48 protein-coding genes and 1 other annotated feature (1 of these 49 running past the window's edge) are annotated in these 57671 nt (G+C 37.4%); of the genes, 40 read left to right on the top strand and 8 right to left on the bottom strand.

The features are described 5' to 3' along the window. From secA to ACIQYS_RS05780, 14 genes are all read left to right on the top strand, one after another. Positions 1–2463, top strand: partial view of a preprotein translocase subunit SecA gene (gene secA / locus ACIQYS_RS05845; RefSeq protein ID WP_402976106.1) — the 3' portion only. Its footprint begins 45 nt before the window's first position; 2463 of the gene's 2508 nt are visible here — the last part of the coding sequence; the start codon falls outside the window, past its left edge; its stop codon occupies positions 2461–2463. Between the two features lie 380 nt (positions 2464–2843). Continuing rightward, positions 2844–3948 (top strand): peptide chain release factor 2 gene (gene prfB, locus ACIQYS_RS05840; RefSeq protein WP_402976104.1). Its coding sequence is split into 2 segments (ribosomal slippage): positions 2844–2918 and positions 2920–3948, totalling 1104 coding nucleotides; the frame shifts between segments, so codons are not numbered across the junction. 112 nt (positions 3949–4060) lie between these two features. After that, a complete protein-coding gene (locus ACIQYS_RS05835) occupies positions 4061–5848 on the top strand; it encodes a LytS/YhcK type 5TM receptor domain-containing protein (protein WP_402976387.1) in 1788 nt (595 codons plus the stop codon). Then, a complete protein-coding gene (locus ACIQYS_RS05830; protein ID WP_402976102.1) occupies positions 5820–6557 on the top strand; it encodes a LytR/AlgR family response regulator transcription factor in 738 nt (245 codons plus the stop codon). The genes ACIQYS_RS05835 and ACIQYS_RS05830 overlap by 29 nt, the downstream gene beginning before the upstream one ends. Positions 6558–6686: 129 nt before the next feature. Beyond that, the gene (locus tag ACIQYS_RS05825; RefSeq protein WP_402976100.1) at positions 6687–8492 is read left to right on the top strand and encodes a carbon starvation CstA family protein; all 1806 of its coding nucleotides are present in this window, start codon (positions 6687–6689) and stop codon (positions 8490–8492) included. Between the two features lie 210 nt (positions 8493–8702). Further along, positions 8703–9521 (top strand): YitT family protein, encoded by an 819-nt coding sequence (locus ACIQYS_RS05820; protein ID WP_402976384.1) that lies wholly within the window; start codon positions 8703–8705, stop codon positions 9519–9521. Between the two features lie 52 nt (positions 9522–9573). Beyond that, positions 9574–9909 carry a cytochrome c551 gene (gene cccB, locus ACIQYS_RS05815; protein ID WP_402976098.1) on the top strand — a complete coding sequence of 112 codons (336 nt, stop codon included), beginning with the start codon at positions 9574–9576 and terminating at the stop codon, positions 9907–9909. Positions 9910–11075: 1166 nt separating this feature from the next. Then, a complete protein-coding gene (ftsE, locus tag ACIQYS_RS05810; RefSeq protein WP_402976096.1) occupies positions 11076–11762 on the top strand; it encodes a cell division ATP-binding protein FtsE in 687 nt (228 codons plus the stop codon). Then, positions 11752–12639, top strand: a complete 888-nt coding sequence (gene ftsX, locus ACIQYS_RS05805; protein WP_402976094.1) for a permease-like cell division protein FtsX — start codon at positions 11752–11754, stop codon at positions 12637–12639. The genes ftsE and ftsX overlap by 11 nt, the downstream gene beginning before the upstream one ends. Positions 12640–12678: 39 nt before the next feature. After that, positions 12679–13986 carry a murein hydrolase activator EnvC family protein gene (locus tag ACIQYS_RS05800; RefSeq protein WP_402976092.1) on the top strand — a complete coding sequence of 436 codons (1308 nt, stop codon included), beginning with the start codon at positions 12679–12681 and terminating at the stop codon, positions 13984–13986. 138 nt (positions 13987–14124) lie between these two features. Beyond that, positions 14125–14703, top strand: a complete 579-nt coding sequence (locus tag ACIQYS_RS05795) for a redoxin domain-containing protein (RefSeq protein ID WP_402976090.1) — start codon at positions 14125–14127, stop codon at positions 14701–14703. A 71-nt stretch (positions 14704–14774) separates the two neighbouring features. Continuing rightward, positions 14775–16193 (top strand): S41 family peptidase, encoded by a 1419-nt coding sequence (locus ACIQYS_RS05790; protein ID WP_402976088.1) that lies wholly within the window; start codon positions 14775–14777, stop codon positions 16191–16193. 82 nt (positions 16194–16275) lie between these two features. Then, positions 16276–17445 (top strand): PDZ domain-containing protein, encoded by a 1170-nt coding sequence (locus ACIQYS_RS05785; RefSeq protein WP_402976086.1) that lies wholly within the window; start codon positions 16276–16278, stop codon positions 17443–17445. 8 nt (positions 17446–17453) lie between these two features. After that, positions 17454–17708, top strand: a complete 255-nt coding sequence (locus ACIQYS_RS05780) for a CsbA family protein (protein WP_402976084.1) — start codon at positions 17454–17456, stop codon at positions 17706–17708. Positions 17709–18140: 432 nt separating this feature from the next. Here the strand turns inward: ACIQYS_RS05780 and ACIQYS_RS05775 are convergent, their stop codons facing one another. Then, entirely contained in the window at positions 18141–18449 is a 309-nt protein-coding gene (locus tag ACIQYS_RS05775) for an AzlD domain-containing protein (protein WP_402976082.1), read from the bottom strand. Between the two features lie 4 nt (positions 18450–18453). Next, complete coding sequence (locus ACIQYS_RS05770) at positions 18454–19161, bottom strand: AzlC family ABC transporter permease (protein WP_402976381.1); 708 nt, start codon at positions 19159–19161, stop codon at positions 18454–18456. A 112-nt stretch (positions 19162–19273) separates the two neighbouring features. Between ACIQYS_RS05770 and ACIQYS_RS05765 the strand changes: the two genes are divergently transcribed. From ACIQYS_RS05765 to ACIQYS_RS05715, 11 genes are all read left to right on the top strand, one after another. Beyond that, a complete protein-coding gene (locus tag ACIQYS_RS05765; protein WP_402976080.1) occupies positions 19274–19918 on the top strand; it encodes a TVP38/TMEM64 family protein in 645 nt (214 codons plus the stop codon). Further along, on the top strand, positions 19911–20462 hold the full coding sequence (gene lepB / locus ACIQYS_RS05760) for a signal peptidase I (RefSeq protein ID WP_402976078.1): 552 nt from the start codon (positions 19911–19913) through the stop codon (positions 20460–20462). The genes ACIQYS_RS05765 and lepB overlap by 8 nt, the downstream gene beginning before the upstream one ends. Before the next feature lie 77 nt (positions 20463–20539). Next, positions 20540–24034 carry a helicase-exonuclease AddAB subunit AddB gene (gene addB, locus ACIQYS_RS05755; protein WP_402976076.1) on the top strand — a complete coding sequence of 1165 codons (3495 nt, stop codon included), beginning with the start codon at positions 20540–20542 and terminating at the stop codon, positions 24032–24034. Further along, positions 24021–27728 carry a helicase-exonuclease AddAB subunit AddA gene (gene addA / locus ACIQYS_RS05750; protein ID WP_402976074.1) on the top strand — a complete coding sequence of 1236 codons (3708 nt, stop codon included), beginning with the start codon at positions 24021–24023 and terminating at the stop codon, positions 27726–27728. Before addB ends, addA begins: the two co-directional genes overlap by 14 nt. Positions 27729–27739: 11 nt before the next feature. Next, positions 27740–28936: a DUF418 domain-containing protein gene (locus ACIQYS_RS05745; RefSeq protein WP_402976072.1), complete on the top strand. Its 1197-nt coding sequence runs from the start codon at positions 27740–27742 to the stop codon at positions 28934–28936. 46 nt (positions 28937–28982) lie between these two features. Next, the gene (locus ACIQYS_RS05740) at positions 28983–29879 is read left to right on the top strand and encodes a fumarylacetoacetate hydrolase family protein (RefSeq protein WP_402976070.1); all 897 of its coding nucleotides are present in this window, start codon (positions 28983–28985) and stop codon (positions 29877–29879) included. Between the two features lie 54 nt (positions 29880–29933). Next, complete coding sequence (locus tag ACIQYS_RS05735) at positions 29934–30296, top strand: YisL family protein (RefSeq protein WP_402976068.1); 363 nt, start codon at positions 29934–29936, stop codon at positions 30294–30296. Positions 30297–30300: 4 nt separating this feature from the next. Further along, positions 30301–30459, top strand: a complete 159-nt coding sequence (locus ACIQYS_RS05730) for a hypothetical protein (protein ID WP_402976066.1) — start codon at positions 30301–30303, stop codon at positions 30457–30459. Positions 30460–31336: 877 nt separating this feature from the next. After that, positions 31337–32770 carry an alpha-amylase family glycosyl hydrolase gene (locus ACIQYS_RS05725; protein WP_402976064.1) on the top strand — a complete coding sequence of 478 codons (1434 nt, stop codon included), beginning with the start codon at positions 31337–31339 and terminating at the stop codon, positions 32768–32770. Between the two features lie 125 nt (positions 32771–32895). Then, positions 32896–33387, top strand: coding sequence for an RNA polymerase sigma factor (locus tag ACIQYS_RS05720; RefSeq protein WP_402976062.1), 492 nt, complete (start codon positions 32896–32898; stop codon positions 33385–33387). Beyond that, positions 33388–34296, top strand: coding sequence for a sigma factor regulator N-terminal domain-containing protein (locus ACIQYS_RS05715; protein WP_402976060.1), 909 nt, complete (start codon positions 33388–33390; stop codon positions 34294–34296). Positions 34297–34538: 242 nt separating this feature from the next. Here ACIQYS_RS05715 and ACIQYS_RS05710 read toward each other — a convergent pair whose 3' ends face one another. Beyond that, entirely contained in the window at positions 34539–35390 is an 852-nt protein-coding gene (locus ACIQYS_RS05710; RefSeq protein WP_402976058.1) for a DegV family protein, read from the bottom strand. Between the two features lie 11 nt (positions 35391–35401). Further along, complete coding sequence (locus ACIQYS_RS05705; RefSeq protein ID WP_402976057.1) at positions 35402–36223, bottom strand: Cof-type HAD-IIB family hydrolase; 822 nt, start codon at positions 36221–36223, stop codon at positions 35402–35404. A 138-nt stretch (positions 36224–36361) separates the two neighbouring features. Here ACIQYS_RS05705 and ACIQYS_RS05700 point away from each other — a divergent pair, with 138 nt between their 5' ends. Both ACIQYS_RS05700 and ACIQYS_RS05695 read left to right on the top strand, forming a co-directional pair. Next, positions 36362–37120, top strand: coding sequence for a prolyl oligopeptidase family serine peptidase (locus ACIQYS_RS05700; RefSeq protein ID WP_402976056.1), 759 nt, complete (start codon positions 36362–36364; stop codon positions 37118–37120). Between the two features lie 48 nt (positions 37121–37168). Beyond that, entirely contained in the window at positions 37169–37477 is a 309-nt protein-coding gene (locus tag ACIQYS_RS05695) for a metal-sulfur cluster assembly factor (RefSeq protein ID WP_402976055.1), read from the top strand. A 145-nt stretch (positions 37478–37622) separates the two neighbouring features. On the opposite strand, the gene ACIQYS_RS05690 is transcribed toward ACIQYS_RS05695, so the two are convergent. Continuing rightward, positions 37623–38192 (bottom strand): Crp/Fnr family transcriptional regulator, encoded by a 570-nt coding sequence (locus ACIQYS_RS05690; protein WP_402976378.1) that lies wholly within the window; start codon positions 38190–38192, stop codon positions 37623–37625. Between the two features lie 280 nt (positions 38193–38472). On the opposite strand from ACIQYS_RS05690, the gene ACIQYS_RS05685 reads away from it, so the two are divergent. Next, the gene (locus ACIQYS_RS05685) at positions 38473–40599 is read left to right on the top strand and encodes an ATP-dependent Clp protease ATP-binding subunit (RefSeq protein ID WP_402976054.1); all 2127 of its coding nucleotides are present in this window, start codon (positions 38473–38475) and stop codon (positions 40597–40599) included. A gap of 102 nt (positions 40600–40701) precedes the next feature. On the opposite strand, the gene ACIQYS_RS05680 is transcribed toward ACIQYS_RS05685, so the two are convergent. Further along, positions 40702–40890 (bottom strand): YjzD family protein, encoded by a 189-nt coding sequence (locus ACIQYS_RS05680; RefSeq protein ID WP_402976053.1) that lies wholly within the window; start codon positions 40888–40890, stop codon positions 40702–40704. A 167-nt stretch (positions 40891–41057) separates the two neighbouring features. On the opposite strand from ACIQYS_RS05680, the gene ACIQYS_RS05675 reads away from it, so the two are divergent. From ACIQYS_RS05675 to ACIQYS_RS05645, 7 genes are all read left to right on the top strand, one after another. Further along, on the top strand, positions 41058–41993 hold the full coding sequence (locus ACIQYS_RS05675; protein ID WP_402976052.1) for a beta-ketoacyl-ACP synthase III: 936 nt from the start codon (positions 41058–41060) through the stop codon (positions 41991–41993). Positions 41994–42022: 29 nt separating this feature from the next. Beyond that, the gene (fabF, locus tag ACIQYS_RS05670) at positions 42023–43258 is read left to right on the top strand and encodes a beta-ketoacyl-ACP synthase II (protein WP_402976051.1); all 1236 of its coding nucleotides are present in this window, start codon (positions 42023–42025) and stop codon (positions 43256–43258) included. A 401-nt stretch (positions 43259–43659) separates the two neighbouring features. Further along, complete coding sequence (locus ACIQYS_RS05665; RefSeq protein ID WP_402976050.1) at positions 43660–44673, top strand: ABC transporter ATP-binding protein; 1014 nt, start codon at positions 43660–43662, stop codon at positions 44671–44673. Beyond that, a complete protein-coding gene (locus ACIQYS_RS05660; RefSeq protein ID WP_402976048.1) occupies positions 44670–45617 on the top strand; it encodes an ABC transporter ATP-binding protein in 948 nt (315 codons plus the stop codon). The genes ACIQYS_RS05665 and ACIQYS_RS05660 overlap by 4 nt, the downstream gene beginning before the upstream one ends. A 1-nt stretch (position 45618) precedes the next feature. Further along, complete coding sequence (gene opp4B / locus ACIQYS_RS05655) at positions 45619–46581, top strand: oligopeptide ABC transporter permease (protein ID WP_402976047.1); 963 nt, start codon at positions 45619–45621, stop codon at positions 46579–46581. A 32-nt stretch (positions 46582–46613) separates the two neighbouring features. Further along, a complete protein-coding gene (locus ACIQYS_RS05650) occupies positions 46614–47519 on the top strand; it encodes an ABC transporter permease (protein ID WP_402976046.1) in 906 nt (301 codons plus the stop codon). A gap of 75 nt (positions 47520–47594) precedes the next feature. Continuing rightward, entirely contained in the window at positions 47595–49448 is a 1854-nt protein-coding gene (locus tag ACIQYS_RS05645; RefSeq protein WP_402976045.1) for an oligopeptide ABC transporter substrate-binding protein, read from the top strand. Positions 49449–49692: 244 nt separating this feature from the next. Here ACIQYS_RS05645 and trpS read toward each other — a convergent pair whose 3' ends face one another. Together trpS and ACIQYS_RS05635 are read right to left on the bottom strand one after the other, a co-directional pair. Beyond that, positions 49693–50679 (bottom strand): tryptophan--tRNA ligase, encoded by a 987-nt coding sequence (gene trpS, locus ACIQYS_RS05640; protein ID WP_402976044.1) that lies wholly within the window; start codon positions 50677–50679, stop codon positions 49693–49695. A 53-nt stretch (positions 50680–50732) separates the two neighbouring features. Next, positions 50733–50949: a binding site (T-box leader), on the bottom strand. Between the two features lie 40 nt (positions 50950–50989). Beyond that, positions 50990–51334 carry a DUF3899 domain-containing protein gene (locus ACIQYS_RS05635; protein WP_402976042.1) on the bottom strand — a complete coding sequence of 115 codons (345 nt, stop codon included), beginning with the start codon at positions 51332–51334 and terminating at the stop codon, positions 50990–50992. 236 nt (positions 51335–51570) lie between these two features. Here ACIQYS_RS05635 and ACIQYS_RS05630 point away from each other — a divergent pair, with 236 nt between their 5' ends. The 5 genes from ACIQYS_RS05630 (at position 51571) to ACIQYS_RS05610 (ending at position 57449) form a co-directional block, all read left to right on the top strand. Beyond that, complete coding sequence (locus ACIQYS_RS05630; protein ID WP_402976040.1) at positions 51571–53277, top strand: peptide ABC transporter substrate-binding protein; 1707 nt, start codon at positions 51571–51573, stop codon at positions 53275–53277. Between the two features lie 199 nt (positions 53278–53476). Further along, positions 53477–54409 (top strand): oligopeptide ABC transporter permease, encoded by a 933-nt coding sequence (gene opp3b / locus ACIQYS_RS05625; protein WP_402976038.1) that lies wholly within the window; start codon positions 53477–53479, stop codon positions 54407–54409. Beyond that, positions 54409–55428 (top strand): oligopeptide ABC transporter permease, encoded by a 1020-nt coding sequence (gene opp3C / locus ACIQYS_RS05620; RefSeq protein WP_402976036.1) that lies wholly within the window; start codon positions 54409–54411, stop codon positions 55426–55428. Before opp3b ends, opp3C begins: the two co-directional genes overlap by 1 nt. 15 nt (positions 55429–55443) lie before the next feature. Continuing rightward, positions 55444–56508, top strand: coding sequence for an ABC transporter ATP-binding protein (locus tag ACIQYS_RS05615; RefSeq protein ID WP_402976034.1), 1065 nt, complete (start codon positions 55444–55446; stop codon positions 56506–56508). Continuing rightward, the gene (locus ACIQYS_RS05610; protein ID WP_402976032.1) at positions 56508–57449 is read left to right on the top strand and encodes an ABC transporter ATP-binding protein; all 942 of its coding nucleotides are present in this window, start codon (positions 56508–56510) and stop codon (positions 57447–57449) included. The genes ACIQYS_RS05615 and ACIQYS_RS05610 overlap by 1 nt, the downstream gene beginning before the upstream one ends. Positions 57450–57671: the final 222 nt, after the last annotated feature.

The following is a 57671-nucleotide window of genomic DNA, read 5'->3' as shown; positions in this document are numbered from 1 at the left end:
ATAAAACGATTAGAAAAAATTGCGGATCAAGTTGAAGCACTAGCTAGCGAAATGGACGCAAAATCAGATGAACAATTAACTGCAAAAACGGAAGAATTCCGTGCTCGTTATGCAAAAGGAGAAACATTGGACCAGTTGCTACCAGAAGCATTTGCGGTTGTACGTGAAGCGGCTAAGCGCGTACTTGGTATGTACCCTTTCCGCGTACAAATTATGGGGGCAGCAGCACTTCATGAAGGTAATATTGCAGAAATGAAAACAGGGGAAGGGAAAACCCTAACTTCAACGATGTCTGTATATTTAAATGCGATCCCAGCACTTGGAGCACATGTAGTAACGGTCAACGAATATTTATCTAGCCGTGATGCTGCAGAAATGGGACAACTATATAATTTCTTAGGTTTATCTGTCGGCCTCAATTTAAATTCATTGTCAAAAGAAGAAAAACGTGAAGCATATGCAGCGGATATTACGTATTCGACTAATAATGAGCTTGGTTTCGATTATTTGCGTGATAATATGGTGTTGTACAAAGAAGACAAAGTGCAACGTCCGCTTCATTATGCAGTAATTGATGAAGTTGACTCCATTTTAATCGATGAAGCAAGAACGCCATTAATTATTTCAGGGCAAGCAAATAAAGCAGCATTATTGTACAAACAAGCAAACGCTTTTGTTCGGACACTTAACATAGAAACAGACTATTCGTATGAAGAATCTACAAAAGGTGTTACGTTAACAGATGTTGGGGTAGAAAAAGTAGAAAAAGCTTTTAATATTGATAACTTGTTCGATTTGACACATGTTCGCTTAAATCATGCGATCAATCAATCATTGAAAGCACATGCATCGATGCATTTAGATGTGGACTATGTTGTACAAGACGGTGACGTGGTTATCGTTGACTCGTTCACTGGTCGTTTGATGAAAGGCCGTCGCTATAGTGATGGATTGCACCAAGCGATTGAGGCAAAAGAAGGATTAGAAATTCAAAATGAATCAATGACAATGGCAACGATTACGTTCCAAAACTTTTTCCGTATGTATGATAAATTATCCGGTATGACTGGTACCGCAAAAACAGAGGAGGAAGAGTTCCGTAATATTTATAATATGAATGTTATTGCGATTCCAACAAACCGTATGATTGCTAGGGATGACCGTGCAGATTTAATCTATGCTTCTATGAACGGAAAGTTTGAAGCAGTTGCGGCAGATATTGCAGAACGAAACAAAAATGGTCAGCCCGTATTAATCGGTACCGTTGCAATTGAAACGTCTGAAATTATTTCCAAATTGTTAACAAAACATGGCATTCAGCATAATGTATTAAATGCGAAAAATCATGAACACGAAGCGGAAATTATTGCGACTGCAGGACATTTAGGTTCTGTGACAATTGCGACTAACATGGCTGGTCGTGGTACTGATATTAAACTTGGTGAAGGTGTTTTAGAAGTTGGCGGTTTAGCAGTAATTGGTACAGAGCGCCATGAATCACGCCGTATTGATAATCAGCTACGTGGACGTGCTGGTCGTCAAGGAGATCCTGGGGTGACACAATTCTATCTTTCGATGGAAGATGAGTTAATGCGTCGTTTTGGTTCAGACAATATGCGTAATATGATGGCAAAACTCGGAATGGACGATTCGCAACCAATTCAATCGAAAATGGTTTCTCGTGCAGTAGAATCTGCGCAAAAACGTGTAGAGGGGAATAACTTCGACTCACGTAAACGCCTATTACAATACGATGATGTTTTACGTCAACAACGTGAAATTATTTATAAAGAACGTAATGAAGTGCTCGAAACTGAAAACATGCGTGCACTTGTAGAATCGATGATATTTGGCGCAATCGAGCGTTTCGTAGGATCTTATACTGCTTCAGACAACAAAGCGGAGTGGAGTTTAAAAGGAATTGAAGACTACGTACAAGCTAATTTATTGCCAGAAGGTATCATAACTCAGAAAGATTTGGAAAACTTATCTTCAGAAGAAATCATCGAAAAATTAAAAGAAGAAGTAATTCGCTTCTATGATGCAAAAGAGGAAGAAATGACGCCAGAACGCATGCGTGAATTTGAGAAAGTCGTGTTACTTCGTTCAATTGACTCTAAATGGATTGACCATATCGATGCAATGGATCAGCTACGTCAAGGTATTCATTTACGTGCATATGGACAAAACGACCCACTTCGTGAATATCAAAGCGAAGGATTCGCCATGTTCGAGGCGATGGTAGATGCCATCCAAGAAGATGTTGCTAAATATGCCATGAAAGCAGAAATCAGAAACAATCTAGAACGCGAAGAAGTAGCGAAAGGGCAAGCGGTAAATCCAAAAGAAGAAGGATCAGCTGTCAAGAAAAAGCCAGTCCGCAATGATGCAGTAGTAGGCCGTAATGACTTATGCCCATGTGGAAGTGGAAAGAAATTCAAAAATTGTCACGGAACAGTGTGATACCGAAAAGCGGAAGCGCCTATGACTGCCCAGACAGGCAAATGGGGATGGGGTAGGTCTGCCAAGTGCGCCACATCGTGTGGCAAGGCAGACATAACCCGCATCGTGCGAGCCAAGGAGGCAGTTCCTAAGGCCACCACAAGCGATTTTGTTTGCGACGGGCTTTGCGCAGGAGCAGCTATTCCACATTTGACCCCGAGGGGCAGCGCTCTTCTGCGACGAGCTGTGCGCAGGAGCAAGGCGCTAGAGCTAGCCATTAACTGAATAGAAAATTGATATTGTTTTATCTGGATAGAATGGTTAGCATCTGGAGTTAGACACACTTATAGAAAGTCATCTATAAGTCGATGGAATTTAAGAAAGTCGGAGGAATTAACAATATGGTAGAAATAGCAGTAGTAAGAAACGAATTGGATAGAACAGCGGGAAAATTAGAAGACTTTAGGGGGTCTCTTTGACTTAGAAAACAAAGAGGTTCGTATTCAAGAATTAGAAGAAATGATGACATTTCCAGACTTCTGGGACGATGCACAGGCTGCCCAAAAAGTAATTAACGAAATGAATGCACTGAAAGCTATTGTAGAACAATACAATGATCTAGTATCTACACAAGAAAACTTAGAGATGACACTTGAACTTCTTAAAGAAGAGCCAGATGAGGAATTACAAGAAGAACTTGGCTCAGAACTGAAAGAGTTCACAAGTGCACTCGGTGACTTCGAGTTACAGTTGCTTTTGAGTGAGGAATACGACAAGCATAACGCGATTTTGGAACTGCACCCTGGTGCGGGTGGGACCGAATCACAAGACTGGGGTTCCATTTTACTTCGTATGTATCAACGTTGGGCTGATAAGCATGGATTTAAAGTCGAAACGCTCGATTATTTACCTGGTGATGAAGCTGGGATTAAATCGGTCACATTGCTTATAAAAGGACATAATGCGTACGGTTATTTGAAAGCAGAAAAAGGTGTACACCGCCTTGTACGTATTTCTCCTTTCGATTCATCAGGTCGCCGCCATACATCTTTTGTTTCTTGTGATGTTATGCCGGAATTCAATGATGAGATTGAGATTGAAATTCGTACAGAAGACTTGAAAATTGACACATACCGTGCAACAGGTGCTGGTGGTCAGCATATTAATACGACCGATTCAGCAGTTCGTATTACACACATTCCGACGAATACGATTGTTACTTGCCAAACCGAACGTTCACAGATTAAAAACCGTGAGCATGCGATGAAATTATTGAAATCGAAATTGTACCAATTGAAAATCGAAGAACAAGAAGCGCAGCTTGCTGCAATCCGTGGTGAACAAAAAGAAATCGGATGGGGAAGCCAAATCCGATCTTATGTTTTCCACCCATATTCGATGGTAAAAGATCATCGAACAAATGAGGAGAGCGGAAATGTTCATGCAGTAGTTGATGGTGAACTAGATTCATTCATCCACGCATTCTTACGTTCACGAATAAATTAATAGATTAAAGTTACCCTAATGTTATGTTTATGTAACATTAGGGTTTTTTTATATTCTCACTTCAAGTATCATGAAGATGTGAGAATATTAGAAAATAGAGGAGATACCAATGATCTTAGTTTTAGCTACATTAATGATAGAAAAAGTAGGGATAATCGTCATTGTTGCTTTTTTACTCTCGCAACTGAAATCATTTCAGCAAATTATTCAAAATGAACATAAGAATAGCGAAAAAATAATACTTATCTTACTTTTTGGTACCCTCGGAATTATTAGTAACTATACAGGAGTCGAAATTCAGCACGGGACTATTGTTAATAGTGGATGGCTAGTAGGAATTGATCCGGATAATGCAATTGCTAATACAAGAGTAATGGGCGTCGTAATCGGTGGAATACTAGGGGGACCAGTCGTGGGTTTAGGCGCTGGTTTAATCGCTGGTATTCACCGATACTCTCTTGGAGGCTTTACAGCATTTGCTTGTTCTATGGCTGTTGTCGTAGCTGGTATTATTTCGGGATATTTTTCTCGAAGACAAATAAACTTCGGAAAGAAAATTACACCGATCAAAGCGGCTATTTTAGGAATGACATTAGAAGCTGTTCAAATGCTTATCATATTAATATTAAGTAAGCCTTTTGATGAGGCTTGGATACTTGTCCAAGTTATTGGTATTCCGATGATCTTAGTGAACGGCTTAGGAATGTTTCTTTTTATGTATATTATTCGTTCGATTATTCGTGATGAAGAACGTGCACGGGCAAACCAAACGAGCAAAGCTTTTTATATTGCCGATCAAACATTGCCTTTCTTTCGACAAGGCTTAAATACAAGTTCATGCAAAGAGATTGCAGAAATCATGTTGAGATTAACAGATGCAGATGCGGTTGCAATAACAGATGACCGACAAGTGTTAGCGCATGTTGGGGCAGCATCAGATCATCATATTCCAGGTGGACATTTTATAACTGGTTTAACGAAAAAAGTATTAAAAAACGGCGAAATTGCAGTAGCAAAATTAAAAGAAGAAATTTATTGTTCGGAGAGTAATTGCTCGTTGGAAGCAGCAATCGTTTTACCTTTAAAGATGCAAAATAAAACAGCAGGTACATTAAAAATGTACTTTATTCAACCGAGCAAACTGGATGATATTCAGCAGCAACTAGCAGAAGGACTCGCCAATCTATTTTCAACACAATTAGAGTTAGCAGAAGCCGAAAGACAAACAAAATTATTAAAAGATGCAGAAATTAAAGCACTACAATCCCAAATTCATCCGCATTTCTTATTTAATAGTCTTAACTCTATTTCTATTTTATGTCGCACTGATGCCGGGAAAGCACGGAAATTATTGTTAGAGTTAAGTGCATTTCTGCGAGGGAATATGCAAGGGGCTAGGCAGATGCTCATTCCATTAGAAAAAGAATTAGAAAATGTGAAATCCTATTTATCATTAGTGCAAACACGATTTCCGGACAAATATCAAATTGATTTTCAAATAGAACCAGGTATTGAAAAAGTATTGCTTCCTCCATTTACATTGCAACCACTCGTGGAAAATGCGATTAATTATGCTTTTACAAATTTAGAAGGAATAGGAAGGATATCGATTGAAATTTTCACAGTGAATAATAATCTGCAAATTGTTGTAGAGGATAGTGGAAAAGGAATTCCTATAAATAAATTGGCGTCATTAGGTAAACAAACGATAATTTCTAAAAAAGGAACTGGCACTGCAATTTATAATATTAGTAAACGTTTAATAGGAATTTATAATGGTCAAGCAAGTTTAGAGATTACAAGCGAAATGAATAGAGGAACGACTATTACTATCTCTATTCCGCTTGATAGTAAAGGAGTATTACATCAACATGTTGAAAGCGTTTATAGTGGAAGATGAACGATTAGCAAGGGACGAATTAAAATATTTGCTCATGGAAAGTGGACAAATTGAAATAGTTGGCGAAGCAGATAGTCTTGTATATGCTGTCAAAGATATTTCAATACTAAAACCAGACCTTGTTTTTTTAGATATCGATTTGGATGGAGATAATGGACTAGATTTAGCTAAGCAATTGCTTATGCTAAAGCCGACTCCAGCTATTGTTTTTGCAACAGCATATGATGAGTATGCCTTACAGGCTTTCGAGTTAAATGCAATCGACTATATTTTAAAGCCTTTTGACGAAGAGCGTATTCGTCAAACATTAGAGAAAATTATACAAATGGGGAAAATAGGAAGTGAAAAAATCACTTTCTCTCCTTCCATGAAAAAAGCTAGTACAGATAAAATCGCCGTCCTTGTGGATGAGCGAATTATATTACTTGAAAACGACTCTATCATTTATTTAGAATCTTTTGAAGGAAAGTGCAAGTTTAAGACAATGACGGATGAATACATTGTTAGTGATTCTCTCGTTGTCTTTGAAAAAAAACTACAGCCAACGCAATTTATGCGAGTTCATCGTAGTTTTATCGTTAATCTGGATCATATCGTTGAAATTCATCCGTGGTTCAATTCAACTTATAATTTAGTTTTGAAAGACAAATCAAAAATTCCGGTAAGCCGCACCTACTTAAAAGAATTTAAATTGCACGTTGGTTTTTAATGCAATTGTATTTCATTTCTGTATATTTGCATTTCATCTTCGAATTTATGTAATTCAACTATAAATGGAATTTATTATACTAGTATTTAGTATGATTATTATAGATTAGAAGGATGGGGGAAGAAAGAATTGAATGCGGTTACAATTGTAATAGGATCTATTTGTATACTATTAATAGCTTATCGTTTATATGGAACGTTCATGGCAGCAAAGGTTTTGAAACTAGATGATTCCAAACCTACTCCAGCACATGCATTGGAGGATGGGAAAGATTATGTACCCACGAACAAATGGGTCACGTTTGGTCATCATTTTGCGGCGATTGCTGCGGCGGGTCCGTTAGTCGGCCCAATACTTGCAGCACAATTTGGTTATTTGCCAGGGTTGCTTTGGCTCTTAATTGGGGCAGTAATTGGTGGAGCAGTTCACGATATGGTCGTACTTTTTGCTTCCATGCGGCAAGAAGGGAAATCCTTATCAGAGATTGCTAAAAAAGAGCTCGGACCCGTTGCAGGGTTTTGTGCAGGGCTTGCGATGTTATTCATCATCACTATCACGATGGCAGGTTTATCATTAGTTGTTCTAAGTGCTTTAGAGAGAAATCCATGGGGAACTTTTGCAGTAGGAATTACAATTCCGATTGCAATGGGTGTTGGATTGTATCATAAAAAAACAGGCAACTTAAAAGTTGCTACTATTGTTGGTTTTGGACTTATTATGGCGGCTATTCTTTGGGGACCAAATATTCAAGGAACAGCACTTGGTGATTTCTTAACACTAGAAAAGAGTACAATCGCTCTTGCTTTACCGATATATGCTTTTTTTGCAGCTGCATTACCAGTTTGGTTGCTGCTTGCACCGCGCGATTATTTAAGTACTTTTATGAAAATCGGCGTGTTCGCAGCATTAATCATTGGGGTATTCTATGTAAACCCTGCAGTTCAATTCCCTGCATTGACAGAATTTATTAACGGTGGCGGTCCAATTATCGCAGGTCCGGTTTGGCCATTTGTTTCGATCACTATTGCATGTGGAGCTATCTCAGGATTCCATGCATTCGTTGGTTCGGGTACAACGCCAAAAATGATTAACCGATGGAGCGATATTAAAGGTGTTGCTTTTGGAGCGATGCTTGTAGAGTGTTTAGTGGCTATTATGGCATTGATTGCAGCTGTATCATTAATGCCAGGAGATTACTTTGCAATAAACTCTACACCAGAGAAATTTGCAGCTTTAGGGATGGAAACAGTACATTTAGATAAACTAAGTGAAGAAATTGGAATGGACCTTGAAGGAAGAACTGGTGGGGCGGTTACGCTTGCTGTTGGAATGACGTATATTTTCACGGAAATTCCTATATTTGAAAAAATGGCATCGTTTTTCTATCAGTTTGTTATTTTATTCGAAGCGGTCTTTATACTGACAGCCATTGACTCGGGGACACGAGTTGCACGATATCTCATTCAAGATTTTGGCGGTACATTCTTTAAACCGCTGAAACAAACAAATTCCATATGGGCAACTATTTTTGCGAGTGCATTAGCTTGCTTTATGTGGGGATATTTACTGTATTCCGGAGATATTAGCTCTGTCTGGGCATTATTTGGAGTATCCAATCAGTTAATGGCATCTATTGGTTTAATCATCGGTGCAACTATCGTGTTGAAAATAGCTGAAAAGCGCTGGTATATGCTAACTTGTTTAATCCCACTTGCTTATTTGTATGTAACCGTGAACGTAGCCGGTTACTGGATGGTGAAAAACGTTTATTGGAATTCAGCAAGCCCTGGCTTTAACTTCTTAAATGGGACACTTTCAGTTATTATGCTAATTCTTGGTTTAATTATCCTCGTAACCTCGATTCGCAAGTGGCTAGAACTTTGGAAACTACCACAAGATGTTCTAGTGGAGCGTGCTGCAAAAGGAACGATTTAATCGTATGTTCCAAGTCTAAAACGGTATTAAGTCGTTTTAGTCTTGGAACTTTTTTATTGATAGTACTTTATCCGGTTAAAACGGTGCTTAGCTGAAGTTCACAAATGTTCTTTCTGTTGTTATACTAGTGCCATCAATGACAACGAAAGAGGATATTCAATGGAAACTAATCACAGATTACATAAGGAACTACCTCCAATTGTGGAGCATATGAAAGATTATTTGTTTGTTATTATTGGTGCCGCTATTATTGCGATTGGTTTTAATGTTTTTTTATTGCCAAATCAAATTGCTTCTGGTGGAGTAAGTGGAATCAGTACTATATTAAAGGGCGTCTTTGGATGGGAACCTGGAATCGTGCAATATGCATTTAATATACCCCTATTTATCGCAGGTTTAATCTTTTTAGGAGCAAAATTCGGCATTAAGTCATTTGTAGGAACATTAACGTTGCCAGCGGTTGTTTTAATAACTGCCAGTTGGGAGCCGTGGACAAATAATCCATTATTAGGTGCCTTATTTGGTGGAATAGCAGTTGGTCTCGGTCTAGGGATCGTATTTCGTGGCGGTGCTTCTACCGGGGGAACTGATCTAGCGGCGCAAATTATTACAAAATATACAGGTTTTTCGCTTGGGAGAAGTGTGTTATTAATCGATGGTCTAATAGTTATTAGTGCTGCATTCGTTTTTGATATTGAAAAAGCACTTTATGCATTAATTGGCTTATTTGTGACGACAAAAACGATCGATATCGTACAACTAGGTTTTAGCCAATCGAAAATGATATATATTATTACGAATAAACAAGATGAAATAAGAGATGCTATATATAAAGAGATAGATCGCGGGGTGACAAAACTTCCTGCTTTTGGCGGATATACTAATAAAGAAAGACCAATTTTAATGGTTGTGGCGTACCAGACAGAGTTCACAAAACTGAAACATATCATTAAGATGATTGATCCAACAGCTTTCGTTATTGTTTCTGATGCATACGAAGTACTTGGCGAAGGTTTTAAAAGGTATTAAATTTGGTATAATAAAGAATGTAAGTAAAATTATGTTGAGGGAGGTAATAGTAATGAACAAAAAACTATTAGCCGTAATATTTGGTGCTGCTTTAATGTTAGCTGCTTGTGGCGGTGCAAAAGAAGAAACCACCACAACAAAAACTGGCACTACTACTGAAACAGCTACAGTGAATGCAGAGAAAATCGTTAACTCGAAATGTATTAGCTGTCACGGTGGTAATTTAGAAGGACAAGGTAACTTCCCAGCCCTTAATAACGTTGGATCTCGCTTATCTGAAAACGAAATTTTAAATGTTATTGAAAATGGTAGAGGTGGAATGCCAGGTGGACTTGTAACCGGCGAAGAAGCTAAAGAAGTAGCTGCATGGTTAGCTGCTAAAAAATAATAAACAAGTAAAATCAGTTGCTCTAATCGGGCAACTGATTTTTTGTGTTTTAGGCAATTAATAATCTACAGTATGTGAATAACTTTTGCCATTAAATCGGGCGTAATATAGGTAAAATGCGCATATAAAACTCTATGAAGTGACGGTAATGATTTCCGCCGGGTGAGCGCTGAGCCATCACCGCCGCGTACGCTTACGTTGTGATGGCTCAGCTGTTTCACTCATCCGGCTGGAGTCGCCGCCTTCCGCTTCAATCAACGAAATATGCTAGCTAATTAGCTTTTAGCTAAATAAATCAATCAGAAATATTAGAACCGCTCCACGAAGGCAAAAGTTGCAGCTATCACTATATGAAAAAGAGTTCTTTGCTTATCAATCAGTGAACATGAGCTTCACTATGTTATGAATTAATAAATAATGTATATTTTCGTAATATTAATGGTCGTCTCCTATTAAGTAAACTCTTTGATATGAGAAATGATTGCTTCCATACTTAATTTGGTTGCTCTCCGAATAGAACTGATTGCTTTCTATAACTGATTGATTGCTCTTATCCATTTACTGGATACCTATACATCGAAATACTACAGCGTATTCAGTCTATTAAACTGTTTATTGGATTTCACTTTCAGGAAAATACTATATTAGATTGAAATTAGAGCAGTAAAACTGATTAGGTAGCAATTTTCGTGGATTGGAGCGAAAGGGCGGCGACTCCTACGGGATGAGTGAGTAGATGAGACATCGCAGGCGAACGCGAAGCGTCGGCGATGTCTTATCGCTCACCCCGTGGAAAGCGTCCGCCCTGTAGCGGAAATCCGAGTGGAAACTGTTAAGACGCAATATACCAATATTGCAGACTATCCATTTTTCGGATAGTTTTTTTATTTTTAGTATTATTTGTAGAAGTATCGCTATTTATAAAAATTTTTAAATAATTTAGCATGAAAAGAAGGATTATAAACGAATGATGTAGAAAAGAAAAGGGATAGGACATTTGTATGTAGGTACTTTTTCTTGTTTAGATCGAAAAATTAATCGAATCAGCGAATTTTTCCCTAAAATTACCTATGAATTGAAATGTAATTGTAACAAACAAAGAAGCGTCTAATGTTATAATAGGCATGTCGCATTTTACTAAATGAAACTAATTAGGTGGTTTATAAATGATTGAAATGAAAAATGTCTACAAAAAATATCCAAACGGAATCGTTGCCGCAAATGGAATTGATGTAGAAATTAAGCAAGGTGAATTCGTATACGTAGTCGGGCCAAGTGGTGCAGGAAAATCGACATTTATCAAAATGATGTATCGGGAAGAACGACCAACATCAGGTGATATATTCATCAATGGTACTAATTTAACTACACTAAAAAACAGTAAAGTACCTTATTTGAGAAGACAAATTGGTGTAGTCTTCCAAGACTTTAAATTACTGCCACGTCTAAATGTGTATGAAAATGTCGCATTTGCGTTAGAAGTAATTGAAGAAACACCAAAAGTGATTCGCAATAGAGTGATGGAAGTATTAGAACTGGTAGGACTAAAACATAAAGCAAGAATGTTTCCTACGGAGCTCTCAGGTGGCGAACAACAACGTGTTTCCATTGCACGGTCTATAGTCAACACACCAAAGCTCGTCATTGCAGATGAGCCGACCGGAAACCTTGATCCAGACACATCATGGGAGATTATGAATATATTCGAAGAAATTAATGCTCGAGGGACTACAATTATAATGGCAACACATAATAGAGAAATTGTAAATACCATTAAACACCGTGTTATCGCTGTTGAGGGTGGATTAATCACTCGAGACGAAGACGAAGGAGAATACGGTTATGAAAACTAGAACAGCAGGTAGACACTTCAGAGATAGCATAAAAAGTATTAGTCGAAATGGTTGGATGACATTTGCTTCGGTTAGTGCGGTAACTGTTACGCTGCTACTAGTTGGTGTATTCGTCATGATTATGATGAATTTAAACAAAGTAGCAGATGATCTTGAAAAAGATGTAGAAATTAAAGTAATTGTCGAATTGACTGCGGATGATGCCGCTATCAAAACATTACAAGAAGAAATTAAAAATACATCAGGTGTGGCAGAAGTACAGTATTCACCAAAAGAAGAAGAGCTTAATAAGTTAGTGTTGGATTTCGGGGAAGATTTGCGTTTATTTGAGCAGGAAAACCCTTTACATAATGTATTTTATGCAAAAGCAGTAAATCCGCAGGAAACAGAAAAAGTAGCGAAAAAAATCGATAGTTTAGATAACACATTCGAAGTGAAATATGGAGAAGGAAAAATTGAAAGACTATTTTCTTTCTTAAATACTAGTAGAAATGTAGGGTTAGTACTCATACTAGCGTTATTGTTCACTGCGATGTTCTTAATATCTAATACGATTCGTATTACGATTGTTGCAAGAAGAAGAGATATTGAAATTATGAAACTAGTTGGAGCGACGAATTGGTTTATACGTATTCCTTTCATATTAGAAGGAATGTGGTTAGGGCTTCTAGGAGCGATAATTCCAATCACGCTCGTAACGACACTCTACTACAATATTCATAAAGTACTAGCACCGAAACTTGCGCAAGGAAACTTATTTGAACTGCTCGATTTTTCACCATTCATCTATCAAGTGAATGCGTTGATATTATTGATGGGCGTACTGATTGGCGTCTGGGGAAGTTTCATGTCAGTAAGAAAGTTTTTACGTGTTTAAAAAAGAACTATGAAGGTAATTTGAAAGGAGCAAGAAGTTTTGAGAAAACAGTCTAAATGGGTGCTACGCGTCTTTGCGGTAGCTACTACTTGCGCACTTTTATTCACAGGACCAAGTGCCCTTGCTAATTCATTGAACGATTTAAAAACTCAACAAAAAGAACTTGAACAAAAGAAAAATTCGATAAACTCGAATATTAAAGAAACAGATGGTAAGATAAACGAAAATAAGTCTGAAATCGAACAAATCATGGCTCAAATTCAAGCTCTAGACACAGAAATTATTACGACAGAAGGTAAAATTTCGAAAGTGTTAAAAGAAATAGAGGAGACCACCACAGAAATTGAAAGTTTACATGCCTCTATTGCAGAATTAGAGCGTAAAATTGAAGAGCGGGATGAGCTTTTAAAAGAACGAATCCGAGCTGTACAAGTTAGTGGAGGATCCGTTAGTTATTTAGACGTTTTACTAGGGGCAAATAGTTTTATCGATTTTATCGATCGCTTCTCCGCAGTTAATACATTAATGGAAGCGGATCGCACGATTTTAAAGGAACAAGCGGATGATAAAAAGCAGCTAGAAGAACAAAAAGCAACTTTAGAAGAAAAATTACAGCAACAAGAAGCAAGCAAAAACGAGTTACTAACTTTAAAGGCTTCGCTAGACAAACAAAAAGCATCTAAAGGAAACTTAGTAGATCAATTAGAAGTAGAGCAAAAAAAATTACAAGCTGATAAAAAAGTAATGGAATCAGAGTACGATGAAGTATTAAATTTAAGCGAAGAAGTTACAAATAAAATTGTAGCAGAACAAAAACGCCAAGCAGAAGTTGCACGAAAACTAGCTGAAGAGAAAAAGCGTAAACAAGCGGAAGAAAGAAAACGTCAACAAGCAGCAAGTGGTTCCTCTGCAGCAATCCCAGCAGTATCTTCAGGAGATTGGACAAGACCAACTAGTGGGCAACTTACTTCAGGGTATGGTTATCGAATCCATCCTATTTATGGACAAGGGAAAATGCATTACGGAATCGACTTTGGAACTCCGACTGGAACTCCAGTAGTTTCAGCGGCAGATGGTGTAGTCTCTTATGCTTCTCCACTTAGTACATATGGAAATGTGATTATGGTGACACACTCAATCGATGGTCAAACGTTTACTTCTTTATATGCACATTTAAGTAGTATCAAAGTAAGTGTCGGACAAGCTGTTTCTAAAGGACAAACAATTGGTGCAGTTGGGACTACAGGGAATTCTACAGGACCACATTTGCATTTTGAAATTCATATCGGTACATGGAGTGGTATGGCAAATAACTCGGTAAATCCATTACGATATATTTCTTTATAATTTCATAAAAAGACGCCTTATCCAATCTTTGGACGGCGTCTTTTATTTTATTCACAATCAATACATTAGTATACAAGTGCACATTCAGTTTATAATAGTAGCGATGACGTATGGAAAATGTGTTGATGGAGGTAAGCTGTGAAGAAAAAGATAATAGGCTTATTAATTGTAGGTTGCTTAGTTGCGATTGCAACCATATCCTTTGTAAAAGATAATATAGACGAAACAGAAGCATTTGCTGGAGAACAAATGGGAACCGACATGGCAGCGAACCCAGCAAATGAAGGAATTGGTCAAGGGGATCGTGCTCCCAACTTTACACTCACAACGCTCGATGGAAAAGAAGTGGCACTTTCAGATTATCAAGGAAAAAAAGTAGTGCTAAACTTTTGGGCAACTTGGTGTCCTCCTTGTAAAGCCGAAATGCCTCATATGCAAAACTATTATGAAGATATGGCAGAACAAGAAAATGTAGAAATTTTAGCTGTTAACTTAACGAGCTCAGATGTTGGCATCGATAAAGTAGAACTCTTTAAAGAAGATTATGGACTCAGCTTTCCAATTCCTTTAGATGAAGAAGGAACGGTTGGGGATACGTATCAGGCGATAACAATTCCGACGACTTATATGATAGATACAACCGGAACGATTCAAAACAAAATAGTCGGGCCTATGGATGAACAGATGCTCACAGACTATATAAGTAAATTAAAATAATCACCGATTTTTGGGCAAGTATTAAACTTCACTTTCCACACATATATTAGTGGAAAAGTAGGAGGTTGAACTTGCGCAAAAGTCGGATTTTTTTATATGTCTTGTTATTTATTATTTTGCTAGGGATCGTGTATTTCTTGTTTGGAAAAACGACTAGCTCTGTACAAACGGATGTTAGTAACAGTCAAGTAATTGACGAAGCATTCGAATTGATTCAAAAAGAGGCGGTTTTTTCCAAAAATGAAAAGCTGCTAGTCGAAGGCGCAATACGGGGAATGACCGAAGCGCTAGAAGATCCACATAGTACGTATTTGACGAAGGAGGAAGCAGCAAACCAAGAAGCATCACTTGCAGAAGAACGTGTTGGGATTGGTGTAGAAATTATGCAATCTGCAGGGAAATTTATCGTCGTTGCACCTATTAAAGACTCGCCAGCTTATAAGGCTGGATTAAAATCACAGGATGAAATTGTCCGGGTGAACGGGGAAAGAGTAGATGGTAAATCGATGGCGGAGCTTGTTCAATTATTAAGTGGGGAAAAGGGAACAACATTGAAAATGACGATCTATCGTGCGAGCGAAAATCGCCATGTTGAGTTACATATGAAACGAGATACAATCGCAATGCACACGGTTTCCAGTGAAATATATGAAGTGGATAATCATTCCATTGGGATTGTTACTATTTCATTATTTGGGGAAAAAACCGGGGAAGAATGGGAAAAGCAAACAAAATCATTAGTGGAGCGTGGTATTGACGGACTAGTCATTGACGTGCGGGGAAATCCAGGAGGTTACTTATTTAGCGTTTCTTCTGTCATAGGTACATTAATGAAAAATGGAACGACTTTTGCGTATATGCAAAATGCAAAAGGCGTTTTAGAAAAGTTGAATACAGAAAGCAAGGAGACTCCGTATTTAAATAAAATACCTACTGTTTTATTGCAAAACGGGGGAAGTGCTTCAGCGAGTGAGGTGCTAGCTGGAGCGCTTCGAGATAATAATCGGGCGCTAATTGTAGGGGAAACTAGCTTTGGTAAAGGAACAGTCCAAGAGACCCATCCATTATCAAATGGTGGGAAACTGAAAATTTCTACACATAAATGGCTTACACCAAAACAAGAGTGGATTCATCATAAAGGGATACAAGCGGATTTAAAAGTAGAACAAGAAGAGCTTTTTGCTATGGATCAAAAATACTTGAGCGGAGAATTCCAAATTGGTGATTATGGCGATGAAATAAAATATGTCCAACAAGTGTTAGGTGCGCTCGGTTATAATATAGGTCGGGAAGATGGCTATTTTGACGAAGGCACGGGAGATGCAATCGAAAAATATCGACAAGAACGAAGCTTAGGTGAGGGAAATGAAATAAACAGTACTTTATTTCAATCTTTAACGGAAACAATCGCAACATATAAAACTAAAAAAGAAAATGATAAGCAGTTACAAATGGGTATCGGTTATTTACTCCATGATTTAAATAAATAAGATTATACGAAAATCCTATACGCAAAAGGCTCCTCGTTTGTTACAATAATAGGAAGGATATGTGCAAGCGAGGAGGATGCGTATGGTAGAGGAATTATTAATCGAATTGGTTAAAGGAGTCGGACGGTTTTTCCTTCATCCAGCAGTATATATTACGGTCCTTTTCTCCGTTTTAATCGGCTATTATCGTGTAAAGCGAGAAAGAAGACAGTTGCGAACAAGAATTTTGTGGGGATGGACAGAAGTAAAGAGGCTTTTAATCGATGGATACATGTGGGCAATCGTTTTATCAGTCATTAGTGTCGTAGTTGGACTAGTACTGCCAATTCCATGGTTATACATAATCAGTGCATGGATGATGTTGTTTGTAGTGTTCTTTATGTATCAAGTTGGATCTACAATTTATGCAATTGCTTTAGGTGTAGCTACGTTGTATATAATGAATGTTTATAATTGGTCGTTCGATATATTTCCATGGAAATTTACTGGATTTAATATAATGAATGAGGCAATTATCCCAATTGCTATTTTAGCAGGATTGTTATTAATTGCAGAAGGGGCGCTCATCCAAAAGCATGGTGCAAGTCATGCTTCTCCGCGGTTAGTAAATACCGCACGTGGGATTGAAGCGATGGAATATATATCAAAACGATTATGGTTATTGCCGATTTTACTCGTTGTTCCAGGCGATGTAATCAATTCCTATATTCCATATTGGCCACAATTTACGTTAGGAGAATCTCCGTTTTCTCTTGTGCTATTTCCTTTTGTAATAGGATTTCAGCAAAAAAGTAGACATACATTACCAGCTCAATTTTTTCCGAGGTACGGGAAAAAGGTTTGGCAGCTCGGAATTATTGTCACAATCATTGGTGCGGCAGGCTATGTAATGCCACTAATTAGTGCAATTGCAATCGCACTCGGTGTATTAGTAAGATTACTCATTACCTATATCGAATATAAAAAAGAGACGTCTGGATCGTTTGCAGTGTCTCCACAGTCAAATGGTGTCATGATAGCCGGAGTGCTTTCCAATTCCCCAGCAGAAAAAATGGGGCTTCTCATCGGAGAACGTATTGTAAAAGTGAATGGGCAAAAAGTGACGAACGAGCAAGAATTATACGAAGCCGTACAAATAAATGCTGCGCATTGTCGCTTAGAAGTATTAGATTTCAGCGGTGAGCTTCGCTTACGTCAACATATTTTGTTTAGACATGATCATTATCGATTAGGGCTGATCCTAGTAAGGTAGGAGAAATTATGGAAACATTATCTTTATCAACGCAAATAATACTAGCCATTTTTGCACCTGCATTACTCGTCATTCTTTTTACACGCATTACGTTTAACCGATACGTGGCGCTCGTATTGACGGTCGCATTATTCGCTGCTTCCGTAAGAGCGGGGTATACGCACAGATGGTGGATTTATCTATTAGATGCAGCATCACTCACTGTGGGATTCTGGTATTCTACGAAAAGAAAAAAAACAAAGAAAAAATCCGTCTCTGAATGAGGCGGATTTTTTCTGTAGAAAAGAAATGGTGCTAATCAAATCGCAAGACCCCTAATAGGAATAAAGTGTTACTGCTGGGATATAGCGTGGCCCGGTTTGTCGTGTTCAGCGGTCGGTTTGTTATTTTCAACATGGACTTTGTCGCGTTTACAGCATGTTATGTCTCATTCAACCACTTATTGGATTTTATTTTCAGGAAATACTACATAAGATTGAATCTAAAACAGTGACTCTGATTAGATAGCGATTTTTGGGGGATTCAGCGGAAGGGTGGTGACTCCAGCCGGATGAGTGAGAAAGATGAACCATCGCAAGCGAACGCGCAGCGTCGGCGATGGTTCATCGCTCACCCGGCGGAAAGCGTCCGCCCTGCAGCGGAAATCCTAGCGGTTAATTCCTTGACGCATTATTCCTAATTTATGTAATCAACAATCAAAATATCAAACTATATAATGCTAAAACAGCGATTGTCCCTAAAACAACGACCATCACATTAGAAAAAAGAATGGCTAACGTAAAGGCGACAATTGTTCCGATGAAGCCAAACAAAAGATTCCCTTCTTGGACATATAAAATAGCTGGGAATATTAATGCACCTAAAACAGCGAATGGAATATTGCGTAAAATACCAGACACAACAGGTGGCAATTCTTTGCCCTCTAAAAAAGTAAGTGGAATCGCTCTTGGAATATACGTAACAACCGCCATGCCAAGTAATGTCCACCAATACCATGCTCCCATTCCGTTAAGCCCCTTTCGGCAAATTTTTACCACGACGTACATAAATAATTTCTACAAAAATGGACGATGCTAAAGTTGCAACCAAAATAGACCATCCTGTGGATAAAGCGCCAGTCCAATAAAAAAATCCATTAATAACAGCGGCTATAAGTGCAAGCATAACAACTTTACGATTGCCACGCATGGATGGTACTAGCAGTCCCACGAACATCGCATATAAGGCAATCGACATAGCAGCTTGTAAAAACTGTGGAAGATTGGCACCGATAACATGTCCGACAGCAGTGAAAACAACCCAGCTACTATACGCAATAAAAGCAACACCAAATCCAAAGGCGGTTCTGATTTTTTCCTCTTTTCTCGTTGCAAGGACAGAAAAAGATTCATCTGTAATGCCGAAAGCATAAATTCCTTTTATCCATCTCTTTTCGCTCTGCATCTTTTCGTTTAGTGCTGCCGTCATTAAGAAATGGCGAATATTGAGGACAAATGTATTTAAAACGATTAAAATAGGGTCAACCCCTTTTGAAATAAGCGTTAAAGACATGTATTGTGATGCTCCCGCATAAACGAAAATACTCATCGCAGTAGCTTCCCAAATGGACAGTCCCGCAGTTTTGGCAAGTAAGCCAAATGTTAAAGCGACTGGGAAATATCCGATTGCAATACTCAACCCTGCTCTTAATCCAAGTACAAATGAATTATTATTCAACAATAGTCACCACCTAAAAAATCATAATAGACAAATTATACTATAACCGAATAGTTTTATGAATATGAAATATGGGAATAGTGTTAACATACATATTTTGGAGGAGAGCAACATGTTTGATTGGTTTTCAATGGATACGTTAACGAATTTAACGCAGGATTATCGTGCGTTAGGACCGATTATTGGTATCCTTTTGCCCTTTTTAGAAGCTTTTTTGCCGTTTTTACCGTTAATCGTCTTTATCGTAGCGAATGTAACTGCTTATGGGTTGCTCTTTGGATTTTTACTTTCGTGGGCAGGCTCGGTAATAGGCGCTTACACTGTCTTTTTAGTAATTCGTAAATATGGACGAGCACGTGTGCTTGGCCTTGTAACAAGACATGAAAAGATACAAAAACTAATATTATGGGTAGAGAGGAATGGATTTGGTCCGCTTTTTTTACTTATTTGTTTTCCATTTACTCCCTCCGCAATTGTCAATATTGTTGCGGGACTATCCAATATGAAAAAGAAGACGTATTTATGGACGATTCTACTAGGGAAGCTAATTATGATTTTTATCGTTAGTTTTGTCGGTTCTGATATAAAGGCATTGATCACCCAGCCAGTTCGTACAGCTATCGTTGTCATCATTATTGTGATTCTTTGGTTTGTTGGAAAAAGAGTGGAAAAGCGAATTGAAAAAAAGGTTGAGGCAGATTTACATATTATTAAGCAAGATAGAAAAATAGGGAAGAAAGGAGATAAATTTGAGTAAAACGAAAAAAGAAATAACGGAATGGCTTATATCATTAATCATTGGAGTTGTAGTCGTTTTCTTGGTCCGATCGTTTTTAGCGACAAATTATGAAGTAGTTGGAGGGTCGATGATGCCAACACTTCATGATCACGATCATGTAATTATTAGCAAAGTATCTACGATTAAACGAATGGATATTGTTATTTTTCATAGCGATGAAGAAGAGGATTATGTAAAACGGGTCATTGGGTTGCCAGGAGATACGATTACGTATGAAAATGATGAATTGTTTATTAACAATCAAAAAGTGGAAGAGTCATTTTTGAGATCTTATGAAGCCTATATTAATACCGATACAAATTTCACTGGGAATTTTGAGTTACAGGAGCTCACCGGTAGTAAGACCGTCCCACCGGGCAAGTTATTCGTTTTAGGCGATAATCGAATTTCCAGTTTAGATAGTCGTTATTTTCATTTTGTTGATAAAAAGGAAGTCATTGGTGAAGTGAAACTAATTTACTGGCCAATTTCCGATTTTACGATGAATTTTCATTCCGAATAATTTCCTTCCCTATTGGATGTTTTGTACAATAGAGAAAGGGGTTATTCGGATTTTTTTTAGAAAGGAGTTCTTTTATAGTGTCATTAAGAATTATTAGTGGACGATCGGGAACAGGGAAGACCACATTTATGCAACAAGAAATAGTATATACATTACAACAAAACCCACTTGGGGATCCGATATTTTATATTGTGCCCGACCAAATGTCATTTTCTAGCGAATACGATCTAGCTGCAGGGGCGGGTTTAAAAGGATTAATACGTGCACAAGTGACTACGTTTAAACGATTAGCTTGGCGTGTATTACAAGAAACAGGTGGAATCGCGAAAGAAGAAATTAGCGGATTCGGATACCGCATGCTCATTCGGAGTTTACTAGAAGATCACAAAGATGAATTTACATTGTTTAACAGAGCAGCAACGAAACGAGGTTTTACCGATCAAATAGAAGTACTCATGAAAGAATTCAGTCGTTACTGTTTAGATCACGCCACGATGGCAAACGCATTCAATCAATTAGAAGCAGTAGAAGCACCTAAAACATTACTCGATAAATCAGCTGATCTTATGCTAATGCTCGATTTAATGGAGCAAAAATTAGGGACAAGCTATATCGACGGAGAAGGGTTTTTAACTTTGCTTGCTTTGAAAATAAAAGACTCGCGTCTGCTTGAAAAAACGGAACTTTACATCGATGGATTTACTTCATTTACAACGAGAGAATTAGAAATTATTCAAGCATTAATGAAACAAGTGAAGCGCATTACAATCGCTCTTCCACTAGAGACACTTGCCGACGCACAAGATGAGCAGTCGTTATTTTATCAGCCTGCAAATACTTGCGGCAGATTGATAGAAATGGCACAAGCAGAACAAGTGGACATAGAAGAAATCGTACACCAAGTAGAACAAAAACGATTTGTATCGAGAGAACTTGCCCATATTGAAGTAAATTTTGACCAACTACCACCGGCAGAGATGAAAACTGAGGGTAAATTGCGAATAACTGAAGCTGCAAATAGACGGGCAGAAATTCATGCCGTAGCAAGACAAATACGGGAAATGATGCAACATAAAGAAATACGTTATAAAGAAATGGCGATATTGCATCGGGATGCGGAAAGCTATGAAGGACTAATCGAAACGATTTTCCCACAATATGATATTCCCGTGTTTATCAGTCAAAAAAAATCGATGTTGCATCATCCATTAATCGAGTTAAGTAGAACGGTTTTAGAAGTTATTCGAACTGGATGGAAGTATGAACCAATGTTCCGAGCGATTAAAACCGATTTATTTTTTCCGTTAAATGCTTCTAAAAGTAAGTGGAGAGAACGGACCGATCGTTTAGAAAATTTCGTCCTATCATTCGGCATTTACGGGGATAGATGGTTTGATGACCGGCGCTGGGTATATAAAAAATATCGTGGGCTAGAATTTTACTCGAAAGTGCAAACCGACGAGGAGTTAAGTATGCAAGCAGACTTACATGCAGCTCGTGATATAGTCGTTCAACCATTAAAATTACTTGCGGACGAGCTTGCCAAAAGTAAAACAGCAATGGATTTTGCTACTGCATTATTTACATTTATGGAATCGCTACAAGTGTACGAGAAACTTCAAGTATTGAAGCGAGTGGAAGAAGAAAGTGGTCAATTACTACTTGCTTCTGAGCATGAACAAGCTTGGAATGAGTGGGTGAATGTACTCGATCAATTCGTCTTAATGTTTGGTGAGAAAGAGATGACTGTAGAGGATGCGGCGAAAATTTTAGATGAAGGTTATGACCAACTAGCATTTTCACGCATCCCACCAACGATTGATCAAGTTACCTTTGCAAATGTGGATATTGCACGTTTGACAAATATAAAAGCCGTGTTTGTCGTTGGGGTAAACGATGGTGTATTCCCAAAACGGATGGATCATGAAGGCTTACTGTCCGATACGGAACGAGAATGGTTTACGCAAGTAGGTTTTGAGTTAGCGCCAACTTCGAAAATGCGCTTGCTCGATGAAAATTATTTAGTGTATAAAGCATTCGTCACTGCATCAGATTATTTAGCCGTTTCGTATCCTATTGCAGATAGTGAAGGAAAAGCACTGCTCCCATCGATGTATATTAAAAAAGTCCAACAAATGGTCACGGATGTCCCAGTAGAGTTCGCTGTAATGGATCCAACTGATAACGCAAATGCTGCATTCGATCTCCAATCGATTAGTCATCCAAGAACGACTTTACCATATGTGGTGATGCAAATTCGAAAAGCATTAGAGACTGGAGAATTACCTGAAGTTTGGCAATCGGTATATCAGTATTATTTGGAAGATCCATATTGGTCTACCATTTTAAAGCGTGTTGTTAAACCTTTAATAGTTGGCAATCAAACAGAAAGACTCCCGCAAGAAATAACATCTGCTTTATACGGAGAAACGATGATTTCAAGTGTTTCCCGCGTAGAACGATATTATAGTTGTCCATTTGCGCATTATGCAGCATATGGATTGAAGCTGGAAGAGAGAGCAGAATATCGTTTGGAAGCACCGGCAATAGGGGATTTATTCCATGCTGCACTCAAGTGGATTGCAGACGAAACGGCAAGACTTGGCTTAACATGGGCAGATCTTTCTAGAGAGCAATGCGCAGCGCTTGCCAAACAAGCGGTCGATATGATCGTGCCAGTATTTGTGCATCAATTGTTATTAAGTACGAATCGTTATCGATATATTCAACGTAAATTAGAGCAAATAGTGGCATCCACCCTTTTTGCACTTAGCAAACATTCTAAAGTATCGACTTTTGTGCCAATCGCAATTGAAGCGGGTTTTGGTCCAGGAGAAGATTTACCCGCATTAGAAATACCGTTAAAACGTGGTCGTAAAATGCAATTACGTGGGCGAATCGACCGAGTAGATGCGTCCAATGTAAATGGTAATCTGTTTGTTCGGATTGTGGATTATAAATCATCTCGTAAAGGGATTGATTTGAACGAAGTGTATTATGGACTATCGCTTCAAATGCTCACTTATTTAGACGTTGCGATTGAAAACGCGGATATTTGGTTGCATGAAAATGCAGAACCAGCAGGTGTATTATATGTGCATATGCATAATCCTTTTATTAAAACGCAAAAGGAAATGAATGATGCGGAATTACAAGAAGAGATTTATAAATCGTATAAGATGAACGGATTACTACTTGATGATCCAGCAGTAGTCATGGAAATGGATGAGCAAATCGAAGGATTTTCTAAAATCATTCCAGTGCGTATGAATAAAGACGGAAACTTGTCGAAATCGTCTTCAAAAGTAGTAGAGCCAGAGCAGATGAAACTCCTTCAATCGTTTGTACGTAAAAGACATGAACAAGCCGGTAATGGAATGAATGCAGGAGATACGCGTGTTTATCCGTATCGTATAAAAGATAAAATGCCTTGTACGTATTGTGCATACCAAAGTGTTTGTCAATTTGACCCACAAGACCCAAGTCAACCTGTACGAAATTTAAAAGTAGAGCAACCTGATATCGTCACTGAAAAAATTCGAAAGGAGATGAGTACAGATGAACATTCCTGAAATGCCATCAGAGTTAACATGGACACCTGCCCAGTGGAAAGCGATATGGGCAACCGATTCTGACGTCCTCGTATCCGCAGCAGCGGGTTCTGGGAAAACGGCTGTCCTCATCGACCGGCTCATCCAAAAAGTAATTGCGAAAGAAAATCCGATTAACGTGGATGAGTTATTAGTCGTAACTTTCACTAATGCTTCTGCAGCGGAAATGCGCCACCGAATGGGAGAAGCACTTGAAAAAGCAATCGCACTGGATCCAACATCTACACATTTGCGCAAGCAGTTAAGCCTTTTAAGTAAAGCGCAAATATCAACGCTACATTCTTTTTGCTTAAATATTGTTAAACAATATTCGTATATGCTAACAATCGATCCTGGATTCCGTATTGCAAATGAAGCAGAAGCAGCGCTTATCCGGGATGATATTTTAGCGGAAGTGTTAGAAGAAGCATACCAAATGGAAAATCCAGAAGCGATGTATAGACTGTCAGACAGTTTCACATCGGATAGGGACGATCAATCGATTGAGACGATGATTGAAAAACTATATACATATGCCCGTGTACATCCGGAACCAAAAAAATGGTTACTTGCGATACCTGAAGCCTATACATTACGAGAAGATATGACGATAGATGAACTTTCTTTTATCGAACCGTTGAAACTCGCTATCATTCACCATTTAGAAGAAGCAATTGCAGTAGCCGAAGAAATTCGCAGTCTAGCGAATATGCCTAATGGTCCCGCTCCACTTGCGGAAACTGCGCTAAAAGATCAAGAAGTGATTAGGGAAGCCATTCGCCTGATGAAAATGAGTACTTGGCAAGATGCATTTCATTTTTTTAGTAGCATTTCATGGGCTAAAGCAGCATCAATCAAAAAAGACTCCTGTGATGAAGCATTAAAAAAACAAGCAACAGCTAAACGAACGAAAGTGAAAAAAATAGTAAATGATTTAAAAGACAATTATTTCACTAGAACACCCGCACGTTTACTAGAAGAAATGCGACTGATGGCCCCGCAACTACAAACATTAGTTGAACTCGCCATTACGTATGGGGAACGATATACCGCTGCAAAAAATGATAAAGGGTTAGTCGATTTTTCTGATTTAGAGCATTACGCGCTCGATATATTAACGGAACATGATGAAAATGGGCAACTAGTACCGTCTGAAATCGCAAAAGAATATCAGGCACGTTTCAAAGAAGTGTTGACCGATGAGTACCAAGATGTCAATTTACTACAAGAAACGATTTTGCAATTAGTGAAAAGTGGCGACGAACGTACAGGTAATATGTTCATGGTGGGCGATGTGAAGCAATCCATTTACCGTTTCCGCTTAGCAGAGCCGATGCTTTTTTTAGGCAAGTATCTTGCTTTTAACGACATACCTAAAGATTCAGGTGTGAAAATCGATTTAAATGCAAACTTCCGAAGTCGAAAAGAAGTACTGCAAGCTACAAACTATATTTTCCAGCAAATTATGGGAGAAAAAGTAGGGGAAATAAATTATGACGAAGACGCTTCTTTAAAGCCGCAAGCCCCATACGACGAAATTGATGCACCGGTGGAGCTAGCACTTTTATATGAAGTAGAAGATGGAAGCGTAGAATCACCAGAAGAAGATGACACGGTAAATGCAGAGGAAGAGCTAAAGAAATCGCAAGCCGAGGCTCGTTATATTATTTCCAAAATAAAAGAAATGATCGAGTCAGGAGCAACTGTATATGACCCTTGGAAAAAAACAAGTCGCCCTGTCGAGTATAGCGATATCGTTATTTTAATGCGTTCGATGACGTGGTCACAAGAAGTAACGGACCAATTTAAAGAAGCGGGTATTCCGTTATATGCGGAGCTTTCGAAAGGTTATTTTGAAGCTATTGAAGTGCTTATTATGCTCCACACCCTTCGAACAATCGATAATCCGTATCAAGACATATCGCTCGCATCGGTTCTTCGTGCGCCTTTTGTCGGACTGACAGAATCCGAACTTGCTACGATTCGACTTGCCGCACCAAAAGAGCCTTTTTATGAAGCATTGAAAGTTTTTGTAGCTAGTGGGGCTGCGGGGATTTCAGCAGACACTGGTGAAAAGCTACAACGATTTTTGTTGCAATTTGAAGACTGGCGGAATATGAGTAGAAGGGGTTCTCTTGCAGATTTAATTTGGCGAATTTATTTAGATACCCATTATTACGAAATGGTTGGTTCTATGCCAAATGGAATGCAAAAGCAAGCGAATTTACGTATTTTACATGACCGTGCAGTCGAATATGAAAAAACATCTTTCCGTGGATTATTCCGATTTTTGCGCTTTATCGAACGTATGCGAAGACGGGGAGATGATTTGGGAGCCGCGCGTGCGATGAGTGAAAAAGAAAATGTCGTACGACTCATGACGATTCACGCTTCGAAAGGATTGGAATTTCCTGTTGTATTTTTAGCAGGAATGGGAAGGCCTTTTAACCAAATGGACTTTAATGAACCATACTTATTTGATCAATCATTTGGACTCGCGGTAAAAGCAATTGATCCAGAAAAGCGCATTTCGTATACCTCATTGCCGTTTTTATCAATGAAAGAGAAGAAACAAATGGAGTTAAAAGCGGAAGAAATGCGGGTATTATATGTAGCGATGACGAGAGCAAAAGAGTACTTATATCTCACTGCGTCTATTAAAGATTTGGCGAAGACGCTAGTAAATTGGAAAGATGCACAAGCTCTGTTACCGGACGAAATGCTCCCGGAATATATTCGTGCAAAAGCAAAAGGCTATTTGGACTGGATAGGACCAGCTATTGCAAGGCATACGGATTATGAGCAGCTTTCAGATGTAAGCGAAGCAAATATTGTCGAAAGCGAATCAAAATGGCGGATTGTTGCAAAATGTGTTGATGACCTAAAACTGCCGACAGAAACAGAAGCGAAAGAAAAGCGTTCAATCGACCAACTGATTGACCGAGAAAAAACGACTGTTTTGCCACAAGTGAAAGCACGGTTTGACACGGTATATCCATTTGAACTTTCTACACAGAAGCGATCGAAACAAACCGTTAGTGAAATGAAAAAAATACAACTACTTATGTCTAGAGAAGACGATGCTTATTTTGAACCAACATTGACCACTAACAGTCCATCAAAAGTGGCGAAGCGTCCATTCTTTTTACAACAAGAAGAAAAACTAACAGGAGCAGAAGTCGGAACAGCAGTCCATGCATTTATGCAAAACGTCGATTTGAAGGAAGCAAAAACAACCGAACAAGTACAGGCATTTGCAAGTGAGCTTTACGATCGTGAAATTCTAACAAAAGCAGAACAAGCAGCGATTAATCCAGAAAAAATGGTGCCATTTTTCCATTCTACTATTGCCGAAAGATTACGATCGGCAAAAGAAGTTATGCGAGAATTCCCATTTACGTATGCAATGGAAGATCAAGGTGGCGATAAACAAATTATTCAAGGGGTCGTTGATTGCTTATTTTTAGAGGAGGACGGCCGCTTTGTTTTATTAGATTATAAAACGGATCGTGTAGGGCATTTAGTAAACAATGAAACATTGTTGCAACAAGAAATGAATAATCGGTATGCTATTCAATTGTCCATTTATGCACAAGCAATTGAATCTATTATGCAAGTGGAGATAAAAGAAAAGATGCTTTATTTATTTGATATAAACAAAACGGTTTTGATATAGGAGGAAATAGGTTGTTAATTCGTCCAGTGGGGGAGAAAGAAAGAGTTATTTCAATTGACGTAATGAGAGGATTTGCGCTACTTGGCATTTTTGTCGTCAATATGCTGTTTTTTCATAGTCCATATATTTATATAAATCCATATACTTGGTTTCAAGTTCCGGGAGATTATGAAACGCATAAGTGGATTGACATTTTTGTGCAAGGTAGCGTATATCCGCTGTTTTCGATGCTTTTTGGTTATGGACTTGCGATGCAGTTTATGAAGTCCCAAGAAAAAGGGACATCTTTTCGAAAGTTAGCCGTTCGTAGACTATCCGTTCTACTATTGATCGGCTGTATCCATGCATTTCTTATATGGTCAGGTGATATATTAATCACGTATGCGATCGCGGGATTTGTTTTATTATTAGTGATTCGATTAAAGCCAATTTGGTTAGTATTAATAAGTGCACTATTATTTTTACTACCTAACGGTCTATTAAATGGATTATTGTACTTACTTGGAAAAATGGAGCCGGAAAGTTTAATTATTTATACTGCTATTCAAAAGATTGAGGCATCCGTTCTTGCTTATTCACTTGGTTCTTGGGGCGATATTTTCAAGCAACGACTAGATGACTGGATCTATATGAGTGGCTATGGATTAGTACTTGTCATGATTTTATTCACCATTGTGCCGTTTTTAATGCTTGGAGCAGCAGCAGCAAAAGTAAAATTAATCGAACGAGCTCGTGAATTGAAAGTCTTTTGGATTATCGCCATTATAGTAGGGCTTGGAGCTGGAACAGCTATTAAGTGGCTACCTTATCTAACAGTGCCGAACACTCTTACGATGTCTGTACAAGATACATTTGGGGGGCCACTTCAAGCAATCGCTTATGCAGGCATACTAGCGCTTGTTTGTACAATCCCGTTCATGCAAAAATTGCTTTCGCCAGTTGCAAAAGCTGGGCGCATGTCGATGACCATCTATTTGATGCAATCGATTATTGCAACGACTATTTTCTATGCGTATGGTTTTGGCTTGTATGGCAAAGTCGATATTACTACAGGAACATGGATGGCAGTAGGGATATATGTGCTACAGCTGATATTTGCTGAAGCTTGGTTTATGAAATTTAAACAGGGACCAATAGAGGCACTGTGGAGAAAACTGACTTATCGAAATGATTTGTCTGAAAAAGATGAAAACAAAGTCAATTTGTAATAGACTAGGAGTATGCTATTAAACTACTTGAAGGGGAGTCAAAACGATGAAACTATTATCATATCGATTAAATGATAAAATTTACTTCGGACCAAAAGTTAAAAAAGAAGAGGCTGTATGGGATGTATTAAGCATTCAAGAGACACTCCAGGTATTACCTAATTTTCCTACTACCATAGTAGAAGGTATTGGATTAGGAATGGATTTTAACGAACAAATCCGCCAACTAGTGGAAGCAGCATCCGAAGATGAACATGCAGATACTTTTAAAAGACAATTCACAGAAATAGAATGGTTATCCCCAATACCTCGTACACCGAAAAATATAATGGCCATCGGAAAAAATTACGCGGATCATGCAAAAGAAATGGGCGGTGTAGCGAATGACTTTGTCGTTTTTACGAAGTCCCCAACTTCCATCGCAGCAGATGAACAAACACTTTCTATTCATGCAGATAAAACAAATGCGTATGACTATGAAGGGGAACTAGCGATCGTAATCGGGAAAAAGGGAAAAGACATTCCCTCTAAACTTGCATACGATTACGTTTTTGGATATACGATAGCAAATGATTTAACTGCACGCGATTTACAATCAAAACATCAACAATATTTCTTAGGAAAAAGCTTAGAAGGTTCTTGTCCAATGGGTCCTTATGTTGTCACAAAGGATGAACTACCTCATCCACAAGAACTTACTGTCGTGACAAAAGTAAACGATGAAATTCGTCAAAATGGTCAAACTTCTGATATGGTTTATTCCGTGGAGCAAATAATTGCGGAAATTTCTAAATCGGTTACATTAGAACCTGGAGATATCATCCTTACCGGAACCCCTGCTGGCGTTGGAAAAGGATTTAATCCTCCAAAGTTTATAAAATCAGGCGATATTGTGAAAGTTTCCATTGAAGGAATTGGCACATTAGTGAACAAATTCGAGTAAAATATTTCATTTAATGGTAAGATATATACGTGAATAAACTGTCGAGGTGAAAAAATGGAATTTTTAGCATCAACATATTTACACATTACAACTTGGGTAATTGCGATCATCTTGTTCTTAGTAGCATTAGCAATGACAAATCCAAAAGTAGTGCATATGATTTTACGCTTATTTTATATTTTAATTATTATTACGGGTATTGCGTTATTTATGAAGGGCATGGACTACGGTCAAGGAATGCTTTACGGATTGAAGTTTTTAGCAGGTATTTTAGTCATTGGGATGATGGAAATGTCTTTAGTGAAAAAGAAAAAAGGAAAACCATTTACGACGTTTGTTGTATTATTTTTCATTTTCTTCTTGATCACACTTTTCCTAGGCTTCAAATTACCAATGGGCATTAACTTTTTAGCGTAAGCAAATGATGGGAATATCGTTACTAATTTTTGTCGTTGTATTGATGATTATATTTGTTGTTACTTCCTTTATGATTTCCCGTGTACAAGCGGGTGAAGCGGAATCATTGGATGAAGAAGCGTTACATCATCATATTCTCCATAACACAAAACCACCAAAATGATTGGTGGTTTTTGTTTTTCGCTTAGGAAATTAGGAGAATAATGTTATGTTAATAGATTTCCCCCAACAATTTAAAGTAAGCCACTTTTTATACTAAGCACACTATTGGTATAGTGCGTCTTAACAAGTTGAATAAAGTGTCCGCAATGATTTTCGCTACAGTGCGGACGCTTTCCGTGGGGTGAGCGATGAGCCATTCCCGCCGCTTACGCGTACGTTGGAATGGCTCATTTTGCTCCCTCATCCGGCTGGAGTCGCCGCCTGCAGCGAAAATCAATGGTGTTTGCTAACTTATCAGTGACTATTATTAACAAAAAATATTTGATGAGACAATATCCACTATTAACGCGACAATCTCGCCTTCGAATTAGACAATTTCTTACAGTAAGACTTAACTCGTAATGAGATGGTAATTTCTAAATTGGTTTTATATAAATGCGCGAACGGATGCTAATTGGATACCTTTTCATTAGAATTGATTCCTTTCAATTTTGTTTCTAGCGAGTTGGTACTGATAAATAAGCAATTCCTTTTTGGATTGGAGTGGAAGGGCGGCGACTCCAACGGGATTAAGTGAGCTTGATGAGACTTCGCAACGTACGCGTAGCGGCGGTGAAGGCTCATCGCTCACCCCGTGGAAAGCGTCCGCCCTGAAGCGCAAATCCCAGCGGTCACTAAGACGCATTATCCCTATATTATGAAGCTACCATATGCAAGGGTAATTTTTGGTATGTCACAGTTTGGACGAATAATCGGCTATTTTTGGGGCTTTCGTTCCGAAACGATAGCGATTACGAAAGAGCTTTGATAAAATAACTGTGACATGTTTTTATTAATTATCTAGCATATGCTCTTTCCTAGATAGAGGAGGATTTATCTTGAAATTTAACAAGTGGCTAATGACCGGGTTACTCATAAGTGGTCTATGGATCACATCGACACAACCAATAAATGCCGAAGCAAACGCTTCTATACATAATGAAAGTATTTACGATTTGTATGTAGATCGTTATTTCAATAAAGTGATTACTAATGACTATGATGTAAATGCAAAAGATCCAAATGCCTTTGCAGGTGGTGACTTTTTAGGAATTATAGAAAAAATGAACCATATTAAAGATATGGGATTTACAACGATTTCCATTGGGCCTGTATTTGCAACAGAAACCTATGATGGTAAACGAGTATTAGATTTTAATACACTAGAAAAACGCTTCGGGACACCGGAAGAATTTCAACAACTGATAAGTGAAGCACATAAACATAATGTAAAGATTATGATTGAATTTCCGCTAAACAATTACAGTGTGAATCATGTTTGGAACTCGCAAACAGGGTGGATACAAAGTAAGGAAAATGATGTATTAACATTAGATTTAACCAAAGTGGAAGTACAACAGGCGCTTAAAGATACATTGGTCGAATTTGCGAAAACATATGAGATTGATGGCGTAAAATTGTCCGAATTAAACGGAGCCCCAACCTCATTCATCAACGAAATGATTTCAAGTGTAAAAGAAGTACGCAATCCAATGTACGTAATTGCACTAGAAGAATCGGATGCAAATTTCGACGTCAAGTATTCCGATGATTTACAGGTGAATTTTAGAGAGGCATTCAAAAATACAGATTTACCAACAGAAGGTATTGTGTCAACCGACTATAACGAGTTACTACTATTTGATCATTTAAATACAGAGAGATTTACTTACTATAGTGCGCTAGAAAATATGTTCCCACCAACTCGTATTAAGACTGCACTCGGCGCAATGTTTACCATGCCTGGTGTGCCATATATGACATACGGTACGGAAATTGCGATGAACGGACAACATGCGCAAGAAAGTCACCAGGTCATGAATTTCCGGGTAGATGAAGAGTTAATCGACTATATTAAAGACATTAACAATGTTCGCAATAAATCCGAAACAATGCGTACTGGTAAGCTAGAACTGTTAAAAAATGAGGATGGTTATATCGTTTTTAAACGTTATTCAGCGGACGAAGAATTCATTGTTGTGATTAATAACACAAGCGAAACGAAGCGAATTGATTTAACAAGTAACATCGTTGGTGAGAATAAGGAGTTACATGGATTGTTCGAATCCGATATTGTTCGACCGGATGATAACGGAGAGTATAGATTAGTAGTTGATCGGGAAATAGTGGAAGTCTATCAAGTAACGGATCTTCAAGGGTTAAATAAATCATATATTTTTGCAATGGCATTATCGTATGTATTGTTCCTTGGCTTTTTAGTAATCGTATGGAAAAAAGGAAAGCAAAGAAGAAACGAACAAAATAAAAAATAATAAATATGCAATAACCTCCTACCTGTTTATGGGTAGGAGGTTATTTGTTATAAAAATTAATATTTCTTCTCAGTGTATACTTTCTATATCACTAAATCGTTGTATAAGTATAGGGAGGACAAATGATGAAAAAAGAAAATATACTAGCCTCCTATCTTATCAATCTAGGGGAGGAAGTATTCTATCTATTATTAGCGAAAGGAGCCAAAAAAGAAGATGCGGAAGATATAATTCAAAACACTTTCTACAAAGTATACACGCTGTTGGATGATTTAACAGAGAGCAATATACGTCCATGGTTTTTTAGAGTGGCACTGAATGAATATATTGACTTCAAAAGAAAAAAGGAGCAGCAGAACATCTATTTAACCGAGGAAATTTATCCAAAGCTACAACATACAGACCTCGAATTTGATGCTATTTTAAATAAGAATGAGATTTTCTATTTATTAAAAGACATTAAAAAAGAATACAAAGAAATTTTCTTTTTAAAGTATTACTATGATTTTTCATATGAAGAAATTGCGACTATTTTAGACATTAAAGTAAATAGTGTAAAGCAAAAATTATATCGTGCACGTCAATTTATTCATACAAAAATAGGAGGAAAACATTAAATGGACAATTCGTTAAAAGATGCTTTAAGAAAAGCGAAACGAAAACAATTACTAATAATAGTCATAACTTCAATTATCGTAGTACTTATTCTATTACCAATCCTTTATAAAACAGGCAATTACTTTGCAGCGAAAAGTTCTAAAAGACTTCACGAACAGCTCTTTTTACATAATGAAATTGCCGAACCTAATATTCAAATCAACTCTCAAGTTACGAGTAGTTCTTCCATGTTCGGTGGCAACATTGTGACGAATCGTTCCAAAAATATTAATGGATATGTAGTTCAATGGAGCACACTTACAAGTTCGTATGATTGGCTTCGCATCAAAATTGATAGCAACGAGTTAATACCGGGATTTTATTGGTCTGATAAGGAGTTCTATGAGTTTGATAAACAAACTAAGAATAAGTTTGCGACATTTTATCATCCATCTATTCAAAATTACTTTGATGTGCAAAATGAATTATGGGAAATTTCACAAATGGAAAATTACGTTGCGGAAGTTGCGATTTCTTTTGATCAGCCATATACATTACAAGAAATTCAAACAAAAATTCCCGATAATTTAAACATCGTATGGTTGTATATGACATCACAAATTGCCGATGAAAGTAAAGGGCCTGCTGGGGTACAGGTTTATGGATTTAATCCATGTGATTCACCGAAAGAGGAATACACTAGCTTTATTAAAGCACTCGAAAAATATGTTGAAAATGGTGGTATCGAAAATATCCAGGAGTTTTTAAAGTTAAATAAAAATAAACAGTTTGATGAAGTAAAAATATTAGGGGTAATGCTGACTGGTCAAACTCAAAATTTTAAAGCCCTAGAAAATCAAGATTTTATTCGTGGTGCCTCAGTAGGGGCTACTGCACCAATCGTCCCTTATATTAAACCGGAGAAATAATAATTTAAGTAGTTTAGTTTTGGTGGCAAAACAATTGCCCAAGTTAGGTATTATAGACAAAATATTTGAATTGAAGGACCTTAGGTAGAATTCGCTTAATTCTTGTAGAACTATTACTAGTAAAAAAAGAGAGTGGAACATATGATCTTTAAAGTATAAAAATAAGAAGTGGTGTTATATTAAACATAAAAACGCTCGGAAATTTTTCCAAGCGTTTTTATGCCATTTGTATTGTTTTAATGTTAATCTAATTTATTTAAAAAGAATAAGGCCAACGTTCCTGGACCCGTATGCGCAGCAATCGTAGATCCTATCATATAAATTTCTATATCTTTCGGTGATATTTTTTCTTCGATCATTTGTTTTAAGACAAGCGCTGTTTCTTCATCGTCTCCGTGACTAATCGCAATTACTTGTTCTTCTAAACGTTCACCGCGTTCTTCCATCAATTCAATCATACGCTTGATCACTTTTTTACGACCACGAATTTTTTCGATTGGGACTAGTTTGCCGTCCTCTACATGCAAAAGAGGCTTTATATTAAGCAATCCACCGATAAAAGCACTTGCTTTGGAAACTCTACCGCCTTGTGCTAAATAATCTAAATCTTCCACGGTGAAAAGATGTTCCATATGCTCGGCTTGAAATCTAGTTTTTTCTTCAATAGTTTGTAATTCAAGACCTTGATCTTTTAAACGGACAGCCTCTTTTACGAGCAGTCCATAACCAAGTGAAGCACATTTAGAATCAATAATCGTTAACTTTAAATCGGGATATGTTTCCATTACTTGTTCACGCATCATCACCGCTGTACTATATGTTCCGGAAAGTGAGGATGAAAAGGCAATATACAATCCTTCCTCTCCGGATTTCGCTAAATCCTCAAACACACGCAAAAAGTTTTCTGGTGAGGCTTGAGAAGTTTTGGGATGTGCTCCTTTTCGAATCTCTTCATATACTTGTTTCGCATCAATTCCAATTACGTCTTCGTATTCCTGCTCCCCAATATGCACTCGCAGCGGGAACAATTCTACTTGACGTGATTCATAAAAAGATTTAGGTAAATCACTAGCACTGTCTGCATATAATTTCATCTTTTATCCCCCTAAAATGCTATTTGCTTTAATTTTAATCTCTCTATTAAGAAATCTGCTATTCCATCTTCATTGTTTGTGTTCGTTATTTCGTTTGCGATATTTTGCAATGGTTTGATTGCATTCCCCATTGCAACCCCAACTCCTGCATACTCAATCATTTCCAAATCATTGTCTTCATCTCCAAAAGCAATAATTCGTTCTTGAGGTATGCCTAAATAAGAGGAGACATGAGATAAGCCAACCGCTTTGTTTAACCCGTGGCGAACAATTTCGATCACATCCCACGGCGCACCCCATCTACGGTGATCAATTACTTCTGCGTGGACATCGCGTAAATGTTTACGGACTAAATCGACCGAATCTTCCTCCGCATGAATAAGTAAACTCGTAGGATCTTTTTGTAAAAAAGTACGTAAATCACCGGTCGTAATGTTAGGATTCCCTAATGCAAATGCAGACATCATTTGTTCATCATGATAATGTAAGTAGACGTCATCTAGCACTTCTGCAAGCATATTCTTAATGGAGTAGCTTTCTACAGCCTCGACTACTTCCTTTACGACTTTCAATTCGATTGGTTTATGTACAGTTTGCCATGATTTATTCATAGGGTGGTGTACAAATGCTCCATTAAAATTGACAATTGGTGTTGTTAAACCAAGCTCTTTATAATACATTTCACTCGATCTATACGGTCTTCCAGTTGCAATCATTACTTCATGGCCTTCTTCTTTTGCTTGAAGAAGTGTGTTTTTCGTTTTGTTCGAAATAACCTTTTCATCTGTTAATAAAGTTCCATCTAGATCTAATACTATTAAATGACGTTGCAATTGAAAAACTCCCTTCTATTCTTATATAAAGTGTATCGTGTTCATATAAGAAGGTCAAAATGTATAGTTTATGCTTTTTGTAAATTTTGAATTGCTTTGTTAAAATAATAATATATACAAAAAGGTGGGGGAAGTAAAATGATTGTACAACAAGAATCCTGGCGGAATATTCCTTTATTACATATTTATCATGAAGAAACGCAAAATAATGCACCAATCGTTCTTTTTCTACACGGTTTTGAAAGCGCAAAAGAACATAATCTCCATTATGCTTATCAATTAGTCCACGATGGATGTCGTGTCATTTTACCAGATGCCCACTTACACGGAGAACGAGATGAACAATTAGATCAAGTCGAGTTAAGCCTACGTTTTTGGGAAACGGTATTAACTTCGATAGAAGAAGTGGGCATTTTAAGAGAAGAACTACAAAAACGTGGCTATATAACCAATCAGAAAATTGGGATTGCTGGTACTTCCATGGGTGGTATTACAACGCTTGGTTGCTTAACTTCCTATCCTTGGATAGATGCAGCGGTCATCTTGATGGGAACTCCAGGTTATGTGGAGCTTGCGAAAGCACAGATGGAACAAGTGGAGCAAAAAGGCTTTCAAATACCATTAAATGCGGAAGAACGAAAAAATATGCTTGATACTCTAGCTACGTTCGACGCAACAAACCAAATGGAAAAACTAAAAGGCAAGCCGCTGTTTTTCTGGCACGGGGAAAAGGATTCAGTTGTACCTTTTGCACCTACCGCTCAGTTTATTAAAATATTGGAAGAAGAATTTGGAAATCACTCGATCGAATTTATGAAAGAAAAATCAGCAGGACATGCCGTATCACGTAAAGGGATGTTAGCAGCAACGAAATGGTTTGCAAACAGTTTGGCATAAATACACTAGTTTGTTATGATGAATGAAAGTGATAAAGGAGGATTTCAAATGAATCAAGATATGAAAGACAGCATGATGGCTGCACTTGAAAATGTTATTGACCCTGAGTTAGGCATTGATATTGTCAATTTAGGTTTAGTATATGATGTAGATTTGACGGAAGAAGGTACGGCAAACGTTACAATGACACTAACATCTATCGGTTGTCCAATGGGACCGATGATTGTGGATCAAGTAAAAACTGCCCTAGGTGAATTACCAGAAGTAAAAGAAACAGAAGTAAACATCGTCTTCAATCCACCATGGTCAAAAGAAAATATGTCAAGATACGCAAAAATCGCTCTTGGTATTAGATAAATAGAAAAAGCGCAAGGCATCTCTTAGATCGCCTTGCGCTTTTTTACGGGAAGAACTGCTTCGTTTTAGGAACTAAATGGTAAAGAGCAACCAAACAAAAATCAAAAAGCACTCATCATAAGCGAAAGCATGAAAAGTGCGTTAATTAATCAATCCGGCAAATATGTAATGGGCAATTGTCGCATTCTACTTCGGTTCGTAGAAAATGCAAATCATGTATGGTAATAATCCCTTTAACAAACGTAATGATGCCAAGCTTTTTTAAATCATTTAGCATTCGATTAACTACTTCTCGGCTCGTAGCACAAAAGTTTGCTAATTCTTGATTTGTTAAGGCATAGTCGATTATCACGCTACCATCCATTTGTTCTACACCATATGTGTTAGTAATACGAATTAGCGTAGAATAGAGCGCCCCTTTTTTGCCATGCAACAATAAGTCTCTAAAGCGAGTTTCATTTTTTAAGTTATGTGTTTGAATAACTTTCATCCATTCTATTATTAGCAAGGAAGAGGAAGATAAGAGTTTTTCGAGCTGATCACGGGGTATTACTAGTAAATGAGTGGGTTCATTCGTGTGTGCTGAAACGGAATGATAAATAACTTCGCAAAAAACAGAAGTTTCCCCGATAAAAGCATTTGGACCTGCAATGCGAATAGTTAACACTTGGCCACTTTCTGTATCTTTCGTTATTCGGACAGAGCCTGACTGGATAAGATAGACATCTTCCTAACGTTCTCCTTCAAGGAAAACAGGGCGATTTTTTTCTATTTTATGAATGGAACCAAATTGTTCAAATAATGAATAAATACCTTGGGGTGTTGAAGTATTATCGTCCATATAAAATCACAACCTTTCCATTGCTAGGATAATAATAGCATATTCACTATATGTATCGAGTTAAGATCACATTTCTTTACAAATTTCACAAAAGGATATTATAATTGAATTAGTCAAAGAAGGTCAAACAATTTCAAAAAGGAGATGTTTGGTTATGCAAATGAAACAACAGGATGAAAAAAGCCCTTTAGAAACGTACGGACGTAATTTAGTTACGGCTGTTAAAGAAGGGAAAATGGATCCAGTTATTGGTCGAGACCAAGAAATTAGAGATGTTATACGAATATTATCAAGAAAAACAAAAAATAACCCAGTGTTAATAGGAGAACCAGGTGTTGGGAAAACGGCTATTGTCGAAGGATTAGCACAACGAATCGTTCGAAAAGACGTACCAGAAGGATTAAAAGAAAAAGAAATTTTCGAGCTTGATATGAGCTCCCTTATAGCTGGTGCGAAATATCGAGGAGAATTTGAAGAGCGTTTGCAAGCTGTCTTAAAACAAGTGAAAGATAGCGAAGGGCAAATTATTTTATTTATCGATGAAATTCATACAATAGTAGGCGCTGGTAAAACGGATGGTGCGATGGATGCAGGCAATATGTTAAAACCGATGCTGGCACGCGGTGAACTGCATTGTATCGGTGCTACGACATTAGATGAATATCGCATGTATATAGAAAAAGATCCTGCACTTGAAAGACGATTCCAACAAGTATTAGTGCGAGAACCATCCGTAGAAGATACCGTATCTATTTTGCGCGGATTAAAAGAACGTTTTGAGCTACATCACGGTGTCCGCATTCATGACCGTGCGATTGTGGCGGCAGCGGAACTTTCGAATCGATATATCACAGAACGATTTTTACCCGATAAAGCAATTGACCTTGTAGACGAAGCGTGCGCGATGATTCGAACAGAAATAGATTCGATGCCACAAGAGCTCGATGAAGTAACAAGAAAAATGATGCAATTGCAAATTGAAGAACAAGCATTAATGAAAGAAAAAGATGCTGCAAGTCAAAAACGCCTAGAAAATTTACGTGAAGACTTAAAAGAATTGGAGCAATCCTCTAGTGAGATGCGCAATAAATGGACAGAAGAAAAAGAATCCATTCAAGTAATTCAACAAAAACGAGAAGAATTAGACCGATATCGTAGAGAATTAGAAGATGCGGAAAATAAATACGATTTAAACAAAGCAGCAGAACTGCGTCATGGGAAAATTCCGACATTAGAAAAAGAATTACATGCTTACGAGGAACAAGTTAACGAAGACGCAAGTAATAGATTATTGCGAGAAGAAGTAACCGCAGAAGAAATTGCTTCTATCGTTTCTAGATGGACAGGAATTCCAGTGACGAAACTGGTAGAAGGAGAACGCGAAAAATTGCTCCGTCTAAAGGAGACGCTCGGAGAAAGAGTAGTCGGTCAAGACAAAGCAGTTCAATTAGTAACAGAAGCGGTTTGGCGTGCAAGAGCAGGTATTAAAGATCCGCATAAACCAATTGGTTCTTTCTTATTTTTAGGTCCTACTGGTGTTGGGAAAACGGAACTTGCTAAATCACTTGCTGCGAATTTATTTGATTCAGAAGAGCATTTTATTCGAATCGATATGTCCGAGTATATGGAAAAACATAGTGTTTCTAGATTAGTTGGTGCACCTCCAGGATATATTGGTTATGAAGAAGGCGGTCAATTAACTGAAGCAGTGCGTAGAAATCCATATTCGGTTGTCCTACTGGATGAGATTGAAAAAGCGCATCCAGACGTTGCGAATATTTTATTGCAATTAATGGATGACGGAAGAATCACGGATAGTCAAGGACGAATCGTTAATTTCACAAATACAATTGTTATTTTAACTTCCAATATAGGTTCTCAATATTTAGCAAGTACAACAGGTGTTGTTGGTGAAGAGGAAGAGGCATTAGTAATGGCCGCTCTACGTGAACATTTCAAACCCGAGCTATTAAATCGTATGGACGACATTATTATGTTCCATTCACTCACTACCTATCATTTTGAAAAAATTGCAGAGAAATATGTGAAACAGCTACAAAATCGTTTGCTTGAACAAGAAATCACATTGCAAGTGGAAGATTCGGTTATTAAATGGATTGTAGATGAAGGCACGGATGCGGCGTTTGGTGCAAGACCATTGAAAAGATTCATTCAACGACATTTAGAAACAGCGGTAGCTAAATTATTAATCGGAGGCACGGTACTTCCGGGTGGAACAGTAATTGCCTCAACTGAAGATGGGGAACTAATTATTAAGTAATCGCAAGATACACACTTCGAATCGCAAGATACCTGCTCACCAGTGGTTCTTTTATTTCCAAAAGCAAAAATAAAACAGCTCCCAATTTCGGGGAGCTGTTTTTTAGTGTTGTTCTTTTGGAAGTGGATCGTTTGGAATAATTGCAGCAATGATAAAAATCATAATTGCAACAGGTACAGACATGATAAGTCCATTTTCAAATACAAATGGTACTGCTTGTACAGAACTTACTACATAATTTAACATAGAAACTAAAATTGCTGACCAAACAAATGTCATAATATATTGCATGAAATTTCACCTCGAAGCGCTAATTTTTACTATATGTATCATACCATAACAAAGAATTTTACAAAAGAATATTTAAAGAAGGAAACTCCGTTGTTGAAAAATGTACATAAATTCGTTATTATTATTACCAGGTACTAATAATAGATTATAAGAAAAGGGGAACTTTCATGAATGCAGGAATTATTGGGTTAGGAACATACTCACCTGAAAAAGTATTGACAAATGAAGACCTTGAAAAAATGGTAGATACCTCAGATGAATGGATTCGAACAAGAACTGGAATAGAAGAAAGAAGAATAGCAGGCGATGATCAAAATACATCGCATTTAGCATTTGAAGCAGCAAAAGAAGCAATTAAAGATGCAGGAATTTCACCTGAACAAATTGGACTTATTCTAGTAGCGACTGTTACACCAGATTATCCGTTTCCAAGTGTTTCCTCCATGCTACAAGATCAATTAGGTGCAACCAATGCTGCGGCAATGGATATTTCGGCAGCTTGTGCTGGTTTTATGTATGGTTTAGTTACTGCAAAACAATTTGTAGAATCTGATACGTATTCACATGTACTTGTAGTAGGTGTAGAAAAGCTTTCTAAAATTACGAATTGGGAAGATCGTAATACTGCAGTATTATTCGGAGATGGAGCAGGAGCGGCAGTAGTTAGTAAAGTTTCAGAAGGTCGTGGAATTTTATCATTCGAGCTAGGCGCTGCTGGAAGCGGTGGAAAACATTTATTCCAAGATGGTCCATATTTATCTATGAATGGACGCGAAGTGTTCAAATTTGCTGTTAGACAAATGGGTGAATCTGCGGTTAATGTGATAGAGAAAGCGGGACTTTCCAAAGAAGATATTGATATGTTAATCCCTCACCAAGCGAATATTCGTATAATGGAAGCATCGAGAGAAAGATTAGCATTACCAGAAGAAAAAATGTCTAAAACGATTCATAAGTATGGAAATACTTCATCGGCTTCCATTCCACTTTCTTTAAAAGAAGAAGTAGATAACGGCAAAATAAAAGACGATGATATACTCGTTATGGTCGGTTTTGGTGGCGGACTAACTTGGGGCGCCATCACGTTAAAATGGGGAAGATAAATAAATAACTGCTGAAAGGATGAATATTCATGACGAAACGTAGAGTTGTAGTAACAGGCATTGGAGCTGTTACACCGCTTGGTAACGATATAGAGACGACCTGGTCTGGTATTAAAGAAGGTAAGTCTGGCGTAGGTATGCTTACAAGACTAGATGCAAGTCAGTTCTCAGCAAAAGTTGCAGCAGAAGTAAAAGACTTTGATATAGAGAAATATATTGAAAGAAAAGAAGCACGAAAAATGGATCGTTTCACTCATTATGCACTTGCAGCTTCAATCATGGCTGTGGAAGATGCTAATTTAACGATTACAGAAGAGCTTGGCCTTCGCACTGGTGTCTGGATTGGTTCTGGTATTGGTGGAATGGAGACATATGAAAATCAGTTCCGTGTATTTTTAGAAAAAGGCGCTCGTCGTGTTAGTCCGTTTTTTGTACCGATGATGATTCCAGATATGGCTGCTGGTCAAGTATCCATTCATTTTGGTGCAAAAGCGATTAATTCATGTTCAGTAACTGCATGTGCATCGGGAACAAACTCAATTGGTGATGCATTTAAAGTAATTGAGCGTGGCGATGCAGATGTAATGATTACAGGAGGAGCTGAGTCACCAATTACGCATATGTCCGTAGCAGGATTTTGCTCAAACACTGCACTAACATTAAATACGGATCCACAAACAGCATCTAGACCATTTGATGCAAATCGTGATGGATTTGTCATTGGCGAAGGCGCAGGAATTGTTATTCTAGAAGAATATGAGCATGCAATTGCTCGTGGAGCAAAAATTTATGCAGAAATCATCGGATACGGATCTACTGGTGATGCGCATCATATTACTGCTCCAGCTCCTGGAGGAGAAGGTGCTGCTCGTGCGATGCAACAAGCAATTGATGATGCAGGTATAAGCCCAGAGCAAGTTGATTATATCAACGCACACGGAACAAGCACTCCTTACAATGACCAGTTTGAAACGATGGCCGTGAAATCTGTTTTTGCAGAACATGCATATGAACTTGCGATGAGCTCTACCAAATCGATGACTGGTCACTTATTAGGTGCAGCAGGCGGCGTAGAGGCAATTTTCACCGTGCTTGCTTTAAAAGAAGGTATTTTACCACCAACGATGAATTTAGAAACTCCCGATCCAGATTGTGATCTAGATTATATACCAAATGCTGCAAGAAAAGCAGAAATTGAGTTTGCGATGAGTAACTCGCTAGGATTTGGTGGACATAATGCAAGCATTTTATTTAAAAAATTATAAAGATAAGCCAAAAGCATTTCCAAGTTAAAATTTGGAAGTGCTTTTTTTGTATCTAATATTTTAATGGTTTGAAGCGTTAGTTTAATAGTGTTGTAGCATAATGATTGGTATTTTGTTGATATAATATGTCGAAAAATGCTATCACATTCATTATTTTTAAAAAATTTAAAATTATTTATTACAGGCTAGAACCGTTGAAAACATCGTGTTTTCACCTTACTATTAATTTTCAGAAAAGAGTAAATAAAGGGAATTGACAAAAAATAAATATTGCGATTGTAAAGATATTGTAATAGACTTTGTAATACAAGTAACAAAACTGAAAAGTGTAACAATTAAATTATTTGGAAGTGTTAAATTTTTTAGTAAAAAATAATCGATTGCATGAAAGGAGAAATAATTTGAACAGCACAGAGCAACTTTTATCGATTAATAATTTACATACTGGTTTTCGGGTAAAGGATACATATTTTGATGCAGTCGATGGCGTATCAATTTCACTCAAGAGAAACGAAATACTAGCCATAGTTGGTGAGTCTGGTTGTGGCAAGTCAACACTAGCGACATCGATTATTGGACTTCATGATCATAACAAGACGAGAGTAGAAGGAGAAATCATTTATAACGGGATAAATCTTGCGAAGCTAGATGAAGAGAAGTTTAACAAAGTACGTGGGGAAGAAATTGGTATGATTTTCCAAGACCCACTTTCTGCATTGAATCCGTTAATGCGAATTGGCGATCAAATTGAGGAAGGATTAGCCTTTCATACAAAAATGTCTAAAGAGGAACGAGATAAACGTGTTTTAGAGTTGCTAACGCAAGTTGGAATTTCTAATCCGGCGCGAATTGCGAAACAATTTCCACATCAATTGTCAGGTGGAATGCGACAACGGGTCATTATTGCAATCGCTATTTCCTGTAAACCAAATATAATCATTGCAGATGAACCAACAACCGCGCTAGATGTGACGATACAAGCACAAATTTTGGATTTATTAAAAGATTTGCAAGCAGAAACCGGAGCAGGAATTGTTTTAATAACGCATGACTTAGGAGTTGTAGCAGAAGTAGCAGACCGAGTTGCCGTTATGTATGCTGGTCAAATTATCGAAGAAGCATCGGTAGAAGAGTTATTTGCCAATCCGTTGCATCCATATACACGCTCACTATTCAACTCGATACCACAAATGAATAGCGAGAATGAGAAGTTACAAGTTATTCAAGGAATTGTTCCATCTCTAACCAATTTGCCAAGAACAGGTTGCAGATTTTCAGCACGTATTCCATGGATTTCAGAAGGAATGCATGAAGAAAATCCAACGATGCACGAAGTTTCTCCGGGTCATCTAGTCAGATGTACTTGTTGGCAACACTTTCATTTTGAAAGTGAAGAAGGAGGAATTGCACAATGAGTTTTATGCAAATAAATGACTTAAAAGTATATTATCCAATTCGTGGAGGATTTTTCAATACAGTAGTAGACCAAGTAACAGCAGTAGATGGAATTTCACTTGAATTTGAAAAAGGAAAAGCGTATGGCTTAGTTGGTGAATCAGGATGTGGAAAATCGACCACAGGTAAATCGATTATAGGGTTAGAAAAAATCACTTCTGGAAGTATTATGTACGAAGGAAAAAATGTTACACATAATCGCAGAGGGCGTAGATCATCCTACAATCGAGATATACAAATGATTTTCCAAGATGCACATTCTAGTTTAAACCCTCGTAAAAGAGTGCAAGACATCATTGCAGAGCCAATCCGAAACTTTTTGAAACTTTCACCGGATGAGGAAAAACGTAGAATAAATGAATTACTTGCAATTGTTGGGATGAACGAAGATGCAAAATTGAAATATCCACATGAGTTCTCTGGGGGGCAAAAACAACGTATTGGTATTGCTCGAGCAATTGCTTGTAATCCAAAGCTCATTATTGCGGATGAACCGGTTTCTGCATTAGATCTTTCCGTTCAAGCACAAGTATTGAATTTTATGAAAGATATTCAGCAAGAATTCGGATTGAGTTATTTATTTATCTCGCATGATTTAGGGGTAGTGAAGCATATGTGTGATTATATATCGATCATGTACAAAGGACGCTTCGTTGAATCGGGAAATCGTCAAGATATTTATACGAATCCACAACATATTTACACGAAGCGATTACTATCTGCAATTCCGGATGTAAATCCAGTAGGGCGAGAAGAGCGAAAGAAGGAACGAATCGAAGTAGAAGCAAACTATGCGGTAAACCATAAAAATTACTATGATGAAAACGGTAGAGTATATGATTTGAAAAGATTAACGGATACACATCTTGTAGCAATGAGTGCTCATGAGAAGGGGGGCATGTAATATGTGGAAATCAATCGTAAGACGTACTTTAATTATGATTCCTCAGCTACTTGTTTTAAGTTTATTAATTTTCATTATGGCTAAACAAATGCCAGGAGATCCTTTTACAGGGATGATTACTCCGGAAACAGATCCTGCGCGAATTGATGAACTTCGTGAGATAGCGGGGTTAAATGACCCTTGGTATGAACAGTACGCGCGTTGGATGATAAATGCAGTGCAAGGAGATTTCGGGAAAAGTTACACATATAAGATGAAAGTATCTAGTTTAATCGGTGAACGTGCTTTAAATACTTTTTGGCTATCTTTAGTAAGCGTCATTTTGTTATATGCAATAGCAATTCCACTTGGAATTTTAGCAGGTCGCTATCAAGACACACTAGTAGATAAAGCAGTCGTATTGTACAGCTTTGTAGTATATGCAATTCCGACATTTGTTTTATCTTTAATTTTCTTATTTCTTTTCGGTTATAAATTACATTGGTTCCCAACTGTCGGTAGCGTAGATATTAAATACGACGCTGGAACTTTCGGTTACATATGGAGCAAACTTTACCATATGTTGTTACCAGCGATAACTTATGCAGTATTAGCAACTACTGGCGTTATTCAGTACTTGCGTTCGGAAGTCATTGATTCTAAAAGCCAAGATTATGTGCGAACAGCACGAAGTAAAGGTATTCCAATAAAAAAAGTATATTCTAGACATATTTTTAGAAACTCATTACTTCCAATAGCTGCCTTCTTAGGTTTTACAATAACTGGACTATTAGGTGGATCTATTTTCATTGAAACAATCTTCGGTTATCCAGGTATGGGACAGCTATTTATTTCATCTATTGCGTCACGTGATTATAGTGTAATTACAGCACTTGTTATGTTATTTGGTTTCTTAACATTATTAGGTAGTCTACTATCCGATATTATCATGAGCATTGTTGACCCAAGAATAAGGATAGAATAGATGAATCATATGTTAAGGAGAGGTGAATAAGCATGAATACTCAAACGAATGGTAAAGAAAAAGTAGAAGTAAGCGCTCCTGTAACGGGGTTGCAAGTTGTTTTTCGAGAGTTTAAAAAAGATAAATTAGCAATGTTTTCACTTATAGCATTAATAGTTGTCATTGTAGGGGTTTTTATATGGGCTTGGCGTTTTATAGATCAAGAAACGCTCATGCGAGTTAGTTTACGAGATAAATATGCACCACCTGGCGATAAATTCTTTTTAGGAGCCGACCAAGGGGGAAAAGCTATTCTTGGCCAGCTAATAATTGGAGCGCGGAATTCAATAGCAATCGCCATTTCCATTACGATTATAACGGGAATATTCGGTATTGTTGTCGGCTTAATTTGTGGTTATTTTGGTGGGTGGATTGATAATCTTTTTATGCGAATTATCGACTTTTTCATTACAATACCATCACTGATGTTAATAATTGTATTCGTTACAATTGTACCTAAATATACGATTCCAGTGTTCATCATGATAATGAGTGTTTTCCTTTGGACACCTACCGCACGACTAGTACGTAGTAAGGCATTATCTGAAAGTCGGCGTGATTATGTTAATGCGTCAAAAACGCTTGGAACTAACGGATTCGTAATAATTTTTAAAGAGATAATGCCAAATTTAAGTTCGATACTAATTGTAGAAATGACATTAAATTTTGCTGGAAACGTCGGAATTGAAACTGGCTTATCATATCTTGGGTTTGGGTTACCACCTTCGACTCCAAGTTTAGGAACATTAATAAGCTATGCGAGTAATCCACTTGTATTACAAGAAAAGTGGTGGGTATGGTTACCTGCATCTATATTTATTTTACTTATGATGTTAGGGATCAATTATGTAGGGCAAGCATTACGCCGTTCGGCAGATGCGAAACAACGTCTTGGATAGAACCAATACGAATTTGGTATTAAACGTTTACCGTTTGATATAGAAATAATAGAGAATAAAAAGGAGGAAATAGAAATGAACAAAAAGCTTTGGACTCTACTTGCGGTACTTATAGCTTTCATGCTAGTACTTGGTGCATGTAACAAGGATAGCGAAGAACCTGCAAAAGGCACTGATGAAGTTAAAAAAGAAGAAGTTACCAAAGAAGAAGATAACAAAGATGATGAAGTTGCGGAGGAAGTAACTGATGATTCTGCATTATTCCCAAAAGAAGTTACAAATGATGGGGATGCAATTAGTGGAGGTATTTTAAAAATTGCACTTGTTAAAGATGAGCCTTTCAAAGGACTTTTCTCATATGAATTATATGAGGATGGATTTGATGCTGAGATTATGCAATATGCAAGTAACTCGCTTTTTGAAACAGATGGAGATTTCATGTTAACTGATGAAGGTATTGCCGGTATGACAGTTGATCAAGATAATAACAAAGTATCGATAAAAATTCGTGATGGTGTAAAATGGTCTGATGGAGAACCACTTACAATCGAAGATTTAATCCAATCTTATTTAATTATCGGTCACAAAGATTATACAGGTGTTCGTTATGATACAGATTTGCAAAATATTATCGGTATTGAAGAATACCATGACGGTAAAGCGGACACAATTTCGGGTCTTAAGAAAGTGAATGACACAACTTTAGAAATTTCATTTAAAGAATTATCACCTGCAATTTTTAGTGGTGGGGATGGATTATGGACTTATGCAGCACCAACTCATGTATTAAAAGATATTCCAATAGCAAAATTAGAAGAATCAGATGTGGTTCGTAAAAATCCTGTGACTTTAGGTGCGTTCAAATATGATAAAATTGTACCGGGAGAATCTGTTCAATTTGTAGCCAATGAACATTACTGGAAGGGCAAACCAAAATTAGATGGTGTTATCGTTCAAGTTGTACCATCAAGTTCTATTTCAGTAGCTATGCAACAAGGGGAATACGATATTGCTTCATACTTCCAGGCTACAAAAATGGAAGAAATCAAAAACTTTGATAATATCGATGTATTAGGCCGTCAAGAGCTTTACTATCAATACCTTGGCTTTAAATTAGGTAAGTACGATTATGAAAATGGTAAAGTTAAAATGGATCTAGAAGGTTCAAAAATGGGCGATGTAAAATTACGCCAAGCAATGGGTTATGCAATTGATGTAGAGCAAGTAGCAGAAGTTTACTACGTTGGTTTACGTGAACGTGCTAACTCATTAATTCCACCAGTGTTCGCATCTTTCTATGATGGATCTTTAGAAGGCTATACGTATGACCCAGACAAAGCAGCTGCATTATTAGATGAAGCTGGTTACAAAGACGTTGATGGTGATGGTATCCGTGAAGGTAAAGACGGAAAACCACTTGAAATCAAATTTGCTACAATGGCAAGTGATGAAATTGCAGAAGATATTACTCAGTTCTATTTACAAAACTGGAAAGACGTTGGTTTAAATGTATCATTAACAACCGGACGTACGATTGAGTTTAACAGTTTCTATGATAAAGTAAAAGCGGATGATCCGGAAATCGATATTTTCATTGCTGCATGGGGTACAGGTTCTAACCCTTCTCCAGGTGGTTTATACTCAGTAAATTCTCAATATAACTATAGCCGTTTCACTTCAGATTTCCTAGAAGAAACGTTAACAAATATTGACTCAGCAAAATCATTTGATGCTGATTACCGTGCAAAACAATTCCGTGCATGGCAAGAATATATGGCTGAAGAAGCACCAGTAATTCCCCTAATGTATCGTTACGAGTTAGTACCGGTAAACAAACGGGTGAAAAACTACAATATTGACTATGCTAATCCAACTGAACTACAAGACATTGAATTAGTTGCTGATACTGGAGTTAAATCTACAAAATAATTAATAAAAAACCGTTCCTAGACGAAAGTTTAGGAACGGTTTTTCATATGGTTTAAGAAGGATGTGATACATATGAGAATTGTATTGTTTTTAATTAGTTATGGAATTGCAGTTATTAGTTGCTCTCACTTAGTATTATTCTTAAACTTTTTATCTTTAGGTTATTCATTGAATTCTGTGTTCGTGTACATGCTTCAGTCAAAGGAATTTATTATGCTATGTGGATCATTTTTAGCTTTAACGATTATCGTCTTCTTCCGAGGCCCATTGCGGCTTCCATCTTAACTAATGTTGCATTTGCCAAAGCGTTTGCTTTTTCCGCACCATGATCTAAAATATCGTCCAACTCTGATGAATTAAGTAACTCCTCGTATCGTGTTTGTATTGGAGCTAGATGATCAATAATAACCTGAGCTACTGAAGCTTTGAAATCTCCATAGCCTTTTCCTTCGTATTTTTGTACAAGTACTTCTATTGATACGTTCGTCAAAGCTGCTTCAATAGTTAGGAGATTCGAAACGCCTGGTTTATTTTCAAGATCATATGCAACAATTCCTTCAGAATCTGTTACTGAACTTTTTATTTTCTTTTCAATTTCTTTTGGTGTATCGAGTAGGCGGATCGTCGCTTTGTTATTTGGGTCTGATTTACTCATTTTCTTCAATGGGTCTTGTAACGATTTAATACGTGCTCCGTTTTTCGGAAGTTGGATATCAGGAATCGTCAGTACTTCTCCGTATTTCTTATTAAATCTTTCCGCCAAATCACGTGTCAATTCAACATGTTGTTTTTGGTCGTCTCCGACAGGTACTATATCTGATTGGTATAAAAGGATATCTGCAGCCATTAATGGTGGATACGTTAATAATGCAGCTGAAACAGCATCTTTTCCGGTTGATTTGTCTTTAAATTGCGTCATTCTTTCTAACTCACCGATATATGAAATACATTGCATGATCCATCCAGCTTGTGCATGTGCTGGTACTTCTGACTGGATAAATAATGTCGATTTTTCTGGATCGATTCCTACTGCAATGTATAAAGCAGCAAGAGAGCGAATATGATTGCGGAGTTCTTCCGGATCTTGTGGAACGGTGATCGCATGTTGATCGACAATGCAAAAGACGCATTCATAATCGTCCTGTAAAGCGGTAAATTGTCTAAATGCACCAATGTAATTGCCGAGCGTAATAATCCCCGTTGGCTGTACGCCTGAAAAGATTTTTTTCATGTTTTTTCCTCCTAAGTTAATTTGTAAAATAAAAAAACATCATGCATCCCTAAAAAAGGGACGAATGATGTAAAATCCGTGGTACCACCCAGCTTGCTAAAAAATAATTAGCCACTCTTCTTCTTAACGTGAAGGACACGGCATATGCTACTATGGGTTCACATACACTGCTCAGAAGCCCATTCCATTTAAAGTATGTTCTGTTTGCACCAACCACAGAATCTCTTGACATACCGAGTTAAATGTACTTTTCTTCGTCAAAGCTTAATTATTTTGTTTTGCTAATTATATTATAGAAGAAACGAAAAAATCAAGCATAATAAATAACTAAAGCAATGCCCATACAAACTAAACAAGACAAACCTAAAAAGAATATTGGCTTATATGGAAATGAGAAGACCTCAGAAGGCAATCGCATTTCACTCGCGGTTTTTTTCATGTTTTTAGGTGTGAACACTTTACGTGTACTTGTCACAAAAATATCGAAAAATCCACCGGAAACTACATACGTCATTAGCCCAATAAATGTAATAGAACCACCAATATAAAAGGACATATTTGTATATGAAGTAATTGTTAGATCACCATATACAAAAAGCATAAGGATGAAAATAATAAGTTGTGCGCTAAAAAAACAAATAAATTTTTTCTTCATAATTCACCTCGACGAAATAAATTATAGAAGATTCACTTAAAATAATCAAAAATTAGATAATTCAAAATGTCAGAAATGAACAAATTAGTTGCCAATGATTCTCAAATGTTAGGTCTATGTAATGATTTTGTTACTGAATTGTAAAAAAATTAAAGAAAAACCTGTACAAGTTTCGTGGAAAATGTATAATGATTATTGTAATGAATTTTTCTGACTATTTAAAGGGGGTTATTCTTTTGAAGAATAGCAAGTTCGCTTGGCTTTTAAGCCTAATGTTAGTTGTTGCTCTTTTTCTAGCTGCATGTAGCGGTGATAAAGAAGAAGGCACAGAGACAACTACAGACAAAGAAGATACAGACGCAACAACAGAAGAAGTAGCAGTAGATGAAGAACAAGTTCTAAACCTAATCATGGGTGCTGAAATTCCATCAATGGATACTGCACTAGCATCTGACGCAGTAGGATTTGATATACTAAACAATGTAATGGAAGGTTTATACCGTTTAAATCAAGATAATGTTGCTGAACCTGCAATCTCAGCTGGTGAACCAACAGTTTCTGAAGATGGACTAGTTTATACATTCACATTACGTGATGCTAACTGGTCGGATGGATCTCCAGTAACAGCTAATGATTTTGAATTTGCTTGGAAACGTGCGATGAACCCAGATTCTGCATCTGAATATGGTCCATATATGATGTCTGGTGTTATTAAAAATGCTACAGAAATTTCAGAAGGTACAGTTGAATACACTGAATTAGGGGTTAAAGCGCTTGATGAAAAAACATTAGAAGTAACGCTTGAAAAACCAACAGCTTACTTCTTATCACTTATGTCTTTTGGAACATTCTATCCACAAAAAGAAGAATTCGTTACAGCGCAAGGTGAAAACTATGCGAAAAATTCGGAAGCATTGTTGTACAATGGACCATTCGTACTTACTGGTTGGGATGGAACAGGATTAACATGGAAGCTTGAAAAGAACGAACAATATTGGGATAAAGATTCTGTAAAACTTACTCAAATCAATTATGACGTAGTAAAAGAAACACAAACAGCAGTAAACTTATATACAAATGATGAAAAAGATCGTGCTGGTTTAACTGGTGAATATGCGATGCAATATGCTGCTGATCCAGAACTAGCACATGAAGCTGATACTTCAGTTTTCTACTTTAAATTTAACCAAGAACGTAATGGAGCAAAAACTCCACTTGCTAATGTTAATATTCGTGAAGCAATTTCAAAAGCATTCAACAAAGAAGATTTAGTTTCTGTAGTATTAGCTAATGGTTCTACAGCGGCGTACTCTTTCATTCCAAGAGATTTCGCATTTGATGAAGATGGAAACGACTTCCGCGATGTAAACGGTGATATGGCTGTTTTCAATGTAGAAGAAGCGAAAGCTGCATGGGATAAAGGTTTGTCTGAACTAGGCGTTACTGAACTTACTTTAGAAATTCTTGGAGGAGACTCTGATCTTTCTAAAAAAATGGATGAGTACTTGAAAGCACAATTAGAAGGTAACTTACCAGGTTTAAAAATTTCCCTTAAAGAAGTACCATTTAATGTACGTTTAGATCTAGATACAAGTCAAAATTATGATATTCAAGTTGCTGGATGGGGACCTGACTATCAAGATCCATTCACTTTCCTAAGCTTATGGGAAACTGGTGGCGGTAATAACCAAATGTCTTATTCAAACCCTGAATATGATCAATTATTAAAAGATATTAATGGTTCATTAGCTCTAGATCCTGAAGCACGTTGGGAAGCAATGGCTAAAGCAGAAAAAATTGCTGTTGGCCAAGATTATGCTGTTGCACCAATCTACCAACGCGGTTTAATGTTCTTAATCAAGCCATATGTTAAAGGTATTGTTAAACACCCATTCGGTGGGGACTATAGCTACAAATGGGCTTATATCGAAGGTAAAAACTAATTTAGTGAATTTGTAAAATCAAATAGTTTGAGAGTATATGGTATCCGTTTTGGACCATATACTCTCTTTTTAAATGAATCTGAATTCACCAAATATTTTATTTTTTAAATATAGCTTTGACAATAACAGAGTTTATCTGATTATATATATTAGTAGAGTTTTAAAAAATATAGGAAAATATTATTTAGGAGGTGCAAAGATGGCAAAATATATTATTCGTCGTGTATTTTATATGTTTATTACGTTTTTCCTGATTGCGACAGCAACGTTTTTTTTAATGAAGGCGCTTCCAGGATCCCCGATTAGCTCTGCTTCAAAACTATCCCCTTCTCAACTACAGATAGTAGAAGCGAAATATGGATTAAATGAACCTGTCCCAGTTCAATATGGTAAGTATATGTTGAATTTAGCAAAAGGTGATTTAGGAAACTCATTCCAATTCAAAAATGCAAGTGTCACAGAATTGATTATCAATCGCTTAGGTCCATCTTTTCTTCTAGGAACCCAAGGCTTGATACTTGGCGTACTAATAGGTATTGTTTTAGGGATGATTGCCGCATTGCGACAAAATTCTATATGGGATTATGGTAGTACATTTATCGCTATCATAGGTATATCTATTCCATCTTTCGTTTTTGCAACATTTCTTCAGTATTGGTTAGCTGTTGAATGGAAATTATTCCCGGTGGGTTTATGGAAAGATGGCTGGATGTCCAGCGTTTTACCTTCTATCGCATTAGCAATGGGTCCACTTGCAACCGCTTCTCGTTTTATTCGTACTGAAATGATCGAAGTATTAAGTTCAGATTACATTACTTTAGCTAAATCTAAAGGAGCTAGCGGATTCGAAATTGCATTTAAACATGCATTACGTAATGCTTTAATCCCACTTGTAACGGTTTTAGGCCCACTTGCTGCAGGATTGCTTACAGGTTCACTTGTAATAGAACAGATTTTTGCAATTCCGGGAATCGGGGAACAATTCGTTAAGTCTATTATGTCTAATGACTTCTCAATCATTATGGGTACAACGTTATTTTTCTCTGCTTTCTTAATTGTTGTAATATTCGTAGTAGATATTCTTTATGGTATTATCGATCCGCGTATTCGTTTGTCAGGAGGTAGTAATTAATGAGTGAAGATATAAAAAAATTACCTGCTGAGTCGTTTGAAAAAGTTCATATCGATAGCAGCCATTCCGAAAGAATTACGAAACCTAGTTTAAGTTTTTGGCAAGATGCTTGGCTCCGAATTCGTAAAAATAAAGCTGCGATTGTTAGCATGTTCGTTTTAGTATTTATCTTAGTGATGTCGATTGTTGGACCGATGATTAGTCCTCATGATGGAGAAACACAAACGCTTACACATGCGAACTTGCCTCCAAAAGTTCCGGGGTTAGAAAAGCTGGGAATATTCGATGGTGTTGGTAAAATGGCTGGTAAAGAAGTAGATTTGTATGAGTTAAAAAAAGTCGATACGTATTATTGGTTTGGTACGGACGGTTTAGGTCGTGATATGTTCTCACGTGTTTGGGAAGGTACGCAAATCTCTTTATTTATCGCTTTTATGGCAGCATTAATTGATATGGTTATTGGTGTTGCATTTGGTGGTATTTCTGGATACTACGGTGGTCGTGTCGACGATATTATGCAGCGAATTGTAGAAATCTTATATGGTATTCCAACATTAGTAATTGTAATTCTCATGCTCCTCTTTATGAAGCCGGGGCTTACAGCGATAATAATCGCCATTACTCTTACTGGATGGATTGGTATGTCACGGATTGTTCGTGGACAAGTATTGAAATTTAAAAACCAAGAATTTGTATTGGCATCTAGAACTTTAGGTGCAACGAATGGTCGTATTATTTCTAAACATATTTTACCTAATATTTTAGGAATAATCATTATTAACACAATGTTTACGATTCCAGGTGCGATTTTCTTTGAGGCCTTTTTAAGCTTTATTGGATTAGGGTTACAACCGCCAAATGCATCACTAGGAACTCTTATTAATGATGGTTATAAGCTGATTCAATTCCAACCGCATATTTTATTGTATCCATCCATTATTATAAGTTTACTTATGATTGCATTTAACTTACTTGGTGACGGATTACGTGATGCATTTGATCCGAAGATGAAAGACTAAAGGAGGAAAGCGACAATGGAAAAAATATTAGAAGTAAAAGACCTAGAGCTTTCCTTCCACACTTTTGCAGGTGAAGTTAAAGCAATTCGTGGCGTTAACTTTGACTTATTAAAAGGAGAAACACTTGCAATAGTTGGAGAGTCTGGTTCTGGTAAGTCAGTAACGACAAAGTCCATTATGCGTTTATTGCCTGAACATAGCTCTGAATTTAAAAATGGTCATATTTTATTTAACGGTAAAGATTTAACGAAACTAACAGACAAAGAAATGCAAAAGATTCGTGGAAAAGACATTTCAATGATTTTCCAAGATCCAATGACTTCTTTGAATCCTACAATGCCTATAGGAAAACAAATTATGGAGCCTATATTGAAGCACCGTAATGTAAGTAAATCAGTAGCACTTAAAGAAGCAGTAGATTTACTTCGTCTAGTAGGTATGCCAAAACCAGAAGCTCGTATGAAGCAATACCCACATCAATTTTCTGGTGGGCAACGTCAACGTATCGTTATTGCTATTGCACTAGCGTGTAATCCGCAAATTCTTATTGCAGATGAACCGACAACTGCACTGGACGTAACGATCCAAGCACAAATTTTAGAACTAATGAAAGATTTACAAAAGAAGATTAATACATCGATCATCTTTATCACACATGACCTTGGGGTTGTAGCGAATGTGGCAGATAGAGTAGCTGTTATGTATGGTGGGAAAATTGTAGAAATTGGAACAGTAGATGAAATCTTCTATAACCCACAACACCCGTATACATGGGGATTACTAAGTTCGATGCCGTCACTAGATACAGCGGAAGAGAAACTATATGCAATCCCAGGAACACCACCGGATTTATTGTCACCTCCAGTAGGAGATGCATTTGCTCTTCGTAGTGATTATGCGATGAAAATCGACCTTGAGGAAACACCTCCGTTTTTTAAAGTGAGTGATACACACTACGCGGCAACTTGGTTATTACACCCAGATGCTCCGCAAGTAGATCCACCTGTAGCAATTATGGAGCGTATGAAAAAATATCCGGGAAGTCGCTACTATAAAGGAACGGAAGGAGGTACTTACTAATGGCTGAAAAATTACTAGAAATCAAAAACTTAAAGCAATATTTCAATCAAGGTAAGCCAAATGAAGTTCGTGCGATAGATGACATCAGCTTCGACATATATAAAGGGGAGACATTAGGGCTTGTTGGTGAGTCAGGTTGTGGTAAATCGACAACTGGACGCACAATTATCCGTCTTTATGATGCAACAGAAGGTGAAGTAATCTATGATGGTGTAAACGTTCATGATAAAAAGTCGAAAAAAGATTTAAAAGAATTCAATCGTAAAATGCAAATGATTTTCCAAGATCCATATGCATCGTTAAATCCACGTATGAAAGTACTGGATATTATAGCAGAAGGATTAGATATTCATGGACTTGTGAAAAATCCAAAAGAACGTAAAGAGCGTGTTATAGAGCTTTTAGAAACGGTCGGGTTAAACCGTGAACACGCGGATCGTTATCCTCATGAATTTTCAGGAGGACAACGCCAACGTCTTGGAATTGCAAGAGCGCTTGCTGTAAATCCCGAATTCATCATTGCGGATGAGCCAATCTCTGCACTTGACGTATCGATTCAAGCACAAGTTGTAAACCTATTAAAAGAATTGCAAGAAGAAAATGGGTTAACTTATCTATTCATTGCACATGATTTATCAATGGTAAAATACATCTCTGATCGTATCGGGGTAATGTATTTTGGTAAACTTGTGGAGCTAGCGACTGCAGAAGAATTATATGCGAATCCATTGCATCCGTATACACAATCTCTTTTGTCAGCTATTCCACTTCCAGACCCAGATTATGAGCGCACTCGTGTACGTAAGTCATATGACCCTGCAAGTCATAATTATCAAGACGGAGAAGAAATTGCGATGCGAGAAGTAACGCCTGGACATTTTGTATATTGTTCTGAAAAAGAACTGGAATCGTTAAAAGCAATTTCAAACTCAAAACAATAAAAACATCGGTCATTCTTATGTGAATGACCGATTTTTTTTATTTGTTTAGTAAGCTTCTCAATGGGTATATTATTCTTTAGGGATAATGCGTCTTAGCAAGTTGAAAAAAATGTCCGCAATGATTTTTGCTACAGGGCGGACGCTTTCCGTGGGGTGAGCGATGAACCTTCACCGACGCTACGCGTGCGCTGTGAAGTTTCATCTGTCTCACTTCATCCCACT

The sequence above is a fragment of the Psychrobacillus sp. NPDC096426 genome, from assembly GCF_044762745.1.
Classification (GTDB): Bacteria; Bacillota; Bacilli; order Bacillales_A; family Planococcaceae; genus Psychrobacillus.
The sequence above is the reverse complement of the archived record's forward strand: the minus strand, read 5'-3'. Positions and strand labels throughout refer to the sequence as shown.

Bases quoted from the DNA above. Each gene is read 5' to 3' on its own strand.
- ACIQYS_RS05830 (WP_402976102.1), top strand. From the start codon at position 5,820: ATGTTGAAAGCGTTTATAGTGGAAGATGAACGATTAGCAAGGGACGAA.
- ACIQYS_RS05820 (WP_402976384.1), top strand. From the start codon at position 8,703: ATGAAAGATTATTTGTTTGTTATTATTGGTGCCGCTATTATTGCGATT.
- cccB (WP_402976098.1), top strand. From the start codon at position 9,574: ATGAACAAAAAACTATTAGCCGTAATATTTGGTGCTGCTTTAATGTTA.
- ftsE (WP_402976096.1), top strand. From the start codon at position 11,076: ATGATTGAAATGAAAAATGTCTACAAAAAATATCCAAACGGAATCGTT.
- ftsX (WP_402976094.1), top strand. From the start codon at position 11,752: ATGAAAACTAGAACAGCAGGTAGACACTTCAGAGATAGCATAAAAAGT.
- ACIQYS_RS05785 (WP_402976086.1), top strand. From the start codon at position 16,276: ATGGTAGAGGAATTATTAATCGAATTGGTTAAAGGAGTCGGACGGTTT.
- ACIQYS_RS05780 (WP_402976084.1), top strand. From the start codon at position 17,454: ATGGAAACATTATCTTTATCAACGCAAATAATACTAGCCATTTTTGCA.
- ACIQYS_RS05775 (WP_402976082.1), bottom strand. From the start codon at position 18,449: ATGGGAGCATGGTATTGGTGGACATTACTTGGCATGGCGGTTGTTACG.
- ACIQYS_RS05765 (WP_402976080.1), top strand. From the start codon at position 19,274: ATGTTTGATTGGTTTTCAATGGATACGTTAACGAATTTAACGCAGGAT.
- addA (WP_402976074.1), top strand. From the start codon at position 24,021: ATGAACATTCCTGAAATGCCATCAGAGTTAACATGGACACCTGCCCAG.
- ACIQYS_RS05740 (WP_402976070.1), top strand. From the start codon at position 28,983: ATGAAACTATTATCATATCGATTAAATGATAAAATTTACTTCGGACCA.
- ACIQYS_RS05735 (WP_402976068.1), top strand. From the start codon at position 29,934: ATGGAATTTTTAGCATCAACATATTTACACATTACAACTTGGGTAATT.
- ACIQYS_RS05730 (WP_402976066.1), top strand. From the start codon at position 30,301: ATGATGGGAATATCGTTACTAATTTTTGTCGTTGTATTGATGATTATA.
- ACIQYS_RS05720 (WP_402976062.1), top strand. From the start codon at position 32,896: ATGAAAAAAGAAAATATACTAGCCTCCTATCTTATCAATCTAGGGGAG.
- ACIQYS_RS05715 (WP_402976060.1), top strand. From the start codon at position 33,388: ATGGACAATTCGTTAAAAGATGCTTTAAGAAAAGCGAAACGAAAACAA.
- ACIQYS_RS05710 (WP_402976058.1), bottom strand. From the start codon at position 35,390: ATGAAATTATATGCAGACAGTGCTAGTGATTTACCTAAATCTTTTTAT.
- ACIQYS_RS05700 (WP_402976056.1), top strand. From the start codon at position 36,362: ATGATTGTACAACAAGAATCCTGGCGGAATATTCCTTTATTACATATT.
- ACIQYS_RS05695 (WP_402976055.1), top strand. From the start codon at position 37,169: ATGAATCAAGATATGAAAGACAGCATGATGGCTGCACTTGAAAATGTT.
- ACIQYS_RS05685 (WP_402976054.1), top strand. From the start codon at position 38,473: ATGCAAATGAAACAACAGGATGAAAAAAGCCCTTTAGAAACGTACGGA.
- ACIQYS_RS05680 (WP_402976053.1), bottom strand. From the start codon at position 40,890: ATGCAATATATTATGACATTTGTTTGGTCAGCAATTTTAGTTTCTATG.
- ACIQYS_RS05675 (WP_402976052.1), top strand. From the start codon at position 41,058: ATGAATGCAGGAATTATTGGGTTAGGAACATACTCACCTGAAAAAGTA.
- fabF (WP_402976051.1), top strand. From the start codon at position 42,023: ATGACGAAACGTAGAGTTGTAGTAACAGGCATTGGAGCTGTTACACCG.
- ACIQYS_RS05660 (WP_402976048.1), top strand. From the start codon at position 44,670: ATGAGTTTTATGCAAATAAATGACTTAAAAGTATATTATCCAATTCGT.
- opp4B (WP_402976047.1), top strand. From the start codon at position 45,619: ATGTGGAAATCAATCGTAAGACGTACTTTAATTATGATTCCTCAGCTA.
- ACIQYS_RS05650 (WP_402976046.1), top strand. From the start codon at position 46,614: ATGAATACTCAAACGAATGGTAAAGAAAAAGTAGAAGTAAGCGCTCCT.
- ACIQYS_RS05645 (WP_402976045.1), top strand. From the start codon at position 47,595: ATGAACAAAAAGCTTTGGACTCTACTTGCGGTACTTATAGCTTTCATG.
- trpS (WP_402976044.1), bottom strand. From the start codon at position 50,679: ATGAAAAAAATCTTTTCAGGCGTACAGCCAACGGGGATTATTACGCTC.
- ACIQYS_RS05635 (WP_402976042.1), bottom strand. From the start codon at position 51,334: ATGAAGAAAAAATTTATTTGTTTTTTTAGCGCACAACTTATTATTTTC.
- opp3b (WP_402976038.1), top strand. From the start codon at position 53,477: ATGGCAAAATATATTATTCGTCGTGTATTTTATATGTTTATTACGTTT.
- opp3C (WP_402976036.1), top strand. From the start codon at position 54,409: ATGAGTGAAGATATAAAAAAATTACCTGCTGAGTCGTTTGAAAAAGTT.
- ACIQYS_RS05615 (WP_402976034.1), top strand. From the start codon at position 55,444: ATGGAAAAAATATTAGAAGTAAAAGACCTAGAGCTTTCCTTCCACACT.
- ACIQYS_RS05610 (WP_402976032.1), top strand. From the start codon at position 56,508: ATGGCTGAAAAATTACTAGAAATCAAAAACTTAAAGCAATATTTCAAT.